This window comes from Leptothrix sp. (in: b-proteobacteria) (assembly GCF_965250675.1).
Lineage (GTDB): Bacteria > Pseudomonadota > Gammaproteobacteria > Burkholderiales > Burkholderiaceae_C > Sphaerotilus.
In genome coordinates this window covers 1-57,348 of the sequence record NZ_CBDFPH010000006.1, presented here as the reverse complement: position 1 = coordinate 57,348, position 57,348 = coordinate 1, and the positions used below count along the sequence as shown (strand labels likewise).

Sequence of the window (57,348 nt, the reverse complement as noted above, 5' to 3'; positions counted from 1 at the left end):
CACGCTGCGCCTGTTCCACGGCCGCGGCGGCACGGTGGGACGCGGCGGCGGCCCGAGCTACCAGGCCATCCTGGCCCAGCCCCCGGGCACCGTGAACGGCCAGATCCGCCTGACCGAACAGGGCGAGGTCATCGCCTCCAAGTACGCGCACCCCGAGATCGGCCTGCGCAACCTGGAAACGCTGGTCGCGGCCACGCTGGAGGCCACGCTGCTGCACCCGACGCAAAGCGCGCCCAAGAGCTTCCTGGACGCCGCCGCCGAGATCTCCTCGGCCAGCATGGGCGCCTACCGCAAGCTGGTCTACGAGACCCCGGGCTTCACCGACTACTTCTTCAGCGCCACGCCGATCCGCGAGATTGCCGAACTCAACATCGGCTCACGCCCGGCAAGCCGCAAGGCCACCCGTGCCATCGAAGACCTGCGCGCCATTCCCTGGGGCTTCAGCTGGGGCCAGTGCCGCGTCGCGCTGCCGGGCTGGGCGGGCTTCGGCTCGGCCGTCGAGGCGTTCCTGAACGCCCAGGGCGAAGACAAGCGCAAGAGCCGCCTGAGCCTGCTGCAGCGCATGTTCAAGCAGTGGCCGTTCTTCCGCACGCTGATGTCCAACCTCGACATGGTGCTGGCCAAGACCGACCTGCGCATCGCCGCGCGCTACGTCGATCTGGTCGAGGACAAGAAGCTCGGCAAGCGCATCTTCGCGGCCATCGAGGCCGAGTGGACGCTGACCAACCAGGCCCTGAGCCTGATCACCGGCGAGCCGCAGCGCCTGGCCAGCAACCCGACGCTGGCGCGCTCGATCGAGCACCGCTTCCCCTACCTCGACCCGCTCAACCACCTGCAGGTCGAGCTGATGCGCCGCTACCGCGAGCGCAAGGAAGGCGACCCGGTCGATGAACGCATGCAGCGCGGCATCCACATCTCGATCAACGGCGTGGCAGCAGGCCTGCGCAACACGGGCTGATTCGTCTGCTCTGAAAAGCAAAACGCCGGCTTGCAAGCCGGCGTTTTTCATGGCGCGGGTAAAAGGGCTTATTCGCCCATGTCACTCAGCCACATCACTCACCCAGATAGGCGGCCCGCACCTTCGGGTCGTCCAGCAACGCCTGGCCGGCGCCGGTCATGGTGACTTCGCCGGACTCCATCACGTAGCCGCGGTCGGCAATGGCCAGCGCGCGGCTGGCGTTCTGCTCGACCAGCAGCATGGTGACGCCCTGCTTGTGGATGTCGCCGATGACCTCGAAGATCTTGTCGACCATGATGGGCGACAGGCCCATCGACGGCTCATCGAGCAGCAGCACCTTGGGGCGCGCCATCAACGCACGGCCCATCGCCAGCATCTGCTGTTCGCCACCCGACATGGTGCCGGCGAGCTGGTCGCGGCGCTCCTTCAGGCGCGGGAAGATCGAAAACACCTTCTCGATGTCGAGGTCGATTTCGCGGTCGTTGCGCGTGTAGGCGCCCATCTGCAGGTTTTCGGTGATGGTCATGCGCGTGAAGGTGCCGCGCCCTTCCGGAATCATCACCAGGCCCTGCTTGGCCAGATCCCATGAGCCCTGGCCCTTGAGACTCCTGCCGATGTACTGCACGTCGCCGTCGGCGATCGGCTGGGTGCCGGTGACGGCCTTGAGCGTGGTGGTCTTGCCGGCGCCGTTGGCACCGATCAGGCTCACCAGTTCGCCTTCACGCACTTCGAGCGTCACGCCCTTGACGGCCTGGATGCCGCCGTAGGCGACCTTGAGCTTGCTGATGCTGAGCAGCACCTTGTTGTGTTCTGCCATGTCGTGCTCCTGCCTCAATGGGCCTTGTGACCCGCGCCCAGATAGGCTTCGATCACTTTCTCGTTGCGCTGCACTTCGGCCGGCGTGCCTTCGGCGATCTGCTTGCCGTAGTCGAGCACGGTGACGCGGTCGCACAGGCCCATGATCAGCTTGACGTCGTGCTCGATGATCAGGATCGTGCGGCCGTCCTTGCGGATGCGGTCGATCAGCTCGCGCAGCACGACCTTCTCGGTCGCGTTCATGCCGGCGGCCGGCTCGTCGAGTGCGATCAGCTTCGGATCAGTGGCCAAAGCGCGAGCGATCTCCAGCCGGCGCTGGTCGCCGTAGCTGAGCGTGCGCGACTTGAACTCGGCGTACTTGCCGATGCCGACGTAGTCGAGCAGTTCCTGGGCACGCTGGGCGATCGCGGCCTCCTCGGCCTTGAAGCTCTTGGTGCGGAAGACCGCGCCGATCAGGCCCGAGCCGGTGCGCACGTGGCGGCCGACCATGACGTTCTCGAGCGCTGTCATCTCGGGGAACAGCCGGATGTTCTGGAACGTGCGGGCGATACCGGCCGCCGCCACCTGATGCACCGCCTGCGGCGTGTAGGGCGCGCCGCCCAGCTGGAAGGAGCCACCGTCGGGCGTGTAGAGGCCGGTGATGACGTTGAAGAAGGTGGTCTTGCCGGCACCGTTGGGGCCGATCAGTCCATAGACCTGGCCTTTGCGGATGGTGATGCCCACCTCGCTGAGGGCCTGCAGGCCACCGAAGCGCTTGGAGACGCCTTTGACTTCGAGAACGGTTTCAGTCATTGCTTGCTCCATTACTTGACGGCAGCCGGGGCGGCCTTGCCATGCTCGGGCTTGGGCCACAGGCCGCGCGGACGCAGCAGCATGATGGTGATCATGGCCAGCGCAATCAGCAGCTGGCGCAGGATGGCCGAGTCGATCCGGCCGCCGGTGATGGCCTGCACGTCACCCGACACGTAGCGCAGCACCTCGGGCAAAGCCGACAGCAGCAGCGCGCCCAGGATCACGCCCGGAATGTGGCCGATGCCCCCCAGAACGACCATCGCGACGATCATCACCGACTCCATCAGCGTGAACGACTCGGGCGAAATGAAGCCCTGGAAAGCCGCGAACATCGAGCCCGACACGCCGCCGAAGGTGGCGCCCATGCCGAACGCCAGCAGCTTGAGGTTGCGGGTGTTGAGGCCCATGGCCTTGGCGGCGATCTCGTCTTCGCGGATGGCCATCCAGGCGCGGCCGATGCGCGAGTTCTCAAGGTTGTGGCAGATCACCACGCTGCCCACCACCAGCGCCAGGAACAGGTAGTAATACAGCGCCACCGACGGGATGACCACGCCGAACAGTTCCAGCGGCTTGCCGAAGCTGAAGCCGAACAGGTTCATCGGGTCGATCTGGCTGATGCCGCGCGGGCCGTTGGTGATGTTGACCGGGTGCTCCATGTTGTTCATGAACACCCGGATGATTTCACCGAAGCCCAGCGTCACGATGGCCAGGTAGTCGCCACGCAGCTTGAGCGTGGGCGCACCCAGGATCATGCCGGCCACCGCCGCCACGCAGGCCGCCACCGGCACCACCAGCCAGATCGGGAAATGCATGCCGTTGGGGAAGGCGGCCTTGATGGCCTCGAAGTTCTCGCTCAGGTGCGGCGACGCCACCAGCGCGTACATGTAGGCCCCCAGCGCGTAGAACGCCACGTAGCCCAGGTCCAGCAGGCCGGCAAAGCCCACCACGATGTTCAGGCCCAGCGCCAGCAGCACGTACAGCAGGGCGAGTGCCATGATGCGCACCCAGCCCTGGCCGAACTGGGCGGCAAACATCGGCAACACCAGCAGCGCAGCCGCCGCCAGCAGGATGACGATCAGTCGATTCTTGGGATTCATGTTCAAAGTCTCCTGCGTCAGGCGCGATCGGCCACGCGTTCACCCATCAGGCCGCTGGGGCGCAGGGTGAGCACCAGGATCAGCACCAGGAAGGCAAAGATTTCAACGTAGTGGCTGCCGAACAGGCCGCCGGTCAGGTCGCCCAGATAGCCCGCGCCGATGGCCTCGATCAGGCCCAGCAGCACGCCGCCCACCATGGCGCCGGTCAGGTTGCCGATGCCGCCGAACACAGCCGCCGTGAACGCCTTCAGGCCCGGCATGAAGCCCATGCTGTGCTGCAGCGTGCCGTAGTTGGCGGCCCACATGATGCCGGCGATGGCGGCCAGTGCCGCGCCGATCACGAAGGTGGTGCTGATGATGTGGTCCGGCCGCACGCCCATCAGACCCGCCACGCGCGGGTTCTCGGCGGTGGCGCGCATGGCGCGGCCGAGCTTGGTCTTGTTGACCAGGTACAGCAGGCTGGCGAGCACGACGGCGGTGGTGACCAGGATCAGCACCTGCGTCAGCGTGATCACCGGGCCCTCTTCCCACAGGAAGAAGATCTCGGGCGGAATCAGCTGCGGGTACGGCTTGGGGTTGGGCTTCCAGATGATCATGGCCAGCGTCTGCAGCAGCAGGCTCATGCCCATGGCGGTGATCAGCGGCGCCAGACGCGGCGCGTTGCGCAGCGGGCGGTAGGCGATCTTCTCGATCGCGAAGTTCAGGGCAGAGCAGACGATGATGGCCGCCACCATGGAGATCAGCAGGATCACCCAGCCCGGCCACATGATGCCGGCCTCCTGAAAGGCCATGGCCACGGTCCAGCTGACCATGGCGCCGACCATCAGCACCTCACCGTGGGCGAAGTTGATCAGGCTGATGATGCCGTAGACCATCGTGTAGCCCAGTGCCACCAGCGCATACATGCTGCCGAGCACCAGACCATTGATGATCTGCTGTACAAAAATATCCATGAGAGGTCTCCTGTGGCGCGAGTCGCGCGCCATCTGCTGTTCTTGATGGTCGCGTCGGCTCATGACGTCCGCGACTCGTATGCAACGCTCGTGCCAGCAGGTGTCAAAAATTCGGAAGGGCTGACCCGCCAAATTCATCACATCTGCCGACGTAAAGCGCGCGGATTTTAGGTTCGCAACACGCTGAGAAAAATTCGTGTTTTCCGCTATCTCACGCGATTCAATTCGGTGAGAGGCCCAAATTACGAAGTCTTTTTCACTTCGGCATCGCGCTGGCGCAGCTGGGCCAGTTTTTCGCCGATCTTGATCTCCAGCCCGCGTGGCGCTGGCTGATAGAACTGCGGCGATGGGTCAAGCGCATCGGGAAAATAGCGCTCGCCGGCGGCGTAGGCGTCGGCCTCGTCATGGGCATAACGGTAGTCGCGGCCGTAGTCCAGGCTCTTCATCAGCTTCGTCGGCGCATTGCGCAAGTGCAGTGGCACCGGGCGCGTGCCGTCCTGCTGCACGAAGGCGCGCACCGCCTTGTAGGCGGCGTAGACGGCGTTCGACTTGGGGGCCACCGCCAGGTAGACCACCGCCTCGGCCAGCGCCAGCTCGCCCTCTGGCGAGCCCAGGCGCTCGTAGGTTTCGGCGGCGTCCAGCGTCAGGCGCAGGGCGCGCGGGTCGGCCAGGCCGATGTCCTCGGTGGCCATGCGGATCAGCCGGCGCGCGATGTAGCGCACGTCCACGCCGCCATCGACCATGCGCACGAACCAGTACAGCGCCGCGTCCGGGTTGCTGCCGCGCACGGATTTGTGCAGCGCCGAGATGGTGTCGTAGAACTGCTCGCCGCCCTTGTCGTAGCGGCGCAGTTGCGCGCCCAGGCTGCGCTCCAGCGCGGCTTCGTCGATCGGCGCGGTGCCGCCGGTCATCTGCGCGACGTTCTCGAGCGTGTTGAGCAGCCGGCGCGCATCGCCATCGGCATAGGCGATCAGGCGCTGGGCGGCGGCAGGCTCCAGCGCGAGAATCTTCAATTCCTCGCAGGCGCGGGCCAGCAGTTGCTGCAGATCGGCCTCACCCAGCGGCTGCAGCACGTGCACCGTGGCGCGCGAGAGCAAGGCGGAATTGACTTCGAACGACGGGTTCTCGGTCGTGGCACCAATGAAGGTGAACAGCCCCGACTCGACGTGCGGCAGAAACGCGTCCTGCTGCGCCTTGTTGAAACGGTGGACCTCGTCGACGAAGACGATGCTGCGGCGGCCTTGGCTCTGGGCGACGCGCGCCTGCTCGACCGCCTCGCGGATGTCCTTGACGCCGCCCAGCACGGCCGAGATCTGGATGAACTGGGCGTCGAACGCGTCAGCCATCAGCCGCGCCAGCGTGGTCTTGCCGACGCCGGGCGGGCCCCACAGGATCATCGAATGCGGCTGGCCGGAGGCAAACGCCACGCGCAGCGGCTTGTCGGGGCCGAGCAGGTCGAGCTGGCCGATGACCTCGTCGATATGGCGCGGGCGCAGGCGCTCGGCCAGCGGGGCGTAGGCAGCAGGCGGGTCCGCACCGAAGAGATCGCTCATGGCCTGAACCTCTTGAATCTCTTGAGGGATCGCCTTACTGCTGCAGCACGTCGGCGCCGGCGGGCGCGCTGAACTTGAAGCGCGCGGGCGCAATCGCCGCCTGGGCCTCGAAGCGGCTGAAGTCGAGCCGCGAGCGCTGGCCGAAGCCGTCGGTGATCTCGAACGCGGCCAGATCACGGCCCTTGAAGCCAACGCGCAAGGTGCGGATGCTGCCGCTGTCCTTGGCCTTCGGGTTGGCCAGCACCCACTGCAGGCCGCCCTGGTCGGGCTCGTTCTGCAGCGTGAAATCACGCTCGATCGAGCCGCCCGCCAGCAGCGCCACCGGCGTGCTGCCCAGCGCCTGGTCGAGGGCGCGCATGGTGACCTGGTTCAGGTCGACGTCGAAGAACCAGACCTTGGCGCCGTCGGCCACGATCTGCTGCTCGTAGGGCTTGCTGTAGTCGAAACGGAAGCGGTTCGGGCGCAGGAACTCGAAGCTGCCGGTCGAGGTTTTTTTCTTGGCGCCATCGGGCGACGTCACCACCTGGATGAAGCCGCCGCGGCCGGACTGCACGTTCTGGACGAAGTCGCGCAGCGCGCCCACGGCATCGGCGTGCGCCAGCGGCGTCAGCAAGGACGCGACAGCCAGGGTGGCGGCAAGGAAGAGTTTTTTCATGCGTTTGGAAGGGTTCATTCAGCGGGGCGCGGCGGCACCAGGATGTCGCGGTTGCCGTTGGTGGCCATGGCCGAGACCATGCCGGACTGTTCCATCTGCTCCAGCAGCCGGGCGGCACGGTTGTAGCCGATGCGCAGGTGGCGCTGCACCAGCGAGATCGACGCACGGCGGTGCTGCAGCACCACGGCCACGGCCTGGTCGTACATCGGGTCGGCCTCGGTGCCGCCGGCGGCACCGCCTTCGGGCGCTTCGGCGCCGTCGCCATCGAGCACGCCGCCCTCCAGGATGCCTTCGATGTAGTTCGGCTCGCCCTGGCTCTTGAGGTAGTTGACGACGCGGTGCACCTCGTCATCGCTGGCAAAGGCGCCGTGCACCCGCGTGGGCAGGCCGGTGCCGGGGGCCAGGTAGAGCATGTCGCCCTGGCCAAGCAGCGCCTCGGCGCCCATCTGATCGAGGATGGTGCGGCTGTCGATCTTGCTGCTGACCTGGAAGCCGATGCGGGTCGGGATGTTGGCCTTGATCAGGCCGGTGATGACGTCGACGCTGGGCCGCTGCGTCGCCAGGATCAGGTGGATGCCCGAGGCGCGTGCCTTCTGCGCCAGGCGCGCGATCAGCTCCTCGATCTTCTTGCCGACGACCATCATCAGGTCGGCCAACTCATCAATCACCACCACGATGTGCGGCAGGCGGCCGAGCGGCTCGGGCGCGTCCGGCGTCAGGCTGAAGGGGTTGGGGATGATCTCGCCATCCTCGGCCGCCTCGTCCATCTTCTTGTTGTAGCCGGCGAGGTTGCGCACACCCATCTTGCTGAGCAGCTTGTAGCGCCGCTCCATCTCGGCCACGCACCAGGTCAGTGCGTTGGCGGCCTGCTTCATGTCGATCACCACTGGCGCCAGCAGGTGCGGGATGCCTTCGTAGACGCTCATCTCCAGCATCTTGGGGTCGATCAGGATCAGGCGCACGTCGCGCGCCTCGGCCTTGAAGAGCAGGCTCAGGATCATGGCGTTGATGCCGACCGACTTGCCCGAGCCGGTCGTGCCCGCCACCAGCACGTGCGGCATCTTGGCCAGGTCGGCCACCATCGGCGCACCGATGATGTCCTTGCCCAGCGCCATGGTCAGCAGGCTGCCGGACTCGTGGTACTGGCGCGAATCGAGGATCTCGGAGAGCCGGATGATCTGGCGCCGGGCGTTGGGCAACTCCAGCGCCATGCAGGTCTTGCCTGGAATGGTCTCGACCACGCGGATCGACACCAGGCTCAAGGAGCGCGCCAGATCCTTGGCCAGGTTGACCACCTGCGAGCCCTTGACCCCGGTGGCGGGCTCGATCTCGTAGCGGGTGATGACCGGGCCAGGCTGGGCGGCAACCACCTGGACCTCGACGCCGAAGTCCTTGAGCTTCTTCTCGATCAGCCGGCTGGTCATCTCCAGCGATTCGGGCGTGACGGTTTCGGTGCGCGGCGGCGGTGCGTCGAGCAGGTCGACCTGCGGCAACTTGACCGAGGCCGCCGGCTTGACGAAGGGCTGCGGTATCGGCTCGACGGCCACGCGCTCGACCGGGCGGGACGCAGCGGCACGCGGCACAGCGACAGGCGCGATGGACGGCGGGGTGGACGGTGGCGAGATGGATGTCGGCGCCGCTGGCAGCACCACCAGCGGCGGCAGGTCGGCATCGGGCAGCGACTGGGTCGGCTGGAACTGGCTTTCGGCCTCGACCGCGCGTTCGCGCTCTTGCTGAGCGCGCTGGCCGATGCGCAGGTCTTCGGCGTGCTCACGGCGCTCCAGGCGGCGCTCGCGCAGGCCGTCCAGCGCGGTGCCGATGCGCTCGGCCACCGACAGCCACGAGAACCGGAACGCCCACGACAGCCCCAACAGCAGCATCACCAGCCAGAACACGCCACTGCCGACAAAGCCCAGCCAGTGCATGCTCAGCGGCCCGAGCGCAGCACCCACGATGCCGCCGGCGTGCGAGCCGGCCAAGCCCGGTTCAAGGTGATAGAGCCGCGTCCATTCCAGCGCGCAACTGGCCATCAGCAGCAGGGCCAGCCCGACCCAGCTCAGCCAGCGGGGCCGCGCTGCATGCAGGCTGCGGCCTGGCAGCATCAGTTCGTCAAGACGCAGCCAGCGCGCCAGCCACGACAGCCAGGCACGCGCCAGGAACAGCACGCACCAGCCGACCGAGAAGCCCAGCAGGACCAGCGAGATGTCGGAAATCCAGGCGCCGATCGTGCCGACCTTGTTGCGCACGGCCAAGCCGTCACCCGAGGTCGAGAACGCCGCGTCACCGGGCGTGTGGCTGAACAGCGCGATCAGCCAGAGCAGCAGGCACAGGGCGCCCAGGGCGACACCCAACTGCAGTTTCCAGCGGGCGGCAAGAGGAATGGGCGCAGCAGGCTGGCCGGAGGCAGAAGCTCCGGCCGCCTCAGCGGAGGCTGCATTGCGCAGCGAGCCGAGCGAAGAGGTCATGGACGGGATTGTCCCGCATCGGCTCCGTGCATCTGCGCCGCGCCGGTGACACGGCCTGATCCCGGGCAGATCACACGCAGGACGCGGGCATCACTGCGTGGAAAGGCGCTCGGTCAGCATGACCCAGCCGTTTTCCTGGGTCTCGATCAGGCCACGCTCCTCAAGGTCTTTCATGACGCGGCTGACCATCTCGCGCGAAGCGCCCACGACCTTGGCCAGATCCTGGCGCGAGACCTTGCTGCGGATGATGCGCTGGCCGTTGTCGTCCTCGGCCATGTCGAGCAGGGCGCGGGCAACACGGCCGTACACGTCGAGCAGCGCCAGGGACTCGATCTGCCGGTCGGCGTTGCGCAGCCGCGCCACCAGGCCGCGCAGGATCGCGTAGGACAGGCTGGAGTTCTCGGGCAGGCAGGCGGCAAAGTCGGAGCGTGCCAGCACCAGCACGTCGGTCTGCACCTCGGCACGCACCGTGGCGGAATGGGGATCGTTGTCGATCAGGCTCATCTCGCCGAGGTAATCACCCGCTTCAAGCACGGCCAGGATCACCTCGCGGCCCCGGCTGTCGGAGGTGATGACGCGCGCGCGACCGCTCAGCAGGATGAACAGCGCATCGGACTTGCGACCCTGTTCGACGATGATTTCTCCGCGGCGGTAGCGGCGCTTGACGACGCCGTCCGCAATCGTCTGCGCCTGATCGGTGGTCAGCAGCGAAAACAGCGGCACGCGCCGAATGAGATCAAGGTTGGTCAACATCGCCATCGGTGGGCGCTCCTGTCATTGGTTCTATCGTTGTCATTGGAGTTTGCACATGCCTGACAGCGGCGACCGTTCATACAATCCCTCGGCCGCAAACAACTGGCAGAACCCCTGGCCTTACGTAGAAAAACGACGTTAGTGCCAATGGCTTACTGCACTTTTTCACGACATGCGCAACTGACCGAGACTCTAACTGATCGCTCGCCAGATTTTGGCTCGGCTTGCGCCCGAAATGAAAACGCGCAAAGCTGCCTCCATCACCGCAACCTCACTCCAGAAATCATCCATGACCACGACGACCCAACACGCTCAGGTGCTGATTCTGGGCTCCGGCCCTGCCGGCTACACCGCCGCCATTTACGCTGCGCGCGCCAACCTCAAGCCCATGCTGGTGACCGGCATGGCCCAGGGCGGCCAGCTCATGACCACCACCGAAGTCGACAACTGGCCCGCCGACGTGATGGGCGTGCAAGGCCCGGAGCTGATGGAGCGTTTCCAGAAGCACGCCGAGCGCTTCAACACGCAGATCGTGTTCGACCACATCCACACGGTCGAGCTGACCCAGCGCCCGTTCACGCTCACCGGCGACTCGGGCACCTACACCTGCGACACGCTCATCATCGCCACCGGCGCCAGCGCCAAGTACCTCGGCCTGCCCTCTGAAGAATCCTTCATGGGCCGCGGCGTCAGCGGCTGCGCCACCTGCGACGGCTTCTTCTACCGCGGCGACGAGGTCTGCGTGGTGGGCGGCGGCAACACGGCGGTCGAGGAAGCGCTCTACCTGTCCAACATCGCCAGCAAGGTGCACCTGATCCACCGCCGCGACAAGTTCCGCGCCGAAGCGATCCTGATCGACAAGCTGCACGAGAAGGTCGCCGCCGGCAAGATGGAACTGCACACCTTCCAGACGCTCGACGAGGTGCTGGGCGACGCCTCCGGCGTCACCGGCGTGCGCCTCAAGAACGTCGACGACGGCAGCACGCACGACCTGGCCGTCAAGGGCTGCTTCATCGCCATCGGCCACCAGCCCAACACCGACATCTTCAAGGGCCAGTTGGAGATGAAGGACGGCTACCTGATCACGCGCACCGGCCTCAACGGCTTTGCAACCATGACCAGCGTGCCGGGCGTATTTGCCGCCGGCGACGTGCAGGATCACATCTACCGCCAAGCCATCACCAGCGCCGGCACCGGCTGCATGGCCGCCCTCGACGCCCAGCGCTTCCTGGAACAAGGCAGCACGCACGGCTGAACCCGGTGATGGCCCGATTGATCTGGTTATAATCGTCGTTTCGCCGTCATGAGACCCGCCGAATTTTTTCGGCGGAGGGGTGACCATCAAGCCAGACAACAGAGCAGTCCTCGCGACCGATCCGTTGTTCATAAGTGCAGGCAGCCACTGCTTCCGAGCGGTCGCTGTTTGCGCCATGCGGCATGGCTTGCGCTGTTCACCGAGTTATTTACAGTCTGGAGAAGCGTCATGGCACGCGTCTGTCAAGTCACGGGTAAAGGCCCGATGGTTGGGAACAATGTTTCCCACGCCAACAACAAAACCAAGCGTCGCTTTCTGCCGAACCTGCACTATCGCCGGTTCTGGCTCGAAACCGAAAACCGCTGGGTGCGTCTGCGCATCTCGAACGCCGCTCTGCGGTTGATCGACAAGGTGGGCATCGAGCAGGTCGTTGCCGACCTGCGTGCTCGCGGCGAACTCTGAAGCGGAGATAGAACACCATGGCATCCAAAGGCGGACGCGAAAAGATCAAGCTGGAGTCCACTGCGGGCACCGGCCACTTCTACACCACGAACAAGAACAAGAAGACGACGCCCCAAAAGCTCGAATTCATGAAGTTCGACCCCAAGGTGCGCAAGCACGTGCTCTACAAGGAAATCAAGCTCAAGTAAGTCGCCTCGACTGAACCGCTGATTTTCACAACCCGCCCCAGGGTCACCTGCGGCGGGTTTTGTTTTGCCTGATCGGTTTTGTCCATCCCCCTTCAAGGTGATGGACGTCGCCAATGCCCTGACCTAGATTGATGCAGTCAGGACGCGGCGAGGTGTCTCATGCAGTACAGGTGGAAGAGGACGGGCCAGAGGACAGCAGCGGGCCTCATGCTGAGCGCCGGGTTGTTGTCGACTGGCCTGGCGCAGTCGATCGACATCAGCCCCAGCCGCGTCACTGTCGGCCAGCCCCTGAAACTGCACTTGCTGGTGCGCGACTTCGAGCCCGGCGCCCGTACCGGACTGGCCCACCATTGCTTCCAGGTCGATCTGCGTCAGGGTGACGCGCCTTGGCCTGCCGAGTCGCTGCAATGGCAAGCCCAGCCCGTGGGCAGCGATGGCCAGTGGCGCCTGCAGGTCACCAGTGCCCTCGCGGTGCAGGAACCCACGCTGCAGGCCCGTGTCGCGCTGCTGTGTGGTGCACCGCTGGTGCGTGAATTCACGCTGCTGGCCGAGCCTCCCGAGGCATCCACCCACACGGCGCAGTCCTTGCCGCAGCCATTGCCTCCACTTCAACCCGTGCCATCCCGGCAAGACCGCAGCGCTCCACCCAATCCACGCAAGGCGGCAACAGCTCACGCACGCCCTCGCCTGCCACCACCCGAAACGCAGCCACCTCGACTGCAACTGGATGAAGTCCTGAATGCAGCGCCAACCAGCGCAGGCACGACCGTGCCCCACCTCAGCGCCCTCGCTCCAGTTCCGGCAGATACGGCCCTGCCCGCAGCCATTCAAAGCCTCTGGCTGCAGGAATTGCAAGGTCTGCATGAGGAACAGCGCCAGACCCGCGCCACGCTGATGGCGCTGAACGCCCGGCTCGAGCGCGCCGAGCGCGACACCTGGCGCCACGGGATCGACATGGCCAGTGGCATCGCCGGCCTGCTATTGGCCGGTCTGCTGCTGCGTGTACTGCGCGAAGTCACGCTCAAGCGCGTGCACTCCTGGCTGCCGCCTGACAAGCCGAGTCGCGCGCCGCGCTTCACGCCTGCGACACCCCCTGCAGAGCCAGCGCCAGTGGCAAGCTTTTCACCGGACAACCGCAGCCCCGTCAGCGCCAGCCTGGAATGGCCCAGTCACATGGCTCGATATGGCCAGCCCACCGAATTGGGCCAGGCCGCGCTGGACGATCCGCCCTGCAGCGCCGCACTGGCCCAAGTCGATGCGCTGAGCGCCAATGGCTATCACGGCGCAAGCGCGGCAGCGCTGGAACACGCGCTGCACAGCCATGTCGGCAAAAGCCCGTGGATCCTGCTGCGCCTGCTCGATCTCTACCGCACGCTGAACCAGCCGTGGAACCACGAGCGCGTCAGCGCCGAGCTGGAGGCGATCTACAACGTCCGCGTGCCGCTCATGGCCGAGGGGCCGGGCGAAGGCCGCAGCCTGGAAGACCAGCCGCACAGCTGGCCTCGCATCTGCCAGCTCTGGTTCCAACCTGACGCTGCGGCGCAACTCGCAGCCCTGCTGCTGCGGCCAACGCGGCTGGAAGTGCTCGATCTGGCCGCGTTCCGCGACGCATTGATGCTCTACGCGATGTGCTCGCCCGCACTCAACGACAGGCAACCCGGGAGCGTCAAACCCATGGTTTCATCCAGCGCAGGTGCCGAGGACTGGGCGCTGGTCGCCGCAGTCCCCTGAGCCACAACGCCGACCGGCTTACACCAGCACGCGCTCGATGCCGCCCGCATTAGCGCGCTTGACGTAGTCGGGCATCCAGTTCTCGCCCAGGATCTGGCGCGCCATTTCGACCACGATGTAGTCGGCTTCCAGCAGTCCGTTCTTCAGGTCGTCGCCGTAGCGCGACAGGCCCTGCAGGCAGCTCGGGCACGAGGTCAGGATCTTGACGTCGCCCTGGTGACCGGCAGCGCGCAACTCGGCCTCGCCCTTGAGCAACTCCTCTTCCTTGCGGAAGCGGATCTGGGTCGAGATGTCCGGACGCGACACGCCCAGCGTGCCCGACTCACCGCAGCAGCGCTTGCTCTCCAGCACGTTGTCGCCGAGCAGGCCCTTGACCGTCTTCATCGGCTCCTGCAGCTTCATAGGCGTGTGGCAGGGGTCGTGGTACAGGAACGATCCCTTGCTCTGCAAGGTGATGCCCTTCTCCAGCAGGTACTCGTGAATGTCGATGATGCGGCTGCCAGGGAAGATCTTGTCGAACTCGTAGCCCTGCAGCTGGTCATAGCAGGTGCCGCAACTCACCACCACGGTCTTGATATCGAGGTAGTTGAGCGTGTTGGCCACGCGGTGGAAGAGCACCCGGTTGTCGGTGATCATCTTCTCGGCCTTGTCGAACTGGCCCGAGCCGCGCTGCGGGTAGCCGCAGCACAGGTAACCCGGCGGCAGCACCGTCTGCACGCCGGCGTGCCAGAGCATCGCCTGCGTGGCCAGGCCGACCTGGCTGAACAGCCGCTCCGAGCCGCAACCCGGGAAATAGAACACCGCCTCGGTTTCGGCCGTGGTGCCCTTGGGGTCGCGGATGATGGGGACGTAGTCCTTGTCCTCGATATCGAGCAGCGCGCGCGCCGTCTTCTTGGGCAGCCCGCCCGGCAACTTCTTGTTGATGAAGTGGATGACCTGTTCCTTGATGGGCGCCGTGCCCACCGTGGCCGGCGGCGCGTCCGTCTGCTTGCGCGCCAGGCCCTTGAACAGGTCGTGCGCCATGCGCTGCGCCTTCATGCCCACGCCCACCAGCGCGGTACGCGCGAGCTTGATGGTCTCGGGGTTGGTGGCGTTGAGCATCAGCATCGCCGCAGCGTTGCCGGGCCGGAAGCTCTTCTGGCCCATCTTGCGCAGCAGGTTGCGCATGTTCATCGACACGTCGCCGAAGTCGATCTTGACCGGGCACGGGCTCAGGCACTTGTGGCAGACCGTGCAATGGTCGGCCACGTCCTCGAACTCTTCCCAGTGCTGGATGCTGATGCCGCGCCGGGTCTGTTCCTCGTACAGGAAGGCCTCGATCAGCAGGCTGGTCGCCAGGATCTTGTTGCGCGGGCTGTACAGCAGGTTGGCGCGCGGCACGTGCGTAGCGCACACCGGCTTGCACTTGCCGCAGCGCAGGCAGTCCTTGATCGACGTGGCGATCTCGCCGATGTCGCTCTGCTGCATGATCAGCGACTCGTGCCCCATCAGGCCAAAGCTGGGCGTGTAGGCGTGGCTCAGGTCGGCGGCGTGCACGTCGACACCCAGGCCCGTCAACGCATTGCCGCGCAGCAGCTTGCCCTTGTTGAAGCGACCTTCGGGGTCGACGCGCGCCTTGTAGGCGGTGAAATTGGCCAGCTCGTCGTCGGTCAGGAACTCGAGCTTGGTGATGCCGATGCCGTGCTCGCCCGAGATCACGCCGTCGAGGCTGCGCGCCAGCACCATGATGCGGGCGACCGCCTCGTGCGCCGTCTGCAGCATCTCGTAGTTGTCGCTGTTGACGGGGATGTTGGTGTGCACGTTGCCGTCGCCGGCATGCATGTGCAGCGCCACCCAGACGCGGCCGCGCAGCACGTCCTTGTGGATGCGCTTGCATTCGTCCAGGATCGGCGTGAAGGCCGCACCGGCAAACATCGACTGGAAGGGCTTGAAGATCTGCGCCTTCCAGGACGCGCGCAGGCTGTAGTCCTGCAACTGGTCGAAGAAGCTGCGCCCGGCGCTGGCCTCGTCGTGCTGCGGCACGTCCAGCCCGTCGAGCCAGCCCTGCCACTGCGTGCGCACCTGGCCCAGCAGCGCGAGCGCCTGCTGGACGCGGTCTTCCAGCAGCTCGGCGCTCGGAATCTCGTTGGCGTCGTCGGTCTTGCCCAGCGGCAGCGCGCCGGCAGAGAACAGCACCTCCAGCTGGTCGACCAGCGCCAGCTTGTTGCGCAGGCTCAGCTCGATGTTGATGCGCTCGATGCCCAGCGTGTACTCGCCCATGCGCTCGAGCGGAATCACCACGTCCTCATTCACCTTGAACGCGTTGGTGTGCTTGGAGATCGCGGCAGTGCGCTTGCGGTCGAGCCAGAATTTCTTGCGCGCATCCGCCGACACGGCCACGAAGCCTTCGCCGTTGCGGCCGTTGGCCAGGCGGATGACCTCGCTGGTGGCGCGGGCCACCGCGTCGTCATCGTCGCCCACGATGTCGCCGATCAGCACCATCTTGGGGAAGCCGCCGCGCTTGCTCTTGGTCGTGTAGCCGACCGCCTTCAGGTAGCGGTCATCCAGGTGTTCCAGGCCGGCCAGGATGGCGCCGTTGGGGCGCTTCATCTCGGCGAACATGAAGTCCTTGATGTCGACGATCGACGGCACGCAGTCCTTCGGGTTGCCGAAGAACTCCAGGCACACCGTGCGCACGTGGTTGGGCATGCGGTGCACGACCCAGCGCGCACTGGTGATCAGGCCGTCGCAGCCCTCCTTCTGGATGCCGGGCAGGCCGGCGAGGAACTTGTCGGTGACGTCCTTGCCCAGGCCTTCCTTGCGGAAGATGCGGCCCGGAATGTCGAGGCGCTCGGTGCGCTCCAGGGTCTTGCCGCTGGCGTCGTAATAGTTCAGCTCGAAACTGGCGGTCTCGACGTCATGGATCTTGCCCATGTTGTGGTTGAGGCGGATCACCTCCAGCCACTTGGCCTCGGGCGTGACCATCTTCCAGGACGCCAGGTTGTCCAGCGCCGTGCCCCACAGCACCGCCTTCTTGCCGCCGGCGTTCATGGCGATGTTGCCGCCGATGCAACTGGCCTCGGCCGAGGTCGGGTCGACCGCAAACACATAGCCGCCGCGCTCGGCCGCGTCCGACACGCGCTGCGTCACCACGCCCGCGCCGGTCCAGATGGTGGCGATCTTGTTCGGCAGGCCCGGCAGGTCGACCAGTTCGACCTCGGTCATCTGTTCGAGCTTTTCGGTGTTGATGACCGCGCTCTTCCAGGTCAACGGAATGGCGCCGCCGGTGTAGCCGGTGCCGCCGCCACGCGGAATGATGGTCAGACCCAGCTCGACGCAGCCGGCCACCAGCGCGGCCATTTCAGCCTCGGTGTCGGGCGTCAGCACCACGAAGGGGTACTCGACGCGCCAGTCGGTCGCGTCCGTCACGTGCGAGACGCGGCTCAGGCCGTCGAACTTGATGTTGTCCTTGGCCGTGTTGCGGCCCAGCACGCGGCGGCTGCGGGCGCGCAGGTCGTAGACCTCGCGGAAGCGGGCGCCGAAGCGCTCGACCGCCGCACGCGCGGCCACCAGCAGCGACGCCACCGCGCCGTCGCGCTCGGCGTCGCTGTCGGAGCGGCGCTTCTCGATCTCGGCCAGGCGGTGGTGCATGGCGTCGATCAGCATCTGGCGCCGCTTCGGGTTGGCGATCAGGTCGTCTTCCAGATACGGGTTGCGCTGCACCACCCAGATGTCGCCCAGCACCTCGTAGAGCATGCGCGCGGAGCGGCCGGTGCGGCGCTCGCCACGCAGGCGGTTCAACAGCTCCCAGGCCGGCGCGCCCAGCAGGCGCAGCACGATCTCCCGGTCGGAAAACGAGGTGTAGTTGTACGGAATCTCGCGCAGGCGGGGCTGGTCCGTCGCTTCGGCATGGGCCGCAGCGGCGGGCAGAAGGGTATTCAAAGGAAGCGGAGCATTCATGGGGCCGCAGGGCGCGTAGGCAGACTCATCAACGAAAAACGAGCCGCACGATGACAAAAGAAGACGACGGACCCGGCTCAAACCGGGGCAAGAATAGTAGCTCAGGGGGCGGTTTTCACCGGCGGTGCGGCTATTGCCTGGCCACGGCAAGCCCTTGCATCCTTTTGTGCCCTGCCAGGATCAAGGCTCCATCTTCATGAGCAATTCCATGTCCACCCACATGCCCACCCTGCCCGCCTGGCCCTATCCCCGCTGGATCGCCCACCGGGGCGCCGGCAAGGAAGCCCCCGAGAACACGCTGGCCGCCTTTCGCCTGGGCGCCGCGCTTGGCTGGCGGGCGTTTGAATGCGACGTCAAGCTCAGCGCCGACGGCCAGCCCTTTCTGCTGCACGACGCCACGCTCGACCGCACCACCAGCGGCCACGGCACCGCTGGCGACCTGCCCTGGCACACGCTCGCCACGCTGGACGCCGGCCGCTGGCACAGCCTGGCCTGCGCGGGCGAGCCGCTGCCGACGCTGCAGGACGTGGCGCGCTTCTGCATCCATCAGGGCTGCGCGCTCAACATCGAGATCAAGCACACGCCGGGCGATGCCACGCGCACCGGCCGCGTCGTCGCCTGGCAGGCGCAGGCGTTGTGGGCCGATGCCGCCACGCTGCCACCGCCCTTGCTGAGCAGCTTCGAGCCCGAGGCGCTGGCGGCCGCGCAAGCCGCCGCCCCGGCCCTGCCACGCGCGCTGCTGCTGGACGAGCTGTGGCCCGGCCACCTGGAAGTCGCGCGGCAACTGGGCTGCGTCGCCGTCGTCCTGAACCACAAGCTGATCGACGCGGCCCAGGTACAGCGCCTGCACGCCGCCGGGCTGCAGGTGGCCTGTTACACCGTCAATGACGCGGCGCGTGCGCAGGCGCTGCTGTCGTGGGGCGTGGCCAGCGTCATCAGCGATGCGGTCAGGACGTTGGGGCCGCACCCGGGTTGATCGAGGCGGCAAACGCAAAGTGGTTCTTGCCGCTTTGCTTGACGCCCAACATGGCTGCATCGGCCTGGGCAATCAAGGCCTCCAGCGAGGGCGTCGGATCGAACGCCAGCACCACGCCCACGCTGCAGCCCAGCCCGGAGCCGATTGCCGCCGTGCCCGTAATCAGGCGTTGCGCGACGACCCGGCTGGTCGCCTCGGCCACGTGGCGCTCGAACACCATGCACAGCACGAACTCATCGCCGCCCACCCGACCGGCGATGTCGCCCTCGCGCACGCTGGCCCGCAGCAGCGCGCCCATCTGCCGCAGCACCTGATCGCCAGCAGGGTGGCCGTAGCGGTCATTGATGCTCTTGAAGCCATCCAGGTCCAGAAAGAAGATCGCCAGCACCTGGTTCGGGTGGCGCCGGCAACTCTCCAGCAGCGTGTGGCTGACCTCCATGAACAGCTGGCGCGCGGGCAACTGCGTCAGCGGATCGAGCTGGGCCACGTGCAACTGGTGCGCCAGCGCCAGTTGCTGCTGGTGCAAGCCGTTGAGGTGCTCCACGACCTGGTCGATCTCATGCACCGGGCTGCTCGGCGCAGCGCGGCGCTCGGGCCGCAAGGCAACCGGCCGGGTGTCTTCGTGCAGGGGCATGGGCACGGTGGCGTCGATCAGGTCGGGCAGCCGGCGCACCTGCTGGCTCACCACCACCGCAATCGACGAGGCGGCCAGCGCCCCAAAACCCAGGCCCAGCGCACCCAGCACCAGGTGCTGCAGCAAGGCCTGCCGCTGCGTGGCCACGACGTCGATCTGCGTGCGACCCAGCACCAGGTGCCAGGCCGTGCCGGCAATGGGCCGGATGACGCCGAGCATGGAGCGGCCATCCTTGGAGACGCTCTCGAACGTCTCCCGGTTGCCACTCTGAAGGTGGCGGATCAGGTCGGCATTGGCCGATTGGCCTGCCCAGCGCGCGGAATCCTGCGAACGCGCCACGATCACGCCGCGCTCATCGATGATCACCCCCAGCCAGTGGGCCGGCCACTGCTGGTCTTCCAGCACGCCTTGCAGCGCCCGCACCGGCAGCGCCATGCGCAGCGAGTAGCGCACCGCCCCCGCAGCGTGCAGCGGCACGGCCACCATCACCTCGAACTGGCCGCTGAGGGCGCTCCTGACCAGCGGCGTCACCACGGGCTGGCCCTGCTCGAACACCGGCTGTTCATCGCGCTGCGAGGCCGAATGCGGCAACACGCTGCCCATCGGGTAGGCGGTGGAAAAGACCAGCGCTCCGTCCTGGCGTGCCAGCGTGATCGGCAGCGCGTCGGGCTGATGACCACTGGCCCGCAGCGCGTGGGTGTAGAGCCCGTTCAGGTCACCCTGATGCGCCTGGTCCGACTCGACCAGCGTTTCCAGCGCCGCCCGCCCCAGCGCCAGCCGGTGCTGCACCGCCCGGGCGGCAGCTTCTGCCCGCTGGGCCAGCTGCGATTGCTGCTCGGCCTGCAGCAACGCCAGTTGTCGCTGCGACAGCCAGATCGCCAGCAGCAGCATCGGCAGACTGGCAGCCAACGCGCACAGCAGCAGCCAGGCGCGAATGCTCAATCGCGGGCAGGTGAACCAGCTCCGCACCTGCCGCCACACGTGCTTGAGCATCACGCGCCTCCTTTTCTTGAGTGCCGATTCAATAATAGGTTGATGAATTTCGATTGCGGCAACGCAAGTTGCGCCAGCCCCCCGGCCCCCAACACCCCCAGGAAATCCACCATGCAGCCCTTGCGCGATGTGCACGTCGTTGAATTCGAAGCCCTCGGCCCCGCGCCGCTGGCCGGCTGGATGCTGGCCGGGCTGGGCGCACGCGTCACCCTCATCAGCCGGCCCGGTGGCAACGCCATGGCACGCCAGCTGGGCGGTGCGGGCGACAACCCGCTCCACCAGGGCAAGACCGCCGTCGAGCTGGATCTGAAAAATCCCGCTGACCGTGCCCGCGCGCTGGCCCTGATCGCCCAGGCCGACGCGCTGATCGAAGGCAACCGCCCCGGCGTGATGGAACGCCTCGGCCTCGGCCCGGCCGACTGCGCCGCGCAGAACCCGCGGCTGGTCTACGGCCGCATGACCGGCTGGGGCCAGAGCGGGCCGCTGGCGCAGGCGGCGGGGCATGACCTGAACTACGTCGCGCTCAGCGGCCTGTTGTCGCTCGGGGCGCCGCGAGGCGGCCTGTCCACAGTGCCGCCCACCGTGCTGGGCGATGCCGGCGGCGCGCTCGGCCTGGCGCTGGGGCTGGTCAGCGCCGTGCTGGCCGCGCGCAGCAGCGGACAGGGTTGCGTGGTGGACGCGGCCATCGTCGACGTCGTCGCCATGCTCGGCACGCTGGCGCACTGGCTGCGCAGCGGCGGGCAGCTCGACACCGCCGCGCCCACCAGCCCCTTCCACGACTCGCCGTTCTACGACGTCTACCGCTGCGCCGACGGCGGCCACATCAGCCTGGGCGCGCTCGAACCCCAGTTCTATGCCCTGCTGCTGCAGCGCCTGGGGCTGCACGACGTGGACCCGACGGCCCAGTATCAGCACGCCGCCTGGCCCGGCCTGAAGGCACGCCTGGCCGCGCTGTTCGCCAGCCGGCCGCGTGCGCACTGGTGCGCGCTGCTCGAAGGCAGCGATGCCTGCTTCGCCCCGGTGCTCGGCATGGCCGAAGCGGCCGCCCACCCGCACAACATCGCCCGTGAGATTTTTCACACTTCAGCGGATGGGCGCCTGCAACCCACCGTCGCGCCCCGCTTCCTGCCCCTGACGTGACCGGGCCGGCGCTCAAGTCGCGCCGTCCGACACCGATACATGAAAAGCCAGTGACTTCGCCCGCTGGGGAACGGCTGCAACTCTGCGCCGCCCCGACGGACCCAGGCTCAACCGCACTGGCCCGAAAGGCTTTTCATGTCCACCGATACCGCCAGCACCGCCCGTCCGACCCCCTCCACCGCCTCGACTGCCGCCCAGGCTTCCGGTGCGCCCCGGGCCACGGTGGCCGCTGCCGGCGCGATCGACACCAGCTACGTGCCGGCCCGCCTGCCAGCGGGCACCATCATGAGCCTGACTGGCAAGGCCGCACGACGTGGTCCGGACGGCTCGCTGGTCGAGCTGCAGGTGGGCGACGAAATCAGCAAGGGCGACGTGCTGCTGACCGAGCAGAACGGCGTGGTCGAAATCCGCAGCGAAGGCAACCCGCTGGCCCGTCTGGCCCCGCTCAACGACGACAGCAGCACCGGCGACCCGGCCCTGGACCGCATCGTCGCCGAGCTGGAACTGGACTTCGACGCCCCCGCCGCCGGTGGCCTGGCCCCGTCGAGCGACCTGCAGCAAGGCGTGATGATCGAGCGCATCGTCGAAGTCGTCAGCCCGCAGACCTACACCTACGACAGCCCCGCCTCGGTCATCCCGGCGGCACCGCTGGCACAGGACACCAGCGCACCGCCGGCATCCCCTGCACCTGCACCTGCACCGTCGGAAAACACGGTCCAAGTCATCTCGGCCGCGCTGACCGGCCCGGGCGACATCACCGAAGGCCAGACCGCGAGCGGCTACACCATCACCCTCTCACAGGCCGCCACGACCGACGTGACCGTCGAATTGCGCTACGCCGGCACCGCGACTGATGGCACCGACTTCACCGCCGTGACCTCGGTCCTGATCCGGGCTGGCCAGACCTCCACCACCTTCGACATCGCCACCCTCGACGACGTCTTCGCAGAAGCCGACGAGACCCTCAGCGTCTCCCTCGGCCCCATCACCGGCGGCGGCGCGCTGGAACTGATCGGCTCCAATCCCGCAGCTGACACCGTCATCACCACGATTCGCGACGACGGCGTCACCACGCCCCCCATTTCCCTGCCGCCAGCCGGCACCAGGCTGCTGTCGCTCACCGGCCCGGACGCCGTGATCGAAGGCCAGGTGGCGACCGGCTACAAGGTCTCACTGACCTCCGCTGCGCTCACCGACATGACGGTCGAGCTGCTCTACACCAGCAAGGGCGCTGACGGCTCGGACTACCAGAGCGTCCAGTCGGTCACGATCAAGGCCGGTGAAACGTCCGCCTCGTTCGACATCAACACCTTCAGCGACAACCTCGTCGAGACCGGCGGCGAAGGCTTCCAGATCTCGCTGGGCGCCCTGTCGGGCGGCGAAGCCGGTTCGATCACGCCTGACAGCAGCGCCGCTTCGATCATGACGATGATCTACGACGCGGGCGTCACACCGCCCCCGCCGGCACCCACACCCGCCCCTGCGCAGCCAGAGACCATCCTGCTGTCGATCACCGGCCCTGGCTCGGTCGTTGAAGGCCAGACGGCCACCGGCTACACGGTCTCGCTGACCCACGCTGCCGCGTCGGACATGACGGTCGATCTGGTCTACAGCAACACGGGGGCTGATGGCTCGGACTACACCGCCGTCCAGTCCGTCACGATCAAGGCCGGCGAGACGTCCGCCACCTTCGATATCGCCACGATCCATGACGTCTACGCCGAATCCGGCGAGTCGTTCACCGTCGCCATCGGCTCGCATGCCGGCGGTGGCTTCGAGTCGGTGCAGACCGATTCGGCTGCAGGATCGATCACGACCGCGATCAACGATTTCCCCGCCGGCGGCCCGCCGCCAGCGCCGCTGCCGCCGACCGATCCGAACGTGGTCCTGCTGTCGATCACGGGTCCAGGCTCGGTCGTTGAAGGCCAGACGGCCACCGGCTACAAGGTCTCGCTGACCCATGCCGCGGCGTCAGACATGACGGTCGATCTGGTCTACAGCAACACGGGGGCTGATGGCTCGGACTACACCGCCGTCCAGTCCGTGACGATCAAGGCCGGTGAGACGTCCGCCACCTTCGATATCGCCACGATCCATGACGTCTACGCCGAATCCGGCGAGTCGTTCACCGTCGCCATCGGCTCGCATGCCGGCGGTGGCTTCGAGTCGGTGCAGACCGATTCGGCTGCAGGATCGATCACGACCGCGATCAACGATTTCCCCGCCGGCGGCCCGCCGCCAGCGCCGCTGCCGCCGACCGATCCGAACGTGGTCCTGCTGTCGATCACGGGCCCTGGCTCGGTCGTTGAAGGCCAGACGGCCACCGGCTACACGGTCTCGCTGACCCACGCTGCCGCGTCGGACATGACGGTCGATCTGGTCTACAGCAACACGGGGGCTGATGGCTCGGACTACACCGCCGTCCAGTCCGTGACGATCAAGGCCGGTGAGACGTCCGCCACCTTCGATATCGCCACGATCAACGACGTCTACGCCGAATCCGGCGAGTCGTTCACCGTCGCCATCGGCTCGCATGCCGGCGGTGGCTTCGAGTCGGTGCAGACCGATTCGGCTGCAGGATCGATCACGACCGCGATCAACGATTTCCCCGCCGGCGGCCCGCCGCCAGCGCCGCTGCCGCCGACCGATCCGAACGTGGTCCTGCTGTCGATCACGGGCCCTGGCTCGGTCGTTGAAGGCCAGACGGCCACCGGCTACACGGTCTCGCTGACCCACGCTGCCGCGTCGGACATGACGGTCGATCTGGTCTACAGCAACACGGGGGCTGATGGCTCGGACTACACCGCCGTCCAGTCCGTGACGATCAAGGCCGGTGAGACGTCCGCCACCTTCGATATCGCCACGATCAACGACGTCTACGCCGAATCCGGCGAGTCGTTCACCGTCGCCATCGGCTCGCATGCCGGCGGTGGCTTCGAGTCGGTGCAGACCGATTCGGCTGCAGGATCGATCACGACCGCGATCAACGATTTCCCCGCCGGCGGCCCGCCGCCAGCGCCGCTGCCGCCGACCGATCCGAACGTGGTCCTGCTGTCGATCACCGGCCCAGGCTCGGTCGTCGAAGGCCAGACGGCCACCGGCTACAAGGTCTCGCTGACCCATGCCGCGGCGTCAGACATGACGGTCGATCTGGTCTATACCAGCCGTGGCGCGGACGGCAGCGACTATCAGGCGGTGACCTCGGTGACGATCCTGAAGGGGCAGACGTCGGCCTCGTTCAACATCGCCACCCTGGATGACGTCTACGCCGAGCACGGCGAAGCCTTTGAGGTGGCCATCGGCGCGCACACGGGCGGTGGCTTCGAGGCGGTTCAGACGGACTTGACGGCGGCATCGGTCACCACGGCCATCCACGACTTCGGCGCCAACCCGCCGGCGGATTCGAGCACGGTCAAGGTGTCGATCAGCGGGCCGGTCGAGGTGATCGAAGGCCAGACCACCTCCGACTACACGCTGGCGCTCACGCACCCGCCCACCGAGGCGGTGACGGTCAAGCTGGTGTTCAGCGGCGTGGCAGCGGACGGCGGCGACTTCGAGCGCGTGGCGACCGTGACCTTCCAGCCGGGCGAGTTGGCAGCGACGTTCTCGCTGCGCACGCTGGTGGACAACCTGCCCGAGGGCAGCGAGACCTTCACGGTTCGCATCGACACCGTCACCGGCGGTGGCTTCGAGGCCATTCAGGCCGACAGCGCACAAGCGGGGGTGACGACGACCCTCCTCGACGCACCGCCGCCCGTGCTGGGTGGCGATTTGACCGCGCAGGCATCCGAGGAAGGCCTGGCGCACGGCGCAGCCGACAGCCAGGGCAACGCAGCCGGTGCAGACACGGGCGATGCGCCGACGTTCAACGGCCACATCAGCATCACCGATGCCGACAGCAACAGCTTCACCGTGACGCTGACGGCGCCGACCCTGGCGGTGACCTCGGGCGGCCAGGCGATTGTCTGGACCGGTGACGGCACAGGCACGCTGGTCGGCCACGTCGGCTCGGCCAGCGGCGCGGAAGCGGTGAGCATCCACATCGACAACCAGGGCGCCTACAGCGTCAAGCTGTCGCTGCCGCTTGACCACGCCCTTCAGGGCGAAGGCGCGGCCGGCGAGGACGTACTGGCGCTCGGCGTGGGCGTGAGCGTGTCCGACGGCACGCACACCAGCACCACGACGCTGGTGGTGAACGTGGAGGACGACGCGCCGGTGGCGCACTCGGACGCGCTGACGGCCACGGCCGTGCGCACCAACCTGCTGATCACGCTGGACGTGTCGGGCAGCATGACCACCACCGACGGCGTGGGCCATGAGACGCGCCTGCAGACCGCCATCAAGGCGATCGAAAACCTGCTGGACCGCTATGACGCGGCAGGTGAGGTGGCGGTGCGGCTGGTGACGTTCTCGTCCACCGGCGGCCCGATAGGCGACCACTGGACCAGTCTGGCCGACGCCAAGCTGCTGCTGGCCAGCCTGACGGCCTCGGGCAACACCAACTACGACTCGGCGCTGGCCGCAGCCGAGAGCGCCTTCCACAGCGCGGGCAAGCTCGAAGGCGCGCAGAACGTCAGCTACTTCCTGTCGGATGGCGCGCCCAACGCAGGCCATGAAATCGACGCCAGCGACACCCAGGCGTGGCAGAACTTCCTGACCACCGCCGGCATCACCAGCCACGGCATCGGCATCGGGGCCGGCGCGGTGGGCTCGGCCATCGACGGCATTGCCTACGACGGCCGCACCGGCACCGACACCAACGCAGTGGTGGTGGCCAATCTGACCCAGCTCGACAGCGTGCTGACCGCCACCGTGCAGCAGCCCATTCACGGCTCGCTGATCAGCGCAGGCGGCGCCGATGGCGCACGGGTGCTGTCCCTCACCGTGAACAGCGTGGTCTACGACCAGCCGGGCGTGCAGACCATTGCGCTGGCGCACGGCGGCAGCCTGGTCGTGAACATGGCCACCGGCGAGTACACGCTGACACCGGGTGGCAGTGCCAGCCAGACCGACATCCGCTTCACGCTGGTCGATGGCGACGGCGACACCGCCAGCGGCCAGATCAGCCTCGACGTGACCTTGCCGGTCAACCATGCGGCCACGATCGGCGGTGCGATCAGCGACGAGGTCACCGAGGCAGGCTCGTCCACCAGCAGCGATGGCTGCCACCGCAGCACCAGCGATACCGCCGCCAGCACCACGCACGGTCAACTGACCGTGCACGACAGCGACGTGGGCCAGAGCTACTTCCAGCCGGTGACGGCAGGTGCCAGCGTCAACGGCCTGGGCAGCTTCAGCATCGATGCCAGCGGCCAGTGGAGCTACACGCTCGACAACAGCCACACGCGCGTTGACGGCCTGCAGAAAGGCGAGTTGCTGCAAGACCGCTTCGTGGTGCGAAGCGCCGACGGCACCGAGCAGACCATCAACATCACCATCCACGGCACCAACGACACGCCCACCGTGGGCCTGAGCGGCGGCGGCGGGCTGCTGGGGCTGGTCGACCTGAACGTGCTCGACATCCTGGACTTCGGCAACAAGCAGGCGTTCAGTGCAAGTGATGTGGACGGCAATCTGAAGACCGTCACCGTCAAGTACGACAGCGGCCTGCTGGGCGGACTGCTCAGCTTGGTCACCACCGACTACAGCCTGGCGTATGACAGCGCGCTGGCACAGGAATTGGGCCTGAAGGTCACGTTGGTAGACACCGGCAGCCACAGCCTGCTGGGTCTGCTGACCGGCACCAGCTCGACGCTGACCGTCACCGCCCTCGACGGCGGCGTGGTCGACAACCAGGTGGTCAACGAGTTCCTCGCCAGCGTGCATCTGCAGGAAAACGGCGGCCTGCTGGGCGGCGTGGTGGACGCCAAACTCTTCTCAGGCGTCACGATCAGCGCCACTGACAGCGAGGGCGCCAGCGCTCACGCCAACGTCGGCAGCCTGCTGACTGCGGGCGTGCTCGCCGCACCAGAAACGTCGAATGTCGACACCGGTAACGCCGGCAACAACAGCCTGAGCGGCAGCAGCGGCACCGACCGCCTCTATGGCCTGGACGGCAACGACACGCTCGACGGTGGTGCGGGCAACGACATCCTGCGCGGTGGCGCAGGCAACGACGTCATCAACGGCGGTATCGGCAACGACCTGCTGATCGGTGGCGCCGGCCACGATGTACTGACCGGCGGCGCCGGCACCGACGTGTTCCAGTGGCATCTGGCCGACGTGGGCAGCAGCGGTGCCCCGGCGCACGACGTCATCACCGATTTCAACCTGGCCAGCGCCAGCACAGGCGGTGACGTGCTGGACCTGCGCGACCTGCTGGTGGGCGCGCAGCACTTCGGCACCGACGCCGGCAACCTCGACAGCTTCCTGCACTTCAGCCACGACAGCGCCACCGGTTCGACCCTGCTGGAGGTGAAGTCGCACGGTGCCAGCGGCGTGGTCGACCAGGTGATCGAGTTCAATCACGTCGATCTGACCGCCGGCTTCAGCAGCGACCAGCAGGTGATTCAGGAGTTGCTCAAGGGCGGGAAATTGATCACGGATTGATAGCCGCTTTCGTCATGACACTCAGCCCCGCCGATGCGGGGCTTTTTTGTGGGCTATTCTTTTTTCACACTCCAGCACCCGCACGGCACAGCCGCATCTGTCCTTCAAATGTCATTGAAAAACGTCTCTATCGGAGCGGCCGTGCTGCTCCTAGCATCGATAGGGTGGCGCTACCGAAACGCTCCCGTCATCACGGCATGGATGTCTCCCGACCCGCCGGCCGCCGCAAAGATCGAGTTCGACAATGGCACCGTTCGAGACTACTCCGCCGCCTCGCAGCCGGGCCAGGGCAATGACAGCCGCAACCTGGGGTCCGGCGGCGTCCGGAAGTGCAAGAAGGGGGCGGAGATCATCTACACCAATGAAGCCTGCCCGCAAGGTGCGAAAGAGCATCAGATGACCGGCGGCACGATCAGCGTGGTGCCGGGACACGGACAGCCCAAGCCGGCGACGCCATCGCCGATGGACGCCCCCCGCCGCGCCACGGTCTACGACGCCATGGACGCGAGCGAAGCGCCTCCCCGCCGTCAGGAGCGGTAATCGGCGTTGATGGTCACGTAGTCGTGCGACAGGTCGCAGGTCCAGACGGTGGCCTGCGCTGCGCCGCGGTTCAGGCCGACGCGGATGGTGATCTCGGCCTGCTTCATGACGCGCTGGCCGTCTTCTTCGCGGTATTCGGCGCGGCGGCCGCCCTGGTGCACAACGTGGACGTCATCCAGGTGCAGGTCGATCAGGTTCTGATCGAGGTCATCGATGCCGGCGTAGCCGACCGCCGCCAGGATGCGGCCCAGGTTCGGGTCGCTGGCGAAGAAAGCGGTTTTCACCAGCGGTGAGTGCGCGATGGCGTAGGCCGCCTGCAGGCATTCATCCTCGGTGCGGCCGCCTTCGATGGTCACGGTGATGAACTTGGTCGCGCCTTCGCCATCACGCACGATGGCTTGCGCCAGTTGCTGCGACACCGCGATGACCGCCTGGCTCAGCGCCTGGCCCTCGGCCGAGTCGAGCGAGGTGATGGCGGCGTTGCCGGCCTGGTGGGTGGCGATCAGCACGAAGCTGTCGTTGGTCGAGGTGTCACCGTCGATGGTGATGCGGTTGAAGCTGCGGTTGGCGGCTTCGGTCACCAGCGGCTGCAGCAGCGCAGGGTCGATGGCCGCGTCGGTGGCGACGAAGCCGAGCATGGTCGCCATGTTGGGGCGGATCATGCCGGCACCCTTGCTGATGCCGGTCACGGTGACAGTCTGGCCGCCGATCTGCACCTGGCGCGAGGCGGCCTTGGGCAGCGTGTCCGTGGTCATGATGGCCTCGGCGGCCAGGCCCCACTGGTCAACCTTGCGGTCGGCCAGCGCGGCGGGCAGGCCGGCCTGGATGCGGTCGCTCGGCAGCGTTTCCATGATCACGCCGGTGGAGAACGGCAGCACGTCCTCGGGCGCCAGGTCCAGCAGTTGCGCCAGCGCGATGCACACCGTCTTGGCACGCACCAGGCCGTCTTCGCCGGTGCCGGCGTTGGCGTTGCCGGTGTTGATGACGATGGCGCGCTTGGTCGAGCTGACGGCCAGATGCTCGCGGCAGATCTGCACCGGCGCGGCGCAGAAGCGGTTCCTGGTGAAGACGCCGGCGACGCTGGAGCCGGGCGCCAGCGTGATCACGGTCAGGTCACGGCGGTTGGCCTTGCGCACGCCGGCCATCGTGATGCCCAGCTCGACCCCGGCCACAGGGTGCAGTTCAGCGGGATGGGGGGCGGACAGGTTCACGGGCATGGCAGGTCTCCGATCAGCTCAGCTTGCCGTGGCAGAGCTTGTACTTCTTGCCGCTGCCGCACGGGCAGGGGTCGTTGCGGCCCACACGGGCCGACTGCTGCAGGGGCACGCCCTCGTCCAGCGACGGCGCAGTGTCCTGCGACACGCTGCCGTCTTCGTTCGGGTGGGTGTAGGTGACGTTGCTGATGTGCTCGGCGCGCTGCTCGATGGCCTGGGCGGCCTGCGTGGCCTCTTCCTGGCTCTGGATGCGCACGGTCAGCAGCAGGCGGCTGACTTCCATCTTGACGCGGTCGAGCAGCTGGCTGAACAGCTCGAAGGCCTCGCGCTTGTATTCCTGCTTCGGGTTTTTCTGCGCATAGCCGCGCAGGTGGATGCCCTGGCGCAGGTAGTCGAGTGCGGCCAGGTGCTCACGCCAGTGCGTGTCCATCGCCTGCAGCAGGATCATGCGGCCGAAGCTGCCGAACTGCTCGGCGCCCACCTGTTCCTGCTTGGCCGCGTAGCTGGCGTTGGCGGCACTGACGACGAGCTCGATGAGCTCCTCGTCGGTGATGGCGTCGGACTTCTCGACCTGCGCCTTGAGGTCGATCGGCAGCTGCCACTCGTCGCGCAGCGTGGCTTCGAGCGCGGCCAGGTCCCACTGCTCTTCGACGCTCTCGGCCGGCACATAGGTGCGCACCACGTCGACCATGGCACCACGGCGCAGGAAGCCGAGCTGCTCGTCGATGGCGGTCTGCTCCAGCAGCTCGTTGCGCTGGGCGTAGATGACTTTGCGCTGGTCGTTGGAGACGTCGTCGTACTCCAGCAGCTGCTTGCGCATGTCGAAGTTGCGCGCCTCGACCTTGCGCTGCGCGCTCTCGATGCTGCGGCTGACGATGCCGGCTTCGATGGCCTCGCCGTCAGGCATCTTGAGCTTTTCCATGATCGCCTTGACGCGCTCACCGGCAAAGATGCGCATCAGCGGGTCGTCAAGGGACAGGAAGAAGCGCGACGCGCCCGGGTCGCCCTGGCGGCCGGCGCGGCCGCGCAGCTGGTTGTCGATGCGACGGCTCTCGTGCCGCTCGGTCGCGATGATGCGCAGGCCGCCCAGCGCCTTGACCTGGTCGTGCAGGCCTTGCCACTCGTCATGCAGCTGCTGGACGCGGCGGGCCTTCTCATCGGCCGGGATCGCTTCGTCGGCCTCGATGAACTGCACCTGCTTCTCGACGTTGCCGCCCAGCACGATGTCGGTGCCGCGGCCGGCCATGTTGGTCGCGATGGTGATCATCCTGGGCCGGCCGGCCTGGGCAATGATCTCGGCCTCGCGGGCGTGCTGCTTGGCGTTGAGCACCTGGTGCGGCAGGCCGGCCTTGGTCAGCAACTCGGAGACGCGCTCGGAGTTCTCGATCGACGTGGTGCCCACCAGTACCGGCTGGCCACGCTCGAAGCACTCGCGGATGTCGGCCGTGACGGCGTCGTACTTCTCGCGGTCGGTCTTGTAGACCAGGTCGAGATCGTCCTTGCGGATGGTCGGGCGGTTGGGCGGAATCACCACGGTTTCCAGACCGTAGATTTCCTGGAATTCGTAGGCTTCGGTGTCGGCCGTGCCGGTCATGCCGCCGAGCTTGCCGTACATGCGGAAGTAGTTCTGGAACGTGATCGAAGCCAGCGTCTGGTTCTCGGGCTGGATCTGCACGCCTTCCTTGGCCTCCACGGCCTGGTGCAGGCCATCGGACCAGCGGCGACCCGTCATCAGGCGACCGGTGAACTCGTCGACGATGGTGATCTCGCCGTTCTGGTTGACGTAGTGCTGGTCGCGGTGGAACAGGTGGTGGGCGCGCAGCGAGGCGTAGAGGTGGTGCACCAGCGTGATGTTGGCCGCGTCGTAGAGCGACGCGCCTTCGGTCAGCAGGCCAGCTTGCGCCAGCAGCGCCTCGGCCTTTTCGTGGCCTTCTTCGGTCAGCACGATCTGCTGGGTCTTCTCGTCGGCGGTGAAGTCACCGGCCTCGATCACGCCCTCGCCAGTGCGCGGATCGGCCTCGCCGATCTGCTTCTTCATGCCGGGCACGACGGCGTTGATCTTGAGGTACAGGTCGGTCTGGTCTTCGGCCTGGCCGGAGATGATCAGCGGCGTGCGCGCCTCGTCGATCAGGATCGAGTCGACCTCGTCGACGATGGCGTAGTTCAGGCCGCGCTGCACGCGGTCGACCACCTCGTAGACCATGTTGTCGCGCAGGTAGTCGAAGCCGTATTCGTTGTTGGTGCCGTAGGTGATGTCGGCGGCGTAGGCGGCCTGCTTTTCCTGGCGGCTCATGTTGGGCAGGTTGATGCCCACCGTCAGGCCCAGGAAGTTGTAGAGCCGCGCCATCCATTCGGCGTCGCGACGCGCGAGGTAGTCGTTGACGGTGACGACGTGGACGCCCTTGCCCGACAGGGCGTTCAGGTAGACGGGCAGCGTGCCCATCAGCGTCTTGCCTTCGCCGGTGCGCATTTCGGCAATCTTGCCGTTGTGCAGCGTCATGCCGCCGATCAACTGCACGTCGAAGTGACGCATCTTCAAGACGCGCTTGCCGCCTTCGCGGACGACGGCAAAGGCTTCGGGCAGCAGGTCGTCGAGCGACGTGCCGGCGGCAACGCGCTGGCGGAACTCGTCAGTCTTGGCGCGAAGGGCGTCGTCGCTCAAGCCCTCGAACTGCACTTCCAGCGCATTGACGCGCTCGACCACACGCCGGTACTGCTTGAGCAGACGGTCATTGCGGCTGCCGAAAATCGAGGTAAGAAGCTTGGGCAACATGGATTTCAGGCGCGCTCGGGCATCGACACAAAGCCGATGAGTCTATCACCGGGCATCAGGCGATCGGCGTAGCGCGGTCAGCGGACCTTACGGCGCTCGCCCCGTGCGGCGCCCCCTGCGCCGGCGGTCTGTTCAGACGGGCCCAGGCTCTCGCCGCGCGCCAGAAAACGCGCCGGGTTCTGGGGTACGCCGCCGAGCAAGACCTCGAAATGCAGATGGGCGCCGGTCGAGCGGCCGGTGCTGCCGATCAGCGCAATCGACTGGCCGCGCTTGATCAGTTCGCCCGGCTTGACCAGCACCCTGGAGGCGTGGGCGTAGCGCGTGACCAGATCATTGCCGTGGTCGATCTCCAGCATCTGGCCGTATTGGGGATGAACCTCGACGCTCTGCACCACGCCGCCAGCGGCGGCATGGATGGGCGTGCCGACGTCGCCCGGAAAGTCCAGCCCGGTGTGCAACGCCGGCCGGCCGGTGAAGGGGTCGAGCCGGAAGCCGAAGCCCGAGCCGACCGGCCCGTCGACCGGCGCCGCGCTGGGCACCAGCAGCAACTCCAGCCGGCGCTCCAGCAGCCGCGACTCGATCAGTGTGAAGATGTCGGTGTTCTGCTCGGCCTGGGTGTCGAGCCGGCTCACGAACGCCTGCAACTGCGGCATCGACAAGGCCTGCGCCGGCACGTAAGGCCCGCCCCGCCCGCCCCCCACGCTCTTGGGTGCGGCAGTGGCCGGCAGGCGCAACTCTTCCGGCTTGACGCCGGCCAGGCCCGAGACGCGCTCGCCCACGGCTTCGAGTTGCACCATCTTGGCCTGCATCTCGCCCACCTTCTGGGCCATGGCGTCGAGGTTCTCGCGCAGGTAGCGGTCGCGCTGCTCGGATTCGTCGCGCACCACCAGCCGCACGATCTGGCTCACCACCGGCCAGCCGTCGCGCACGGCCTTCAGGAAGACGAAGTGATAGACCGCGCCGGAGAACATCAGCAACGCCAGCAGCGTGCCGGCGGCGATCAGCCCGAGTTGCAGCGGCCGCAGGTGCAGGGTCCGGGTGCGGGACGTTCCGTGCGTGATCAAGATATCCATGGTCGCTACACTCCTTTGCGTGAAAGCTGCTCAGCCCAAAGCCGTCCCTGATGCCGTACCGCTGCGTCAGGTGCTGTCCCATTGCGAGCCGCTCATGCGGCTGCAGCAGCGGCTGGCCCAGGCCCAGGCGCGCATGGAGGCCGTACGCCCTTTGCTGCCGCAGGGACTGCGGGCTTTTGTCCAGTCCGGCCCGACCGATGAAGAGGGCTGGACGATTCTGGCCAGCGGACCGGCCGTCGCCGCCAAGCTGAGGCAACTGCTGCCGCGCCTGGAAGATCGACTCAAGCTGCTGGAGTTCCGGCCCTACGCGATTCGCATCCACGTACAGGCCTCGAAACCCCGCTGACGGATCGGCGCTGATGCGCTTCAGCCGCCTCATCGGCTGCGCAGTGTATCCACCCCAAAAAACAAAACCGCCCGAAGGCGGTTTTTTGTCATGACCTGCGGACCGGGCCGCAGGATGCCGGACGATCAGGCGCGGGCAGCGCGCAGCGTACGGGCAAAGTCCTGCAGTGCGGCGATGCCGCTGTTCTCGGCGCGATGGCACCAAGCCTGCAGGTCATGCACCAACTGCTCGGCCGACACGTTGGTGCGGGTCCAGAGCTGACGCAGTTCTTCGCGCATCGTCACCAGCTTGGAGAGCGTGTCGCTCTCGCCGCAGGCCAGGGCCACCTGGGCCTTGACGTCGGCCGGGATCTTGTCGTCGTCGCGGTGCAGCCAGCGCTGGGCCAGCATCATGTTGGACCAACGTTCGGTGTTCTGCTTGCCCTGGGCCTTCATGCGGTCCAGTTCTGCAGCACAGGTCGACTTGAGGCCCTGCGCGTACTTCGCCATCACTTCATAGCGGTTGGTGATCAGCGCTTCCAGCGTCTGGCTGTCGGCCACCGGCTTGACTTCGCCCAGCTTCAGCTGCGGCGCGGTCTTGCGCACCTTGGCCAGACCGACGATTTCCATCGCGCGGATGTAGCCCCAGCCGAGGTCGAACTCATACGGCTTGACCGAGAACTTGGCCGACGTCGGGTAGGTGTGGTGGTTGTTGTGCAGCTCTTCGCCACCGATGATCAGGCCCCAGGGCGAGACGTTGGTGGAGGCGTCGACCGCCTCGAAGTTGCGGTAGCCCCAGAAGTGGCCCAGGCCGTTGATCACGCCCGCCGCCCAGATCGGGATCCAGATCATCTGGATCGCCCAGATGGTGACGCCGATGACGCCGAACAGCGCGACGTTGATGATGAACATCAGGATCACGCCCAGCTTGCTGTGGCGGGTGTAGAGGTTGCGCTCGACCCAGTCGTTGGGCGTGCCATGGCCGTACTTGTCGAGTGTCTCCTGCACCTTGGCTTCGGCACGGTAAAGCTCCGAGCCTTCCAGCAGCACCTTCTTGATGCCGCGCGTGACGGGGCTGTGCGGATCGTCCACGGTCTCGCACTTGGCGTGGTGCTTGCGGTGGATGGCGACCCACTGCTTGGTTTCCATGCCAGTGGTCATCCACAGGCAGAAACGGAAGAAGTGCGCCGGAATCGGGTGCAGGTCGAGCGCGCGGTGCGCCTGGCTGCGGTGCAGGAAGATGGTGACGGACGCGATGGTGCAGTGCGTGACGATCAGCGTGTAGATCACGACCTGCCAGACACTGGCGTGCGTGAATCCATTGGAAAGCCAGTCCACCAGGGCAAACCAGATCGAGGAGAGTTCGGTCATCGAGAAACCTTCGTATGCGCCTGGCCGGATCACGTCTTCACGCGAAGAGACACAAGGAGGCACAGCCGTGTGTCATCAGCAGAGAAATCAATTGTAGGGGCGATGCCGCAATTCGAGGCACTGAATTCACGCCCACAAACCCGGCTTTTAGGGCTGAAACCGCCCCGGAGCCGGATTTATGCGGGGCGTTTGCTGCAAATCAAGCGAGAAGCGGGATCCAGCCCCGGGCCGGATCGGGCTCAGCGGCGCTGCCAGACGGCGGCGAAGAAGCCGTCGGTGCCGTGGCGGTGCGGCCACAGGCGCAGGCAGCCGTCGCGGGTGAGCTGCTCGGCGTCGGCGACCTGCTGGCGCGCGAGGATCTGCGCCACGTCCACCGGCTCGAAGTCCGGATGTGCGGCGCTGAAGGCATTGGCGATGTCCTCGTTCTCGGCGCGCAGCAGGCTGCAGGTGGCGTAGACCAGCCGGCCGCCCGACTTGAGCAGGCGCGCGGCGCTGTCGAGGATGGCGGCCTGCTTGACCACCAGTTCCTCGACCGCCTTGGGGCTTTGGCGCCACTTCAGGTCCGGGTTGCGGCGCAGCGTGCCCATGCCGGAGCACGGCGCGTCGACCAGCACGCGGTCGATCTTGCCGGCCAGGCGCTTGATGCGCTCGTCGCGCTCGTGCGAGATGCCGGCCGGATAGACGTTGGAGAGCCCGCTGCGCGCCAGGCGCGGCTTGAGCGCGGCCAGGCGGTGCGCCGACACGTCAAAGGCGTAGAGCCGGCCGGTGTTGCGCATCATGGCGCCCAGCGCCAGCGTCTTGCCGCCCGCGCCGGCGCAGAAGTCGACCACCATCTCGCCGCGCTTGGCTTCGGTCAGCAACGCCAGCAGCTGGCTGCCTTCGTCCTGCACCTCGACGTCGCCGCGCAGGAAGGTCGCGCTCAGGTTGAGCGCGGGCTTGCCGTTGGCGCGCAGGCCGAGCGGCGACCACGGCGTCGGCTGGGTGAAGACGCCCTCTTCGGCAAGCGCGGCCTGCACCACGTCGCGCTTGGCCTTGAGCGAGTTGACGCGCAGGTTCAGGCTGGCGGGCTGGTTGAGGCTCTCGACCAGCGGCCAGAACTCTTCGCCGAGCTCGGCCTGCAGCGGCGTGGCCAGCCACTCAGGCAGGTTGTGGCGCAGGTTGTCGCCCTGCTTGGCGATGCTGACCAGGCGGCTGGAGTAGACCCACTTCAGCTCGTCGGGCGTGGCGGCGGCGCGCAGATAGGCTTCGCTGCCCTGCCAGGCCAGCATCGACAGGCGGCGCTCGAGCGAGCCGGTGCCGGTCTTGGCCAGGTACTGCCACTTGAGCTTCTCGCGCAGCACGGCGTAGATGGTCTCGGCCAGGGTCTGGCGTTCACGGTGGCCAAGCGCCTTGTTCTGGCGGAAGAAGGCCGAGACGACCGAATCGGCCGGCTGCGTAAAGCGCAGTACCTCGTGCAGCAGTTCGTCGCACAGGGCGAGCAGGGCTTTGGGGGTCATGGAAGTGTTCTTTCTGGGTTCGGCGCAGAGTTCAGCGCGATCAAGGGCGAGGAGCGCGGGGAGAGGTCAGCCGAAGACGCTTTGCGTCTCGCCTGCGAGTTGGTGCACCCGGTTGCCGTCCAACTGCAACTGACCTTGCACGAACCAGCGCACCGCGCGCGGGTAGATATGGTGTTCGCTTTGCAGCACACGGGCTGCCAGTGTCGCCGCAGTATCGTCGGGCTGCACCGGCACGGCGGCCTGAATCACGATCGGGCCGTGGTCCAGCTCTGGCGTGACGAAGTGCACCGTCGCGCCGGCAAACTGGCAGCCCGCGTCGAGGGCGCGCTGGTGCGTGTGCAGCCCGGCGAAGGCCGGCAGCAGCGACGGATGTATGTTGATCAACCGGCCGGCGTAATGCGCGACAAAACCCGGCGTCAGGATGCGCATGAAACCCGCCAGCACGACCAGGTCCGGCGCGTGCTGGTCGATCTGGGCGGCCAGCGCAGCGTCGAACGCAGCGCGATCGGCGAAATCCCGGTGCGACACCACGCCGGTGGCGATGCCCCGGGCCTGCGCCCAGGCCAGGCCGGCGGCGTCGGCGCGGTTGCTCAGCACCGCGACCACCTCGGCCGGCCAGCCTTCGGCCACGCAGGCCAAGGCGATGGCGCGCATGTTGGAGCCGCCGCCGGAAATCAGGATCACGATGCGTTTCATGGGGGGGCGAGTGTAGCGAGGCGGCTCCGGGCGGTGCTGCAAGGCCATGAGGCCGCTGCCTACAATCGCGCCGCTCGCTCTGCATGACCGCTCTGCATGACCGCTCTGTGCGCCTGTCCAGTCCGCCTGTCAACTACCCGCCCCTACCGACCATGTCATCCCGCGTCCTCACCGGCATCACCACCACCGGCACCCCGCACCTGGGCAACTACGTCGGCGCGATCCGCCCGGCCATTGCTGCCAGCCGCGAAGCCGGGGTCGAGAGCTTCTTCTTCCTGGCCGACTACCACGCGCTGATCAAGTGCGACGACCCGGCGCGCATCGAGCGCTCACGCATCGAGATCGCCGCCAGCTGGATCGCCGCCGGCCTCGATCCCGAGCGCGTCACCTTCTACCGCCAGAGCGACATCCCCGAAATCCCCGAGCTGACCTGGCTGCTGACCTGCGTCACCGCCAAGGGCCAGATGAACCGCGCCCACGCCTACAAGGCCGCCGCGGACGCCAACGCGGCCGCGGGCGAAGACATCGACGCCGGCATCACCATGGGCCTGTACTGCTACCCGATCCTGATGGCGGCCGACATCCTGATCTTCAACGCCCACCGCGTGCCGGTCGGGCGCGACCAGGTCCAGCACATCGAGATGGCGCGTGATGTGGCGCAGCGCTTCAACCACCTGTTCGGCGGCGGGCGCGAGCTGTTCGTGCTGCCGCAGGCCGAGATCGAGGACGACGTCGCCACCCTGCCCGGCCTGGACGGCCGAAAGATGAGCAAGAGCTACGACAACACCATTCCGCTGTTCGAGGGTGGCAGCCGGGCCATGAAGGAAGCGATCGCCCACATCGTGACCGACTCGCGCCTGCCCGGCGAGCCGAAAGACCCTGAAGGCTCGGCGCTGGTGACGATCTTCGATGCCTTCGCCACGCCCGACGAGCGTGCCGCCTTCCGCCAGGCGCTGCGCGACGGCCTGGGCTGGGGCGACGCCAAGCAGCGGCTGCTGGAGCAGGTCGAGCGCAGCGTCGCACCGATGCGCACGCGCTACGAGCAGCTGATGGCGCACCCGGAACACATCGAAGAAATCCTGCTGGCCGGCGCTGCCAAGGCCCGCGCCACCGCCGGGCCGCTGCTGGCGCAGTTGCGCGACGCCGTCGGCCTGCGCCGCATGCAGGCGCACGCGCCGGCTCAGCAGGCCAAGGTGGCCAAGCACAGCGCCGATCTGCCGCTGTTCAAGCAATACCGCGAGGCCGACGGCCAGTTCCACTTCAAGCTGACCCGCGCCGACGGCCACCTGCTGCTGCAAAGCCGTGCCTTCAGCGAAGGCCGCGCCGCCGGCGGCTGGGTGCAGCGCCTCAAGACCGAAGGCGCCGTGGCGCTGGATGCGGCGCTGGACGCTGCGCGGGTCGACCTGGCTGAAGGCGTCAGCCGCGACACCGTGCTGGCGGCCTTGGCCGCGCTGCTGGCCGCCAGCCAGGCCTGAACAGTCGACGGCGCCCCCCATGACCGGCATCTACCTCACCGACATCGAGGCCGCCATCAACTGGTGGCGCATCCGCACGCCCACGCCCGACAGCATGGCGCTGAGCGAGCCGCTGCAGGCGCTGGCCGAGGTCTATGCGCTGATGGTCTATTACCGCCGCAGCCAGTGCGACGAGGCCACGCTGCCCGACGACGCCCGCGACGCCTGGCTGGCCTGGTACGCCACCACGCCGGACGCGCCCTGCATCGCCATCTGCTCGACCACCCAGGGCGACGCCACCTGCAAGGGCTGTGGCCGCCGCTTCGACGAGGTGCAGCGCTGGCCGGGGCTGAGCCCGGTGCAGAAGCGCGAGGTCTGGCACCGCATCACCCAGGAAGGCACGGCCTGGCGCTTCAACCGCTATGCCGAGCGCGTGCGCAGCGCCTCGGGCGTGCCGGCCTCAGACCTCAGGCCAACGGCAGACTGAGCGCAAAGCAGCTGCCGCCGCCCTCGCGGGTCTGGCAGCGCACCTCGCCGCCGTGGCGCTGCACGATCTGGCGCACCAGCGACAGCCCCAGGCCCACGCCGCCGGCGTATTCGGCATGGCCGGGCAGGCGGAAGAAGGGCTCGAACACCCGCTCCTCAAAACCCGCCGGCACGCCCGGGCCGCGGTCACAGATCCGCACTTCCAGCCGATCGCCCTGGCGCTGCAACTGGGCCTCGACCTCATCGCCACCGTAGCGCCGGGCGTTTTCCAGCAGATTGCGCACGGCGCGCCGCAGCAGGCGCTCGTCGCCGTGCAGCAGCGGCAGGTCGCCGGGCGCGTCCAGCGTGGCGTCCACGCGCGCGGCCTCTTCGGCCAGCAGGCCGACCAGATCCACCGGCTCGGCCTGGATTTCGGTCCGGGCATCGAGCCGGCTGGCCAGCAGCACCTCTTCGACCAGCGCATCAAGCTCGCGGATGTCGCGGTCGATCTCGGCCTTGAGCGCGGCGCGCTGCTCGGGCGCAGCCAGGCCCAGCATCTCGACTGCCATCTTGAGTCGCGCCAGCGGCGAGCGCAGTTCATGGCTGGCGTTGGCCAGCAGCGAGCGGTTGGAGCGCACCAGGTCCTCGACCTGCTGCGCGGCGCGGTTGAAGCTCTGCGCCAGCACGGCGACCTCGTCGCGGCCCTCGGCGTCGACCCGGTGCGACAGGTCGCCGGCACCAAAGGTCTCGACCCCGCGCTGCAGCGCCTCCAGCCGCCGTGTCAGGCGCCGCACCACCGGGTAGGAGCCGGCGGCCACCGCCACGAACACGGCGCTCAGCACGATCAGCAGCGCGCCCGCATCGTCGAGCCAGGGCGGCACGGGCCGTCCGGGGCCGAAACGCCAGGGCTTGAGGTCCGCACGGGATGCCGGGCCGGCGGCATCGGGCCGATGCGGCGGCCCGCCTTCCTGCCGGCGTGGTCGGCCGATCCACAGGAAGCGGCCATCGCTCAACGGCACGCGCAGGGCGAACTGGGCGTCGGTGCCCATCTGGTCGAGCAGGCGCTGGTAGAAGGCCGAGGCCACGATGCGCCGGCCGGCCGCGTCGTCCAGCGCCAGCGGCAGGCGCAGGCGGCGCGACCAGTCCTGCACCGCCGCGCCCTGCACCGCGTCGGGCTCGGTGGCGGCGGGCAGGCTCTGCTCCAGCAGGCTGGCCCAGGCCAGGCCGCGCTCGTTGATGGCGGCGTCGATGCGGCCCCGCTCGGCCTCGGCGTGGCTGCGCACCAGCACGCCGGCCACCAGCGCGAACACCAGCAGCACCAGCACCACCGTCAGGTAGATGCGCAGGTAGAGGCTGCGGATCACAGGTTTTCGCCGTCCTGCTTGCGCGCGAACACGTAGCCGGCGCCGCGCAGCGTCAGGATGCGGCGCGGCGTCTTGGCGTCGTCCTCGATGGCAGCGCGGATGCGCGAGATGTGCACGTCGATGCTGCGGTCGAACGCATCCATCGGATGGCCCTTGAGCGAGTCCATGATCTGGTCGCGCGACAGCACCCGGCCCGGGCTTTGCGCCAGCACCAGCAGCAGGTCGAACTGGTAGCTGGTCAGGTCGCAGGGGCGGCCTTCGATGCGGACCTGGCGGGCGTTCACATCGACTTCGAGCCGGCCGAAGCGCAGCACGTCGTCATCGTGGCGCGGCGCAGCGCGGCGCAGCAGGGCCTTGATGCGGGCCAGCAGTTCGCGCGGCTCGAAGGGTTTGGGCAGGTAGTCGTCGGCGCCGACTTCAAGGCCGACGATGCGGTCCATCGGCTCGCCGCGCGCGGTCAGCATCAGCAGCGGCAGGTGGCGCAGGCGGGAGTCGGCGCGCAACTCGCGCGTCAGGTCGAGGCCATCGCCGTCGGGCAGCATCAGGTCGAGCACCAGGGCATCGAAGCTGGTGCGCTGCAACTGGACGCGGCCTTGCGCCAGATCGGGCGCCACGGTGACAAGGTAGCCGGCGGCTTGCAGGTAGTCGCGCACCATGGTGCTCAGGCGCGCGTCATCATCGATCAACAGGACATGCTGGTTCATGTCCTCATGATGCCCGCAAGACCTGGTGCGCCTGTCGCGCGAAGGTAGCGCGAAGGTAAAGAAACTTGGAGAAGCTTGGGCTTGACGCCGCCAGATTCAGGAAATCACCACCTGCGGCAGCGGCATCAGCTCGAACACGGCCTCGGCCACCGGCAGCATGAACGGCTCGGTCGGCGGCACGTCATGGGCGTCCGTACGGACCGATTCCAGGCTGCGGATCTCGTCCAGATAGAACACCACGTCGCCCTGCGCGGCACAGCGGGCGCTGACGCGCACGGTCTTGCGCAGCGGCAGCACCAGCTCGATCAGGCGGGAGACCTCTTCGGCATCAGCGCGCAAATCGCGCGCCTGGCCCAGCAGCGGCATGAGCACCGGCTCGCGCTGGTGCGACACCAGGCAGGCCTGCAGCACGGCGTCGACCTCGTCCAGGCTCTGGCTCAGCAGTTCGTCGCGCGGCATTTCAAGAATACCTTCCAGCGCGGCGTTGCAGTGGCTCAGCAGGCCACGGGCGTCGAAGTGCAGCACGCCTTCGGGTGCGAGTTCGAGCACCCGCTCCAGTGCGAGCGCGCGTTCGCGCCAGTCGTCGCCCTCGGGGCTTGACGTGCCATCGGCTGCGTTGTCCGCCGACTCGCCCGACGTGGCCGCATCGGGCGTCAACAGCAGCAGCAGGCCACCCGACTGCGACAGCACCGGGCCGGACATCTGCAGGCTCGCGCCGACAGAACTCACCAGCGTCAGCCGCTGCGGCGACTGGGCCAGGCCCTCATCCAGCGACACCACGCCCGTGGCGGTGCGCACCGAAAACAGCACGCCCAGGCGCAAGCCCGGCTGCAGGGCCGGACTGGCCGCGCGCAGGCCGGGGCCGAGCGCCAGCACACGGCAGCGGTCGTCGATCTGGATGAAGAAGGGAAACGCCTGCGTCAGCTCCGCCGCACTCAGGCCGGGGCCGGTATCGTCCGAAAACAGGGCATCGGACGAGGAAAAAGGATTGTTCATGACACTCTTTCAGATCGGCGGAGACCGCATCAATCCAGATCTTCGGCGTCCACCATCGACTCGACGCGGTCGATCAACTCCAGCGGGCTGAAGGGCTTGACCAGATAGGCGTCGGCGCCGGACTTCTCGCCATCGGCCAGATCGGTGGCCTGGCCGCGCGCGGTCAGCATGACGATCTGGATCTGGCGCAGCGCCGGGTCCTGCTTGATGAGGTGGCAGACCTGATAGCCGTCCAGCGCACCCGGCATCATCACGTCGAGCAGCATCACGTGGGGCCGCATCGCGTGCGCTAACGCCAGGCCAGACTCGCCGTCCTGCGCCTCGTGGATTTCGAAGTCCCCGAATTCCAGCGTCATGCGGATGAGCTTGCGAATGTCGGCTTGGTCCTCGACGATCAGAATGCGGTGAGTCACAGCGGCCAGCTCCCTTGAAGACAATGCTTGAAAGGACGGATGTTATTCGGGCTGTCCGCAGCTTGCTCGGTAGAACAAGCGTGGCTTCCCGACCCAGCTTCAGCCATGAAACACCACATCGGTCGCGCCTTGCGTCAGGTCTTCAGGCGGCCAGGCCGGTATGGAAGCCACGGCCCATGCGGATGATCTCGCCTTCGACCCAGCTGCGCACGGCCAGGGCCGGTGCGGGCTGATGCAGCACGCGAACGCGCTCGGGCAGGCCGCCGCGCTCGGCAATGTGCTGGGGCGTCAGCGACGTGATCGCCAGCACGCGCATGGCGGCGTAGTCGGGCAGGCTGGCCAGCGTCAGGAGCATGGCGTAGCCGTCGATGTCGGGCATGGCCAGATCGGTGACCAGCAGGTCGGGCGTGCGCCGACCGAGTTGCAGCAGGCCGGTGTAGCCGTTGTTGGCACTGCGCAGCGAGATCTGGGTGTTGAGCGGCTGCAGCGCCTCTTGCCAGTGCTGCAGCTGGTCGATGCTGGCGGCGATCAGCAGCACGTCCAGCGGGCCGTTGGCCGGCGGCAAGGTCGCCACCGTCTGGGCTGAAGCACGCAAGCCGCTGCGGTGCGCCAGCGCCTCGACCGCCGACAGCCGGATGCGGCGGTGGCCACCCGGCGTGCGGCCGGCGGGCAAGGTGCCTGCTTCCACCCACAACTGCACGGTGCGCAGCGAAACGCCAAGGCGCATCGCCGCCTCACGGGTGGTCAGCAAGGGATCGACAGGGTCGGGAGCAAAATGGGGACGTGACATTGCAAAGGCCCTCTTCAAGGGTACAGGGCCGAATCGGCCGGAGATGGTTTGCAGCGCTTGAGCAGTGGGGCCACTTCTGCGCCTTGCTGTTTTTTTCGGTTGTCACTCCCCGAACTGAAGGCTTTGAACTTACAGCTTGTGACATTTTGCACACCAGAGCGCCAATCGCGCATTCCCGGAGCGAATATTTCAAATGAGCAAGGCATTCACCCGCGAACCCGAAGGTGCCGATGACGACGAGGACAGCCCCGGCGCCCTGCCGCCGCTGCCCGCCGGCAGCCGCAACTACATGACGCCGCAGGGCGAGCAGCGCCTGCGGGCCGAACTGATGGACCTGCTCGATGTGGAGCGGCCGCGCATCGTGGAAATCGTGTCGTGGGCGGCCAAGAACGGCGATCGCTCGGAGAACGGCGACTACCTCTACGGCAAGAAGCGCCTGCGCGAGATCGACCGCCGCATCCGCTTCCTGACCAAGCGGCTCGACATTGCCGAGGTGGTCGACCCGGCGCTGCACCACGGCAGCGACCAGATTTTCTTCGGCGCCACGGTCAGCTATGTCAACGGGCGCGGCGAGGAACGCACCATCACCATCAAGGGCATCGACGAGGCCGACAACCTCAACGGCGAGGTCAGCTGGGTGGCGCCGATCGCCCGCGCCCTGCTCAAGGCGCGCGAGGGCGACGAAGTGCAACTCATGACACCCGGCGGGCTCGACCGGCTGGAGGTGCTGGAGGTGCGCTACCCGGCACCGGCCTCCCCCGGCGCCTGAAGTTCAGCCCCTGACCTTCAACCCTTGACGCGCGCCACGCGCTCGACCGCAGGCGAGCGCCGCACGGTGCGCAGCACATCGGCCAGATGCTGGCGGTCGCGCACGGCCAGCAGCAGCTTCAGCTCGCTGGTCTGGTCGTGCTGGACGCTGTCCATGTCGATGTGGGCGATGTCGGCCTCGGCCGCACTCACCGCCTGCGCCACCTCGGCCAGCACGCCCTTGCCGTTCTTGACCAGCACCGACACGGCGGTCTGGAACTGGCGTTGCGGATGATCGGCCCACTCGACGTCCAGCCAGCGCTCGCTGTCGCGCTCGAACTGGCGCTTGGCAACCGAGCAGTCGCTGGTGTGCACCGTCAGGCCTTCGCCCCGGCCCAGGTAACCGACGATGGCGTCGCCCGGAATCGGCCGGCAGCAGGTGCCCAGCCGCATGGTGGCGTTCTCGCTGCCGTCGATCACCACGGTGCCCTGGGTCGGGGCGTCGCTGTCGATGGCATAGCGGCCGGCGCTCAGGGTCAGGGCGTCGGGGCGCTCACCGTGTTCGACCATGTGGCGCGCCAGACGCTTGGCCACGATGGTGGAAATCTTGCGGCCCAGGCCAATGTCGACCATCAGCTCGCGCCGGTTGCGGTTGCCACTCCAGCGCACCAGGTTCTGCCACAGGGCGGTGTCGCTGGCATCGGCGTCGTCATCGATGGCCGGCAACTGCAGGCCTTCAGCGCGCAAGGCCTGCGCCAGCAGTTTCTGGCCGAGTTCGTAGGACTCCTCGGCCTCCATGTTCTTCAGGTAATGGCGGATCTTGGAGCGCGCCCGGCCGGTGCGCACGAAGTTCAGCCACGCCGGGTTGGGCCGCGCCGACGGCGAGGTGACGATCTCGACCACGTCGCCCGAGCGCAGTTCGGTGCGCAGCGCCACCGGCTCGCTGTTGACGCGCGCGGCCACGCAGTGGTCACCCACCCGCGAGTGGATGGCGTAGGCGAAGTCCACCGCCGTCGCGCCGCGCGGCAGCGCCAGGATGCGGCTCTTGGGCGTGAAGACGTAGACCGACTCGGGGAACAGGTCGATCTTGACGTGCTCCAGGAACTCGGCCGAGTCGCGCGTCTCGCTTTGAATGTCGATCAGCGACTGCAGCCACATATTGCCCAGGCGCTGCGCGTCGGGGGCATCGTGGCCGGTCTTGTCCTTGTACATCCAGTGCGCGGCAATGCCGGCCTCGGCCACCGCGTGCATCGCGGCGGTGCGGATCTGGAACTCGACGGCCGTGCCCACCGGACTGACCACCGTGGTGTGCAGGCTCTGGTAGCCGTTGGCCTTGGGGATGGCGATGTAGTCCTTGAAACGCCCCGGCACCGGCTTGTAGAGCTGGTGCAGCACGCCCAGCGCCAGGTAGCACTCGGGCAGGGTGTTGACCACCAGCCGGAAACCGAAGATGTCGCTCACCTGCGCAAAGCTCAGGTGCTTGTCCTTCATCTTGGTGTAGATCGAATGGATGGTCTTCTCGCGGCCGTAGACCTGGGCCGGCACCGCCGCCTGGCCGAGCGCAGCCTCGACCTGTTCCTGCACGCGCTCGACCACATCGCGCCGGTGACCCCGCGCGCGGCTCACCGCCTTGGACAGCGCCGCGTGGCGCCAGGGCTGCAGGTAGCTGAAGGACAGCTCCTGCAACTCGCGATACGTCTGGTTCAGGCCCAGCCGGTGGGCGATGGGCGCGAAGATTTCCAGCGTCTCACGCGCGATGCGGCCGCGCTTGTTGGCGGCCATCGCGCCCATGGTGCGCATGTTGTGCAGGCGGTCGGCCAGCTTGATGAGGATGACGCGCACATCACGTGCCATCGCCAGCAGCATCTTGCGGAAGGACTCGGCCTGCGATTCCTCGCGCGTGCTGAACTGCAGCTTGTCGAGCTTGGTGAGGCCGTCGACCAACTCAGCCGTGGCCGAGCCGAAGCGCTCGACCAGCTCGGACTTGGTGATGCCGCAATCTTCCATCGCGTCGTGCATCAGCGCGGCCATGATGGCCTGGGCGTCGAGCTTCCAGTCGGCGCACAGGCCGGCGACTGCGATCGGATGGGTGATGTAGGGCTCGCCGCTGGCGCGGAACTGGCCCAGGTGCGCCTCGTCGGCGAAGCGGTAGGCCTCGCGCACGCGGCGCACATCGCCTTCGTCGAGGTAATCAAGCTTGCCGGTCAGCGCGGCAAATGAAGCGGCACTGGCGCTGTGCGCCCCGGGCACGGCCTCGCGGTGAGGTGGCGTGGGCGGGCGGCCGTGACCGTTGTGGCCCTGGACTTTGCCCTCACCCGGCGTGGCGGGCGATTTGGGTTCGGTCAGGCGGGAGCCTTCCGGGCGATGGCCCCAAGGCGGAAAAAACATGCGGCGCAAGACGTCAGCGGTTCGAGAGACCATGGTGACACTCTAACGCCTGGCTCGGCTTCAGGCGCTGCGCGCCCTGCCAAAACCCTGGAAAGGGACGAGCCCGCAAGGCCCGCCCCCGTTCAGGCGCTGAATCAGCCCGGCACCTTGCGCAGCATTTCAATGCCGACTTCGCCAGCCGCGATCTCGCGCAGCGCGGTCACGCCAGGCTTGTTCTTGGTCTCGACCTTGGGCGCGTGGCCCTGGCTCAGCATGCGGGCGCGGTAGGTTGCAGCCAGCACCAACTGGAAACGGTTCGGGATCTTCTTCAGGCAATCTTCAACGGTAATGCGGGCCATGGATTTTTCTCAAGGGAGTTGAAGCGCGTCGAACACAGCCGACCGGCTGTGACGCTGAACCACGTATTTTAGACGCTGCGCATGCACGATGGCTTTGAGGTCGAACAGCGCGGTCTCGAACAGCGCGTTGATGACGATGTAATCGAAGTGCGGCGCCTGCGCCACCTCGTCACGCGCGTTGACCATGCGCTGCTCGATCACCTCGGCCGCGTCCTCGCCGCGGCGCAGCAGGCGCTGGCGCAGTTCGGCCCACGACGGCGGCAGGATGAAGATCAGCACCGCCGTCGGGAACAGCTGCTTGATCTGCAGAGCGCCCTGGTAGTCGATCTCCAGCACCACGTCCTCGCCGGCCTGCAGGCGCGCCTCGATGGCTGCGCGCGAGGTGCCGTAGAGGTTGCCGTGCACCTCCGCCCACTCGAAGAAATCGCCCTGGTCGACCATGGCCCGGAACGTCTCCGGGCTGACGAAACAGTATTCGCGCCCGTTCTGCTCCTGGCCGCGCGGTGCGCGCGTGGTGTGCGAGATCGACACCGCCAGCTTGGCGTCCAGCTCCAGCAAGGCCTTGACCAGGCTCGACTTGCCCGCGCCCGAAGGAGCGGCCACCACATACAAATTACCGGGAAACTCCATGATCGCTTTCGCTCAAAATCCGCAGGACAAAAGTCTAGCAGTCGGCTTTTGCGGCTTTTTTCGGCTGTTGCGCCCCAGCCCAGGAGACACCTCTCGTGATGCCACCGTCTTACGCTCCGTTCACCCTCTACCGCGACTTCCAGACCCAGGCGCAGATCGACACGCAGTACAACCCCAGCGCGGCCCTGGCCGACGCGGCAGCCGAGGCGCGCCACTACGTCGAGCGCAGCCAGCAGGCCCGCGCGCAACGGCCCTGCGTGCTCGACGTGCCCTACGGCCCGACGCGGGCGGAAACGCTCGACATCTTCCCCGCTGCGCAGCCCGGCGCGCCGGTGTTCGTCTTTCTGCACGGCGGCTACTGGCGCGCGCTGTCGTCCAAGGAGTTCAGCTGCGTCGTACTCGGCCTGCAGCCGCTGGGCATCACGACGGTGGTGGTGAACTACGCGCTCTGCCCCACCGTCAGCCTCGACGAGATCGTGCGCCAGGCGCGCGCATCGGTTGCCTGGGTGCTGCGCCACATCGCCCACCACGGCGGCGACCCGCGCCGCGTCGCCATCGGCGGCCATTCCGCTGGCGCCCACCTGAGCGCGATGTGCCTGCAGACGCCCTGGGCGCGCGACTACGGTCTGGCCGACGATCCGCTCGCCGCCGCCGTGCTGGTCAGCGGCGTCTACGACCTCGCGCCGCTGCGCTACAGCTACCTGCAGCCGATGATCCAGCTGGACGACGGCGTGATCCGGCGCAACTCGCCGCAGTTCACCGTGCGCCCCTGCGCCACGCCCGCGCTGGTGACCTGGGGCGCTGACGAGTCGAGCGAATTCGCCCGCCAGTCGACCGACTTCGCCGCCGCCTGGCAGCAGGCCGGCAACTCCAGCGAGCAGTTGGCCCAGCCCGGCGCACACCACCTCTCGGCCATCCACGGCTTTGAGCAGCCTGACAGCGCGCTGTGCCAGTGGTTGAAAAAATCCTTGACCCCCGCCCATTGAACCGAGAGCACCGCATGCAAGCCATCACCCGCGCCGATTGCCTGACGCTCGACCAGCAAGACCGCCTCGCGCCGCTGCGCGACCTGTTCGAGTTGCCCGCCGGCACGATCTACCTCGACGGCAACTCGCTGGGCGCCCTGCCCCGCGCCACCGCCGGCCGGGTGCAGCAGGTCATCCGCGAAGAATGGGGCGCGGACCTGATCCAGAGCTGGAACAAGGCCGGCTGGATCACGCTGCCGCAGCGCGTGGGCAACAAGATCGGCCGGCTGATCGGCGCCGGGCCGGGCGAGGTGATCGCGGCGGATTCGACCTCGATCAACCTCTACAAGGTGCTGAGCGTGGCGCTGATGCTGGCGCGGGCCGGCGCGCCGCAGCGCCGCGTCATCGTCAGCGAGCGCGACAACTTTCCCACCGACCTCTACATCGCCGAAAGCCTGGCGCGCCAGCACGGCTGCGAGTTGCGGCTGGTCGAGGGCGATGAGATCGCCGCCCACCTCAACGACGAACTGGCCGTGCTGATGCTCACGCAGGTGCACTACCGCACCGGCCGGCTGCACGACATGGCCGCGCTCAACGCCGCCGCGCACGCCGCCGGCGCGTTGGTGGTGTGGGACCTGGCGCATTCGGCTGGCGCGCTGCCGGTCGACCTGCATGGTGGCGGCGTGGCCGATCAGGCCGCCGACTTTGCGGTGGGCTGCGGCTACAAGTATCTGAATGGCGGGCCGGGTGCGCCGGCCTTCGTCTGGCTGCACCCGCGCCACGCCGCGCGCATGGATGCCGAGCGGCTCTGGCAGCCGCTGTCAGGCTGGCTGGGCCATGCCGCACCGTTTGCGTTCACCCCGGACTACCAACCCGCCGGCGGCGTGGCGCGCTTTGTATGCGGCACGCCGTCGGTGATCGGCATGAGCGCGCTCGAATGCGGCGTGGACACCGTGCTGGCGGCCGAGCCGCTGGGCGGCATGGCCGCGCTGCAGCAGAAGTCGCTTGCGCTGACCGGGCTGTTCATCCAACTGGTCGAGCAGCGCTGCGCCGGCCACGGCCTGCAGGTGCAGGCCGCCACACCGCGCGGCAGCCAGGTCAGCCTGTGGCGCGAGGAAGGCGCCTACGCCATCGTGCAGGCGCTGATCGCGCGCGGCGTGGTGGGCGACTACCGCGCGCCGGGCATCCTGCGCTTCGGCTTCACGCCGCTCTACCTGAGCCACGCCGACGTGTGGGAAGCCGTCGAGCAACTGGTGCAGGTGCTGCAGAGCGGCGAGTGGCGCCAGCCGCGCTTCAACCAGCACGCCGCCGTGACCTGACGGTCACTCCAGGTTCTGCACCTGTTCGCGCAGTTGCTCGATCGCGACCTTCATCTCGACCGCGATCTGGGTCAACTCCAGCGCGGCGGACTTGGAGCCCAGCGTATTGGCTTCGCGGTGCAGTTCCTGGATCAGGAAATCGAGCCGCTTGCCGACCTCGCCACCGGCCTTGAGCAGGCGGGTGATTTCGTCGAGGTGCGAGCCGAGCCGCGCCAGTTCCTCGGCCACGTCGATGCGGATCGCGAACGTCACCGCCTCGGACATGGCACGCTCGGTCAGCGCCTGCGACGGCACCGACTGGTTGGCGCCCACGGCGGCCAGGGCCTCGTTCCAGCGCTCCAGAAAACGCTGCTGCTGGCGCGCCACGACCTGCGGCACCAGCGGCCTGGCCTGCTCGGCCAGCACGCGCAGGTGGTCGACGCGGTCCATCAGGATGGCGACCAGGCGCGCGCCTTCGCGGGCGCGGGCTTCGCGCAAACGCTCGATGCACAGGCGCGCGGCGGCCAGCGCGGCGTCATCCAGCACCACCGGCGGCGCGCTGGCGCGGCACCACTGCAGCGCCTCGTTGACGCTCATGGGCGCAGCCTTGGGCAGCCAGTTCTGGATCGTGCCTTCCAGGCGCGCCAGCGTGTGGAGCTGGTCGGGCTGCGGCATCACCGCTGCGGCATCGCCACCGCGCTCGCTGCTGAGGCGCAGCTCGACCTTGCCGCGGCGCAGGCCGGCGCTGACCAGCTCGCGCAGACCGGGCTCCAGCGCGCGGAATTCGTCCGGCAAGCGCAACACCAGGTCCAGGAAACGGCTGTTGACCGAACGCAATTCAATCGTGACGGCACCGGGGCGAGGCGCGCTGCCCACGGACTCGCCCGAGGAGACATCCTGAGCGCCGGCGGTGGCGCTGGCGTAGCCGGTCATGCTGTAAACTGACATAGGAAATCTGCCCAACTAAATCACGATTATGTCAAAGCCAAAACCCGCCCCGCTGTCTCCGGGCATCGTGGTGGGCGGCTATCAGATCGTCCGGAAGCTGGCTGCGGGCGGCTTCGGTGTCGTGTACCTGGCCGAAGACCCGGAACGGCGTCTGGTGGCCCTCAAGGAATACCTGCCCTCGTCCCTGGCCGAGCGCCAGACCGGCGAGCTGATCCCCAAGGTCAAGCCCGAAAAGCAGCCGCTCTACCGGCTGGGCCTGAAAAGCTTCTTCGAAGAAGGCCGCTCGCTGGCGCAGATCAGCCACCCGAGCGTGGTGAGCGTGCTCAACTTCTTCCGCGAGAACGAAACCGTCTACATGGTGATGAACTACCTGCAGGGCGACACGCTGCAGGATTTCATCGTCACCGCGCGCGACTTGAAGCGCGACAAGGTCTTCCGCGAATCCACCATCCGCAGCCTGTTCGACGAAATCCTGCGCGGCCTGCGCATCGTGCACCAGCACAAGATGCTGCACCTGGACATCAAGCCGGCCAACATCTTCATCACCAACGACAACAAGGCGGTGATGCTGGACTTTGGCGCTGCACGCGAGGTGCTTTCCAAGGAAGGCAACTTCATCCGCCCGATGTACACGCCCGGCTTTGCCGCACCCGAGATGTACCGCCGCGACGGCAGCCTGGGGCCGTGGACCGACATCTACGCCATCGGCGCCTGCATCTACGCCTGCATGCAGGGCTACCCGCCCAACGATTCGCCGCAGCGCATGGAAAAGGACCGCCTCAACCTGTCGCTGTCCCGCCTGCGCAACGTCTACTCCGACAACCTGATCGAAGTGACCGAATGGTGCATGGCGATCGACCCGCTAGCGCGTCCGCAGAGCGTGTTCGCGCTGCAGAAGGAACTCGCCCGCGAGACCGAGCGCCGCTATACCAAGCTCAGCTTCAGCGAGCGCCTCAAGCTCCAGCTGGAAAACATCAAGAACGGCGCCAAGGCCTGAGTACCTGAGCAAGATTCCCCATGCGTTTCTCGGTTTACCAAATCAGCCGCCGTGGCGGGCGCGAAAAGAACGAAGACCGCATGGGCTATTGCTACACGCGGGAGTCGGGCCTGTTCGCGCTGGCCGACGGCATGGGCGGCCACCCTGAGGGCGAAGTCGCCTCGCAGATGTCGCTGCAGACCCTGGCCGCGATGTTCCAGCAGCAGGCCAAGCCGGTGCTGCCGGACGTGAAGCGCTTCCTGACCGACGCCATCCTGGCCGGCCACCACGACCTGATCCGCTACGCCACCGAGAAAGCACTGCTCGACACCCCGCGTACCACGCTGGTCGCCTGCGTGCTGCAGGGGCGCGAGGCCTACTGGGCGCACTGCGGCGACTCGCGGCTCTATCTGGTGCGCGACGGCAAGCTCATGGCGCGCACGCGCGACCACTCCTATTCCGAGCTGCAGGAAACCCTGGCCGGCCTGGTGCCGCTGGGCACCCCCGTCAACCGCAACGTGCTGTTCACCTGCCTGGGCAGCCCGGGCAAGCCGGTGATCGACATCGTCGGCCCGACGCTGCTGCAGCCCGGCGACCGCTTCCTGCTCTGCTCCGACGGCCTGTGGGGCAGCGTCGAAGACCCGGCCATCACCGAGCACCTGGCCCGCCAGCCGATCACCGAGTCCGCGCCCAACCTGGTCGAACTCGCGCTGCAGATTGCCGGTGCCAAGAGCGACAACGTCACCGTGATCGCGGTCGAATGGGAATCCGCCGAGGATGAGGCGCCCCACCCCGGCGAAGCCGCAGAAGCCGTGGGCGACGACGCCTTCGCCTCGACCATCCAGGCCGGCGTCGGCCCCGGCGTTGCGGACGACCTGCTCGATGACGACGAGATCGAACGCTCGATCCGCGAGATCAACGAAGCCATCCGGCGCAGCGCCCAGAAACGTGTTTGATCTGCGTTTGATGCGCACCTGATGCCTGCCTGACCCGCGATCGACGCCACCACCCCATGACCGGCTGGCCCGCCCCGCGCAGGTCGGCCTTCTTTTTTTCATGCATTCCCGAAAGCCCACCATGACCTCATCCCGCCCCCTCGGCCGCGCCGCCGATGCCCTGCGCCCGGTGCGCATCACCCGCCACTACACCAAGCACGCCGAAGGCTCGGTGCTGATCGAGTTCGGTGACACCAAGGTGCTGTGCACCGCCTCGGTCGAAGAGAAAGTGCCGCCGCACAAGAAGGGCTCGGGCGAGGGCTGGGTCACGGCCGAATACGGCATGCTGCCGCGCGCCACCCACACCCGCAGCGCGCGTGAAGCGGCCAAGGGCAAGCAGAGCGGCCGCACGCAGGAGATCCAGCGCCTGATCGGCCGCTCGCTGCGCTGCGTGTTCGACCTGGCCGCCTTGGGCGAGCGCAGCATCCTGATCGACTGCGACGTGCTGCAGGCCGACGGCGGCACCCGCACCGCCGCCATCACCGGCGCCTTCGTGGCCGCGCAGGACGCCGTCAACGGGCTGATCGCGCAGGGCAAGCTCAAGGCCAGCCCGATCCGCGACCACGTCGCTGCCATCTCGGTCGGCATCCTGGCCGGCACGCCGCTGCTGGACCTGGAATACGTCGAAGACTCGGCCTGCGACACCGACATGAACGTGGTCATGACCGGCGCCGGCGGCTTCGTCGAAGTCCAAGGCACGGCCGAAGGCGCGCCCTTCAGCCACGCCGAGATGACGCGCCTGCTGCAACTGGCCGAGGCCGGCATCGGCCAGCTGATTGCCGCGCAGCGCGCCGCGTTCGACAACCCTGCCGAGGCCTGAACCATGCGCCTGGTGCTGGCTTCCAACAACGTCAAGAAGCTCAAGGAACTGAACGCCTTGTTCAGCCCGCTGGCGCTCGAACTGGTCAGCCAGGGCAGCCTGGGCATCCCCGAGGCGGAGGAGCCGCACCACACCTTCATCGAGAACGCGCTCGCCAAGGCCCGCCACGCCGCGCAGGCCAGCGGCGGGCCGGCCATGGCCGATGACTCGGGCCTGTGCGTCGATGCGCTGGGCGGCGCGCCGGGGGTCTATTCGGCGCATTACGCGTCCATCGAGATCAACCCCGCGCTCGACCGCGAAGCCCACCGCGCCCGGCAGGACGCTGCCAACAACGCCCGCCTGCTCGACGCGCTGCAAGGCCAGGCCGACCGCCGCGCCCGCTTCGTCTGCGCGCTGGTCGCGCTACGCTCGGCCGACGATCCCGAGCCGCTGATCACCTTCGGCCGCTGGGAGGGCGAGATCCTGGCCGCGCCGCACGGCCAGGGCGGCTTCGGCTACGACCCGCTGATGTTCGTCCCCACCCTGGGCGCGACCGCCGCCGCGCTGCCCGCCGACGTCAAGAACGCCCACAGCCACCGCGCGCTGGCCGCGCAGCAGATGCTCGCGCTGATGCGCGAGGTCTGGCACCTGAAGACGCCCGATCACCATGCTTGACCCCCGCGCCGCCGACCGTTTCCTGCGCCCCGGCACCCTGCAGCTCGGCGCGCCGCCGCCGCTGTCGCTCTATGTGCACTTGCCGTGGTGCCTGAAGAAGTGCCCGTACTGCGACTTCAACAGCCACGAGATTCCCGGCAAGGCCACCGGCGGTGAACTGCCCGAAGCCCGCTACCTGCAGGCGCTGCGCGCCGACCTGGAGGCCGCGCTGCCGCTGGTCTGGGGCCGCAGCGTGCAGAGCATCTTCATTGGCGGCGGCACGCCCAGCTTGTTTTCGCCCGAGGGCATCGAGCGCATGCTCAGCGACATCCGCACGCTGCTGCCGGTAGCGCCGGGCTGCGAGATCACGCTGGAGGCCAACCCCGGTACCTTCGAGCGCGAGCGCTTCCGCGCCTTTCGCGGCGCCGGCGTCACACGGCTGTCGATCGGCGTGCAGAGCTTCGACGACGCTCAGTTGAAGGCACTCGGCCGCGTGCACAGCCGCGACCAGGCGCTGGCCGCAGCCGAAGAAGCGGCGGACGCGTTCGAGACCTTCAACCTCGACCTGATGTACGCCCTGCCCGGCCAGACGCTGGCGCAGGCCGAGGCCGACCTGCGCACCGCGCTGGCGCTGCAGCCGCCGCACCTGTCGGTCTACCACCTGACCATCGAGCCGAACACGCGCTTTGCGGTGCAGCCGCCGCGGAACCTGCCCGACGATGACCTGGCGGCCGAAATGCTCGACCAGATCACCGCCTTGACGGGTGAACTGGGCATGGACCGCTACGAGGTCTCGGCCTACGCCCAACCCGGCCACCGCTGCACCCACAACCTCAACTACTGGCAGTTTGGCGACTATCTGGGCATCGGTGCCGGTGCGCACAGCAAGCTGACGTTTCCGCACCGCGTGCTGCGCCAGGTACGCTGGCGCGAGCCGGCGGCGTACATGCAGCACGCGCTGTCAGGCGAGCCGGGCAAGGCTGTGTCGAACGAGGAAGAGGTCAAGCGCGACGCGCTGGCCTTCGAGTTCATGCTCAACACGCTGCGCCTGCGCGAAGGCTTCGAGCTGGCGCTGTTCCGCGACCGCACCGGACTACCGATTTCCAGCATCGAACCGGCGCTGCGCGAGGCCGAACAACGCGGGCTGATCGAGCGCGACCTGCACCACCTGCGGCCGAGCGCGCGCGGGTTTGATTTCCTGAGCGACCTGCAGGGCCTGTTCTTGCGCTGATCACACCCGGTTGAGTGAGGCGCCTGCCGTGCTGCGCAGGTGCTCCATCAGGTGGGCGCCGATTTTCTTGACCGGCAGGACCTCGTGGCAGGCCCCGGCGTTGATGGCTTCGCGCGGCATGCCGAAGACGACGCAGCTGGCCTCGTCCTGCGCCACGCAATAGGCGCCGGCGTCGCGCATTTCCTTCATGGCGCGGGCGCCGTCGGCCCCCATGCCGGTCAGCATCACGCCGATGGCGTTGCGGCCGGCCACGCGGGCGGCGGACTGGAACAGCACCTCGACCGACGGTTTGTGGCGGTTGACCGGCTCGCCGTCGCGCACGCGGGCGATGTAGTTGGCGCCCGAGCGTTCCACCGACAGATGCAGGCCACCCGGCGCCAGGTAGGCGTGCCCGGGCAGGATGCGCTCGCCGTCGGTCGCTTCATTCACCGCAATGCGGCAGAGCGAATTCAGCCGCGCCGCGTAGCTGCGGGTGAAGCCGGCCGGCATGTGCTGGGTGATGAGGATGGCGGGCGAGTCGGGCGGCAGCGTGACCAGCACCTCGCGCGTGGCCTCGGTGCCGCCGGTGGAGGCGCCGATGAAGATGAGCTTTTCGGTCGACACCCGGCCGAGCGGGGCCGAGTGGACCGGGGCTGCCGGCCGCACAGCCGGCCGGGCTGCACCTGTAGCAGTGGCCGCGTGCGCCTCGGCCAGCATTTCGCTGACGCGGCTGGGCGGCGGCGGTGCCACGTCATGACTGGTATGGCGTGTGATTTGCGCGCGCGCGGCGATACGCACCTTGTCGGTGATGTCCTGCGCCAGCTGCTTCAGACCGTCGGCGATACCGATCTTGGGCTTGGCGACGAAGTCGATCGCGCCCAATTCCAGCGCCTTCAAGGTGACCTCGGCGCCGCGCTCGGTCAGCGTCGACACCATCACCACCGGCATGGGCCGCAGGCGCATGAGCTTGGCGAGGAAATCGAGCCCGTCCATGCGCGGCATCTCGACGTCGAGCGTGATCACGTCCGGATTGAGGCTGCGGATCATTTCGCGCGCCACGAACGGATCGCTGGCCGCGCCGACACAGACCATGTCGGGCTGGCGGTTGATGATTTCGGTGAGCAGGCTGCGCACCAGGGCCGAATCGTCGACCACCAGGACCGTGATTTTTGGCATCGGCTTTTCCCTTCTTCTTTTTAGAACAGATCGACGCTGCGCCAGCGCTGCTGGTGGCGCGGGCTTTTTGGGCCGCGTCGCGGTCGGTCGCCAGCATGACGTCCGGGCTCGACGGCGCCAGCCGCTTGACCATGGCCTTGCCGCTGGCCGGAAAGAAGCAGACCTTGCGCGGGTAGATTTCCATCACGTCCTTGGAGACGACCGGAATGCGCTCGGTCTGCAGGTAGTCGAGCACGAACTTGGTGTTGCGCTCGCCCACGTTGAGCGTGTTCATGCCGCTGATGACCGCACCGCCGCCAAACACCTTGGCCTCCAAGGTGGCACGCGTGGCGCCGCGCTTCTGCAGTTCGTTGATGAGCAATTCCATCGCGTAGGAGCCGTACGGCCGCCGTCGACCATGCCCGAGCCCACGTCCGGCAGCATGAAGTGGTTCATGCCACCCACGCGTGCCACCCGGTCCCACAGGCAGGCGGCAATGCAGGAGCCGAGCGTGGTCATGATCAGCACGTCCTCGTCATGCACGAAGTACTCGCCCGGCAGCACCTTGACGGCGTCGGCCTTGAAGAAGGCGTCGTAGTAGAAGAACGAGGCTTCGCCGGGCTTGCGGGCCTGCGCGCGCAACTGGGCGATGCGCGGGCTGCG

46 protein-coding genes and 1 pseudogene (1 of these 47 only partly in view) are annotated in these 57,348 nt (G+C 67.5%); 20 read left to right on the top strand and 27 right to left on the bottom strand.

The genetic code is table 11. From position 1 onward, the window contains the following. On the top strand, positions 1-958 hold the end of the coding sequence (gene ppc, locus AC5IG3_RS07790) for a phosphoenolpyruvate carboxylase (protein WP_491905729.1). 1,778 nt of this gene lie to the left of the window's left edge; 958 of the gene's 2,736 nt are visible here — the last part of the coding sequence; its start codon lies beyond the left edge, outside the window; the stop codon is at positions 956-958. Positions 959-1,052: 94 nt separating this feature from the next. Here the strand turns inward: ppc and AC5IG3_RS07785 are convergent, their stop codons facing one another. The 8 genes from AC5IG3_RS07785 to AC5IG3_RS07750 form a co-directional block, all read right to left on the bottom strand. Next, complete coding sequence (locus tag AC5IG3_RS07785) at positions 1,053-1,775, bottom strand: ABC transporter ATP-binding protein (protein ID WP_491905728.1); 723 nt, start codon at positions 1,773-1,775, stop codon at positions 1,053-1,055. Between the two features lie 14 nt (positions 1,776-1,789). Further along, positions 1,790-2,566: an ABC transporter ATP-binding protein gene (locus tag AC5IG3_RS07780; protein WP_491905727.1), complete on the bottom strand. Its 777-nt coding sequence runs from the start codon at positions 2,564-2,566 to the stop codon at positions 1,790-1,792. A gap of 11 nt (positions 2,567-2,577) precedes the next feature. After that, complete coding sequence (locus AC5IG3_RS07775; RefSeq protein WP_491905726.1) at positions 2,578-3,663, bottom strand: branched-chain amino acid ABC transporter permease; 1,086 nt, start codon at positions 3,661-3,663, stop codon at positions 2,578-2,580. Positions 3,664-3,680: 17 nt separating this feature from the next. Continuing rightward, positions 3,681-4,616, bottom strand: coding sequence for a branched-chain amino acid ABC transporter permease (locus AC5IG3_RS07770; protein WP_491905725.1), 936 nt, complete (start codon positions 4,614-4,616; stop codon positions 3,681-3,683). A gap of 242 nt (positions 4,617-4,858) precedes the next feature. Beyond that, positions 4,859-6,169 carry a replication-associated recombination protein A gene (locus AC5IG3_RS07765; protein ID WP_491905724.1) on the bottom strand — a complete coding sequence of 437 codons (1,311 nt, stop codon included), beginning with the start codon at positions 6,167-6,169 and terminating at the stop codon, positions 4,859-4,861. Positions 6,170-6,203: 34 nt separating this feature from the next. Further along, positions 6,204-6,824 (bottom strand): outer membrane lipoprotein periplasmic chaperone LolA, encoded by a 621-nt coding sequence (gene lolA / locus AC5IG3_RS07760; protein WP_491905723.1) that lies wholly within the window; start codon positions 6,822-6,824, stop codon positions 6,204-6,206. 14 nt (positions 6,825-6,838) lie between these two features. Continuing rightward, positions 6,839-9,289 carry a DNA translocase FtsK gene (locus tag AC5IG3_RS07755; RefSeq protein WP_491905722.1) on the bottom strand — a complete coding sequence of 817 codons (2,451 nt, stop codon included), beginning with the start codon at positions 9,287-9,289 and terminating at the stop codon, positions 6,839-6,841. A gap of 90 nt (positions 9,290-9,379) precedes the next feature. Then, on the bottom strand, positions 9,380-10,048 hold the full coding sequence (locus AC5IG3_RS07750) for a Crp/Fnr family transcriptional regulator (RefSeq protein ID WP_491905721.1): 669 nt from the start codon (positions 10,046-10,048) through the stop codon (positions 9,380-9,382). 283 nt (positions 10,049-10,331) lie between these two features. Between AC5IG3_RS07750 and trxB the strand changes: the two genes are divergently transcribed. From trxB to AC5IG3_RS07730, 4 genes are all read left to right on the top strand, one after another. After that, positions 10,332-11,297 carry a thioredoxin-disulfide reductase gene (gene trxB, locus AC5IG3_RS07745; protein WP_491905720.1) on the top strand — a complete coding sequence of 322 codons (966 nt, stop codon included), beginning with the start codon at positions 10,332-10,334 and terminating at the stop codon, positions 11,295-11,297. Between the two features lie 228 nt (positions 11,298-11,525). Beyond that, positions 11,526-11,759, top strand: coding sequence for a 50S ribosomal protein L28 (gene rpmB / locus AC5IG3_RS07740; RefSeq protein WP_012345788.1), 234 nt, complete (start codon positions 11,526-11,528; stop codon positions 11,757-11,759). A 17-nt stretch (positions 11,760-11,776) separates the two neighbouring features. Beyond that, positions 11,777-11,947 carry a 50S ribosomal protein L33 gene (gene rpmG, locus AC5IG3_RS07735; protein WP_348010927.1) on the top strand — a complete coding sequence of 57 codons (171 nt, stop codon included), beginning with the start codon at positions 11,777-11,779 and terminating at the stop codon, positions 11,945-11,947. Between the two features lie 207 nt (positions 11,948-12,154). After that, entirely contained in the window at positions 12,155-13,678 is a 1,524-nt protein-coding gene (locus tag AC5IG3_RS07730) for a hypothetical protein (RefSeq protein WP_491905719.1), read from the top strand. Between the two features lie 18 nt (positions 13,679-13,696). On the opposite strand, the gene AC5IG3_RS07725 is transcribed toward AC5IG3_RS07730, so the two are convergent. Continuing rightward, entirely contained in the window at positions 13,697-17,617 is a 3,921-nt protein-coding gene (locus AC5IG3_RS07725) for a DUF3683 domain-containing protein (protein WP_491905718.1), read from the bottom strand. Positions 17,618-17,825: 208 nt separating this feature from the next. On the opposite strand from AC5IG3_RS07725, the gene ugpQ reads away from it, so the two are divergent. After that, on the top strand, positions 17,826-18,593 hold the full coding sequence (ugpQ, locus tag AC5IG3_RS07720; protein WP_491905717.1) for a glycerophosphodiester phosphodiesterase: 768 nt from the start codon (positions 17,826-17,828) through the stop codon (positions 18,591-18,593). Here ugpQ and AC5IG3_RS07715 read toward each other — a convergent pair. Next, entirely contained in the window at positions 18,565-20,220 is a 1,656-nt protein-coding gene (locus tag AC5IG3_RS07715; protein WP_491905716.1) for a GGDEF domain-containing protein, read from the bottom strand. The genes ugpQ and AC5IG3_RS07715 overlap by 29 nt on opposite strands. Positions 20,221-20,331: 111 nt before the next feature. Here AC5IG3_RS07715 and AC5IG3_RS07710 point away from each other — a divergent pair, with 111 nt between their 5' ends. From AC5IG3_RS07710 to AC5IG3_RS07700, 3 genes are all read left to right on the top strand, one after another. Beyond that, positions 20,332-21,360, top strand: a complete 1,029-nt coding sequence (locus tag AC5IG3_RS07710) for a CaiB/BaiF CoA transferase family protein (protein ID WP_491905715.1) — start codon at positions 20,332-20,334, stop codon at positions 21,358-21,360. 135 nt (positions 21,361-21,495) lie between these two features. Further along, the gene (locus tag AC5IG3_RS07705) at positions 21,496-27,909 is read left to right on the top strand and encodes an immunoglobulin-like domain-containing protein (RefSeq protein WP_491905714.1); all 6,414 of its coding nucleotides are present in this window, start codon (positions 21,496-21,498) and stop codon (positions 27,907-27,909) included. Between the two features lie 201 nt (positions 27,910-28,110). Next, positions 28,111-28,449, top strand: a complete 339-nt coding sequence (locus tag AC5IG3_RS07700; protein WP_491905713.1) for a hypothetical protein — start codon at positions 28,111-28,113, stop codon at positions 28,447-28,449. Here the strand turns inward: AC5IG3_RS07700 and argJ are convergent. The 3 genes from argJ to AC5IG3_RS07685 form a co-directional block, all read right to left on the bottom strand. Continuing rightward, entirely contained in the window at positions 28,437-29,666 is a 1,230-nt protein-coding gene (argJ, locus tag AC5IG3_RS07695; protein ID WP_491905712.1) for a bifunctional glutamate N-acetyltransferase/amino-acid acetyltransferase ArgJ, read from the bottom strand. The genes AC5IG3_RS07700 and argJ overlap by 13 nt on opposite strands. A 13-nt stretch (positions 29,667-29,679) precedes the next feature. Further along, positions 29,680-32,436 carry a preprotein translocase subunit SecA gene (gene secA, locus AC5IG3_RS07690; protein ID WP_491905711.1) on the bottom strand — a complete coding sequence of 919 codons (2,757 nt, stop codon included), beginning with the start codon at positions 32,434-32,436 and terminating at the stop codon, positions 29,680-29,682. 77 nt (positions 32,437-32,513) lie between these two features. Further along, complete coding sequence (locus tag AC5IG3_RS07685) at positions 32,514-33,509, bottom strand: M23 family metallopeptidase (RefSeq protein WP_491905710.1); 996 nt, start codon at positions 33,507-33,509, stop codon at positions 32,514-32,516. 19 nt (positions 33,510-33,528) lie between these two features. On the opposite strand from AC5IG3_RS07685, the gene AC5IG3_RS07680 reads away from it, so the two are divergent. Continuing rightward, positions 33,529-33,855, top strand: coding sequence for a hypothetical protein (locus AC5IG3_RS07680; protein ID WP_491905709.1), 327 nt, complete (start codon positions 33,529-33,531; stop codon positions 33,853-33,855). 125 nt (positions 33,856-33,980) lie between these two features. On the opposite strand, the gene AC5IG3_RS07675 is transcribed toward AC5IG3_RS07680, so the two are convergent. The 3 genes from AC5IG3_RS07675 to purN form a co-directional block, all read right to left on the bottom strand. Continuing rightward, the gene (locus tag AC5IG3_RS07675) at positions 33,981-35,204 is read right to left on the bottom strand and encodes a DesA family fatty acid desaturase (RefSeq protein WP_491905708.1); all 1,224 of its coding nucleotides are present in this window, start codon (positions 35,202-35,204) and stop codon (positions 33,981-33,983) included. Positions 35,205-35,443: 239 nt separating this feature from the next. Then, on the bottom strand, positions 35,444-36,700 hold the full coding sequence (locus AC5IG3_RS07670) for an RsmB/NOP family class I SAM-dependent RNA methyltransferase (protein ID WP_491905707.1): 1,257 nt from the start codon (positions 36,698-36,700) through the stop codon (positions 35,444-35,446). A gap of 66 nt (positions 36,701-36,766) precedes the next feature. Next, the gene (gene purN, locus AC5IG3_RS07665; RefSeq protein ID WP_491905706.1) at positions 36,767-37,396 is read right to left on the bottom strand and encodes a phosphoribosylglycinamide formyltransferase; all 630 of its coding nucleotides are present in this window, start codon (positions 37,394-37,396) and stop codon (positions 36,767-36,769) included. Positions 37,397-37,548: 152 nt separating this feature from the next. Here purN and AC5IG3_RS07660 point away from each other — a divergent pair, with 152 nt between their 5' ends. Both AC5IG3_RS07660 and AC5IG3_RS07655 read left to right on the top strand, forming a co-directional pair. Beyond that, positions 37,549-38,871 (top strand): tryptophan--tRNA ligase, encoded by a 1,323-nt coding sequence (locus AC5IG3_RS07660; protein WP_491905705.1) that lies wholly within the window; start codon positions 37,549-37,551, stop codon positions 38,869-38,871. 19 nt (positions 38,872-38,890) lie between these two features. Continuing rightward, on the top strand, positions 38,891-39,337 hold the full coding sequence (locus AC5IG3_RS07655) for a DUF3717 domain-containing protein (RefSeq protein WP_491905704.1): 447 nt from the start codon (positions 38,891-38,893) through the stop codon (positions 39,335-39,337). Here the strand turns inward: AC5IG3_RS07655 and AC5IG3_RS07650 are convergent. The 5 genes from AC5IG3_RS07650 to AC5IG3_RS07630 form a co-directional block, all read right to left on the bottom strand. Next, entirely contained in the window at positions 39,318-40,679 is a 1,362-nt protein-coding gene (locus AC5IG3_RS07650) for a sensor histidine kinase (protein WP_491905703.1), read from the bottom strand. The genes AC5IG3_RS07655 and AC5IG3_RS07650 overlap by 20 nt on opposite strands. Beyond that, positions 40,676-41,383, bottom strand: coding sequence for a response regulator (locus tag AC5IG3_RS07645; RefSeq protein ID WP_491905702.1), 708 nt, complete (start codon positions 41,381-41,383; stop codon positions 40,676-40,678). Before AC5IG3_RS07645 ends, AC5IG3_RS07650 begins: the two co-directional genes overlap by 4 nt. A gap of 96 nt (positions 41,384-41,479) precedes the next feature. Further along, a complete protein-coding gene (locus tag AC5IG3_RS07640) occupies positions 41,480-42,379 on the bottom strand; it encodes a hypothetical protein (RefSeq protein WP_491905701.1) in 900 nt (299 codons plus the stop codon). Positions 42,380-42,408: 29 nt separating this feature from the next. Further along, on the bottom strand, positions 42,409-42,792 hold the full coding sequence (locus AC5IG3_RS07635; RefSeq protein ID WP_491905700.1) for a response regulator transcription factor: 384 nt from the start codon (positions 42,790-42,792) through the stop codon (positions 42,409-42,411). 142 nt (positions 42,793-42,934) lie between these two features. After that, complete coding sequence (locus AC5IG3_RS07630; protein ID WP_491905699.1) at positions 42,935-43,543, bottom strand: excisionase family DNA-binding protein; 609 nt, start codon at positions 43,541-43,543, stop codon at positions 42,935-42,937. Between the two features lie 232 nt (positions 43,544-43,775). Between AC5IG3_RS07630 and greB the strand changes: the two genes are divergently transcribed. Next, positions 43,776-44,351 carry a transcription elongation factor GreB gene (gene greB, locus AC5IG3_RS07625; RefSeq protein ID WP_491905698.1) on the top strand — a complete coding sequence of 192 codons (576 nt, stop codon included), beginning with the start codon at positions 43,776-43,778 and terminating at the stop codon, positions 44,349-44,351. Positions 44,352-44,368: 17 nt separating this feature from the next. Here the strand turns inward: greB and AC5IG3_RS07620 are convergent, their stop codons facing one another. The 3 genes from AC5IG3_RS07620 to gmk all read right to left on the bottom strand — a co-directional run bounded on the left by AC5IG3_RS07620 (position 44,369) and on the right by gmk (position 47,685). Continuing rightward, positions 44,369-46,717, bottom strand: a complete 2,349-nt coding sequence (locus AC5IG3_RS07620) for a RelA/SpoT family protein (protein WP_491905697.1) — start codon at positions 46,715-46,717, stop codon at positions 44,369-44,371. A gap of 134 nt (positions 46,718-46,851) precedes the next feature. Continuing rightward, the gene (gene rpoZ / locus AC5IG3_RS07615; protein ID WP_491905696.1) at positions 46,852-47,055 is read right to left on the bottom strand and encodes a DNA-directed RNA polymerase subunit omega; all 204 of its coding nucleotides are present in this window, start codon (positions 47,053-47,055) and stop codon (positions 46,852-46,854) included. Between the two features lie 9 nt (positions 47,056-47,064). After that, the gene (gmk, locus tag AC5IG3_RS07610) at positions 47,065-47,685 is read right to left on the bottom strand and encodes a guanylate kinase (protein WP_491905695.1); all 621 of its coding nucleotides are present in this window, start codon (positions 47,683-47,685) and stop codon (positions 47,065-47,067) included. 98 nt (positions 47,686-47,783) lie between these two features. On the opposite strand from gmk, the gene AC5IG3_RS07605 reads away from it, so the two are divergent. Both AC5IG3_RS07605 and kynU read left to right on the top strand, forming a co-directional pair. Continuing rightward, positions 47,784-48,671 (top strand): alpha/beta hydrolase, encoded by an 888-nt coding sequence (locus AC5IG3_RS07605; protein WP_491905694.1) that lies wholly within the window; start codon positions 47,784-47,786, stop codon positions 48,669-48,671. Positions 48,672-48,685: 14 nt separating this feature from the next. After that, on the top strand, positions 48,686-49,969 hold the full coding sequence (gene kynU / locus AC5IG3_RS07600; protein ID WP_491905693.1) for a kynureninase: 1,284 nt from the start codon (positions 48,686-48,688) through the stop codon (positions 49,967-49,969). 3 nt (positions 49,970-49,972) lie between these two features. Here kynU and AC5IG3_RS07595 read toward each other — a convergent pair whose 3' ends face one another. Continuing rightward, on the bottom strand, positions 49,973-50,896 hold the full coding sequence (locus AC5IG3_RS07595; protein ID WP_491905692.1) for a YicC/YloC family endoribonuclease: 924 nt from the start codon (positions 50,894-50,896) through the stop codon (positions 49,973-49,975). 28 nt (positions 50,897-50,924) lie between these two features. Here AC5IG3_RS07595 and AC5IG3_RS07590 point away from each other — a divergent pair, with 28 nt between their 5' ends. The 5 genes from AC5IG3_RS07590 (at position 50,925) to hemW (ending at position 55,551) form a co-directional block, all read left to right on the top strand. Then, positions 50,925-51,893, top strand: coding sequence for a serine/threonine protein kinase (locus AC5IG3_RS07590; RefSeq protein WP_491905691.1), 969 nt, complete (start codon positions 50,925-50,927; stop codon positions 51,891-51,893). A 20-nt stretch (positions 51,894-51,913) separates the two neighbouring features. Next, the gene (locus AC5IG3_RS07585) at positions 51,914-52,828 is read left to right on the top strand and encodes a PP2C family protein-serine/threonine phosphatase (protein WP_491905690.1); all 915 of its coding nucleotides are present in this window, start codon (positions 51,914-51,916) and stop codon (positions 52,826-52,828) included. Positions 52,829-52,949: 121 nt separating this feature from the next. Then, positions 52,950-53,687, top strand: a complete 738-nt coding sequence (gene rph / locus AC5IG3_RS07580) for a ribonuclease PH (protein ID WP_491905689.1) — start codon at positions 52,950-52,952, stop codon at positions 53,685-53,687. A 3-nt stretch (positions 53,688-53,690) separates the two neighbouring features. Then, a complete protein-coding gene (rdgB, locus tag AC5IG3_RS07575) occupies positions 53,691-54,341 on the top strand; it encodes an RdgB/HAM1 family non-canonical purine NTP pyrophosphatase (protein ID WP_491905688.1) in 651 nt (216 codons plus the stop codon). Further along, positions 54,334-55,551: a radical SAM family heme chaperone HemW gene (gene hemW, locus AC5IG3_RS07570; RefSeq protein ID WP_491905687.1), complete on the top strand. Its 1,218-nt coding sequence runs from the start codon at positions 54,334-54,336 to the stop codon at positions 55,549-55,551. Before rdgB ends, hemW begins: the two co-directional genes overlap by 8 nt. On the opposite strand, the gene AC5IG3_RS07565 is transcribed toward hemW, so the two are convergent. Together AC5IG3_RS07565 and cheD are read right to left on the bottom strand one after the other, a co-directional pair. After that, complete coding sequence (locus tag AC5IG3_RS07565) at positions 55,552-56,706, bottom strand: protein-glutamate methylesterase/protein-glutamine glutaminase (RefSeq protein WP_491905686.1); 1,155 nt, start codon at positions 56,704-56,706, stop codon at positions 55,552-55,554. 20 nt (positions 56,707-56,726) lie between these two features. Beyond that, a pseudogene (cheD, locus tag AC5IG3_RS07560) lies at positions 56,727-57,336 on the bottom strand (chemoreceptor glutamine deamidase CheD). Positions 57,337-57,348: the final 12 nt, after the last annotated feature.

Excerpts from the sequence above, each read along its gene's own strand:
- purN (WP_491905706.1), bottom strand. The coding sequence starts at position 37,396 with ATGAAACGCATCGTGATCCTGATTTCCGGCGGCGGCTCCAACATGCGC.
- AC5IG3_RS07640 (WP_491905701.1), bottom strand. The coding sequence starts at position 42,379 with ATGAACAATCCTTTTTCCTCGTCCGATGCCCTGTTTTCGGACGATACC.
- AC5IG3_RS07685 (WP_491905710.1), bottom strand. The coding sequence starts at position 33,509 with ATGGATATCTTGATCACGCACGGAACGTCCCGCACCCGGACCCTGCAC.
- argJ (WP_491905712.1), bottom strand. The coding sequence starts at position 29,666 with ATGCCCGTGAACCTGTCCGCCCCCCATCCCGCTGAACTGCACCCTGTG.
- AC5IG3_RS07595 (WP_491905692.1), bottom strand. The coding sequence starts at position 50,896 with ATGTCAGTTTACAGCATGACCGGCTACGCCAGCGCCACCGCCGGCGCT.
- AC5IG3_RS07785 (WP_491905728.1), bottom strand. The coding sequence starts at position 1,775 with ATGGCAGAACACAACAAGGTGCTGCTCAGCATCAGCAAGCTCAAGGTC.
- AC5IG3_RS07655 (WP_491905704.1), top strand. The coding sequence starts at position 38,891 with ATGACCGGCATCTACCTCACCGACATCGAGGCCGCCATCAACTGGTGG.
- AC5IG3_RS07780 (WP_491905727.1), bottom strand. The coding sequence starts at position 2,566 with ATGACTGAAACCGTTCTCGAAGTCAAAGGCGTCTCCAAGCGCTTCGGT.
- kynU (WP_491905693.1), top strand. The coding sequence starts at position 48,686 with ATGCAAGCCATCACCCGCGCCGATTGCCTGACGCTCGACCAGCAAGAC.
- AC5IG3_RS07765 (WP_491905724.1), bottom strand. The coding sequence starts at position 6,169 with ATGAGCGATCTCTTCGGTGCGGACCCGCCTGCTGCCTACGCCCCGCTG.
- AC5IG3_RS07660 (WP_491905705.1), top strand. The coding sequence starts at position 37,549 with ATGTCATCCCGCGTCCTCACCGGCATCACCACCACCGGCACCCCGCAC.
- AC5IG3_RS07675 (WP_491905708.1), bottom strand. The coding sequence starts at position 35,204 with ATGACCGAACTCTCCTCGATCTGGTTTGCCCTGGTGGACTGGCTTTCC.
- AC5IG3_RS07605 (WP_491905694.1), top strand. The coding sequence starts at position 47,784 with ATGCCACCGTCTTACGCTCCGTTCACCCTCTACCGCGACTTCCAGACC.
- secA (WP_491905711.1), bottom strand. The coding sequence starts at position 32,436 with ATGTTGCCCAAGCTTCTTACCTCGATTTTCGGCAGCCGCAATGACCGT.
- rpmB (WP_012345788.1), top strand. The coding sequence starts at position 11,526 with ATGGCACGCGTCTGTCAAGTCACGGGTAAAGGCCCGATGGTTGGGAAC.
- AC5IG3_RS07775 (WP_491905726.1), bottom strand. The coding sequence starts at position 3,663 with ATGAATCCCAAGAATCGACTGATCGTCATCCTGCTGGCGGCGGCTGCG.
- AC5IG3_RS07645 (WP_491905702.1), bottom strand. The coding sequence starts at position 41,383 with ATGAACCAGCATGTCCTGTTGATCGATGATGACGCGCGCCTGAGCACC.
- AC5IG3_RS07585 (WP_491905690.1), top strand. The coding sequence starts at position 51,914 with ATGCGTTTCTCGGTTTACCAAATCAGCCGCCGTGGCGGGCGCGAAAAG.
- rpmG (WP_348010927.1), top strand. The coding sequence starts at position 11,777 with ATGGCATCCAAAGGCGGACGCGAAAAGATCAAGCTGGAGTCCACTGCG.
- AC5IG3_RS07755 (WP_491905722.1), bottom strand. The coding sequence starts at position 9,289 with ATGACCTCTTCGCTCGGCTCGCTGCGCAATGCAGCCTCCGCTGAGGCG.
- trxB (WP_491905720.1), top strand. The coding sequence starts at position 10,332 with ATGACCACGACGACCCAACACGCTCAGGTGCTGATTCTGGGCTCCGGC.
- hemW (WP_491905687.1), top strand. The coding sequence starts at position 54,334 with ATGCTTGACCCCCGCGCCGCCGACCGTTTCCTGCGCCCCGGCACCCTG.
- AC5IG3_RS07705 (WP_491905714.1), top strand. The coding sequence starts at position 21,496 with ATGTCCACCGATACCGCCAGCACCGCCCGTCCGACCCCCTCCACCGCC.
- AC5IG3_RS07770 (WP_491905725.1), bottom strand. The coding sequence starts at position 4,616 with ATGGATATTTTTGTACAGCAGATCATCAATGGTCTGGTGCTCGGCAGC.
- AC5IG3_RS07715 (WP_491905716.1), bottom strand. The coding sequence starts at position 20,220 with ATGCTCAAGCACGTGTGGCGGCAGGTGCGGAGCTGGTTCACCTGCCCG.
- AC5IG3_RS07750 (WP_491905721.1), bottom strand. The coding sequence starts at position 10,048 with ATGGCGATGTTGACCAACCTTGATCTCATTCGGCGCGTGCCGCTGTTT.
- AC5IG3_RS07565 (WP_491905686.1), bottom strand. The coding sequence starts at position 56,706 with ATGCCAAAAATCACGGTCCTGGTGGTCGACGATTCGGCCCTGGTGCGC.
- AC5IG3_RS07725 (WP_491905718.1), bottom strand. The coding sequence starts at position 17,617 with ATGAATGCTCCGCTTCCTTTGAATACCCTTCTGCCCGCCGCTGCGGCC.
- AC5IG3_RS07710 (WP_491905715.1), top strand. The coding sequence starts at position 20,332 with ATGCAGCCCTTGCGCGATGTGCACGTCGTTGAATTCGAAGCCCTCGGC.
- gmk (WP_491905695.1), bottom strand. The coding sequence starts at position 47,685 with ATGGAGTTTCCCGGTAATTTGTATGTGGTGGCCGCTCCTTCGGGCGCG.
- AC5IG3_RS07730 (WP_491905719.1), top strand. The coding sequence starts at position 12,155 with ATGCTGAGCGCCGGGTTGTTGTCGACTGGCCTGGCGCAGTCGATCGAC.
- AC5IG3_RS07670 (WP_491905707.1), bottom strand. The coding sequence starts at position 36,700 with ATGACCCCCAAAGCCCTGCTCGCCCTGTGCGACGAACTGCTGCACGAG.
- greB (WP_491905698.1), top strand. The coding sequence starts at position 43,776 with ATGAGCAAGGCATTCACCCGCGAACCCGAAGGTGCCGATGACGACGAG.
- AC5IG3_RS07620 (WP_491905697.1), bottom strand. The coding sequence starts at position 46,717 with ATGTTTTTTCCGCCTTGGGGCCATCGCCCGGAAGGCTCCCGCCTGACC.
- rdgB (WP_491905688.1), top strand. The coding sequence starts at position 53,691 with ATGCGCCTGGTGCTGGCTTCCAACAACGTCAAGAAGCTCAAGGAACTG.
- ugpQ (WP_491905717.1), top strand. The coding sequence starts at position 17,826 with ATGTCCACCCACATGCCCACCCTGCCCGCCTGGCCCTATCCCCGCTGG.
- lolA (WP_491905723.1), bottom strand. The coding sequence starts at position 6,824 with ATGAAAAAACTCTTCCTTGCCGCCACCCTGGCTGTCGCGTCCTTGCTG.
- AC5IG3_RS07700 (WP_491905713.1), top strand. The coding sequence starts at position 28,111 with ATGTCTCCCGACCCGCCGGCCGCCGCAAAGATCGAGTTCGACAATGGC.
- rpoZ (WP_491905696.1), bottom strand. The coding sequence starts at position 47,055 with ATGGCCCGCATTACCGTTGAAGATTGCCTGAAGAAGATCCCGAACCGT.
- rph (WP_491905689.1), top strand. The coding sequence starts at position 52,950 with ATGACCTCATCCCGCCCCCTCGGCCGCGCCGCCGATGCCCTGCGCCCG.
- AC5IG3_RS07590 (WP_491905691.1), top strand. The coding sequence starts at position 50,925 with ATGTCAAAGCCAAAACCCGCCCCGCTGTCTCCGGGCATCGTGGTGGGC.